45 protein-coding genes and 1 pseudogene (2 of these 46 only partly in view) are annotated in these 57,065 nt (G+C 72.9%); 29 read left to right on the top strand and 17 right to left on the bottom strand.

Translation table 11 applies throughout. The features are described from left to right. The 7 genes from ACIQ1J_RS03190 to ACIQ1J_RS03220 form a co-directional block, all read left to right on the top strand. A protein-coding gene (locus ACIQ1J_RS03190) for a zinc-binding dehydrogenase (protein WP_403553614.1) crosses the window boundary here: on the top strand, positions 1-630 show its 3' portion. It extends 375 nt beyond the left edge of the window; the window shows 630 of its 1,005 coding nt (coding positions 376-1,005); its start codon lies beyond the left edge, outside the window; its stop codon occupies positions 628-630. A gap of 156 nt (positions 631-786) precedes the next feature. Beyond that, positions 787-1,758, top strand: a complete 972-nt coding sequence (locus tag ACIQ1J_RS03195) for a hypothetical protein (RefSeq protein WP_403553616.1) — start codon at positions 787-789, stop codon at positions 1,756-1,758. 147 nt (positions 1,759-1,905) lie between these two features. Continuing rightward, a complete protein-coding gene (gene chvE, locus ACIQ1J_RS03200) occupies positions 1,906-3,015 on the top strand; it encodes a multiple monosaccharide ABC transporter substrate-binding protein (RefSeq protein ID WP_403553618.1) in 1,110 nt (369 codons plus the stop codon). Between the two features lie 32 nt (positions 3,016-3,047). Beyond that, positions 3,048-4,607, top strand: a complete 1,560-nt coding sequence (gene mmsA, locus ACIQ1J_RS03205; protein ID WP_403553620.1) for a multiple monosaccharide ABC transporter ATP-binding protein — start codon at positions 3,048-3,050, stop codon at positions 4,605-4,607. After that, complete coding sequence (mmsB, locus tag ACIQ1J_RS03210) at positions 4,604-5,848, top strand: multiple monosaccharide ABC transporter permease (RefSeq protein WP_403553622.1); 1,245 nt, start codon at positions 4,604-4,606, stop codon at positions 5,846-5,848. The genes mmsA and mmsB overlap by 4 nt, the downstream gene beginning before the upstream one ends. Before the next feature lie 110 nt (positions 5,849-5,958). Further along, entirely contained in the window at positions 5,959-7,107 is a 1,149-nt protein-coding gene (locus ACIQ1J_RS03215) for an aldose epimerase family protein (RefSeq protein WP_403553624.1), read from the top strand. 102 nt (positions 7,108-7,209) lie between these two features. After that, complete coding sequence (locus tag ACIQ1J_RS03220) at positions 7,210-8,961, top strand: pyridoxal phosphate-dependent aminotransferase (protein WP_403553626.1); 1,752 nt, start codon at positions 7,210-7,212, stop codon at positions 8,959-8,961. 16 nt (positions 8,962-8,977) lie between these two features. On the opposite strand, the gene ACIQ1J_RS03225 is transcribed toward ACIQ1J_RS03220, so the two are convergent. Both ACIQ1J_RS03225 and ACIQ1J_RS03230 read right to left on the bottom strand, forming a co-directional pair. Then, entirely contained in the window at positions 8,978-9,505 is a 528-nt protein-coding gene (locus ACIQ1J_RS03225) for an RICIN domain-containing protein (RefSeq protein WP_403553628.1), read from the bottom strand. Then, complete coding sequence (locus ACIQ1J_RS03230) at positions 9,487-10,455, bottom strand: arabinan endo-1,5-alpha-L-arabinosidase (protein WP_403553630.1); 969 nt, start codon at positions 10,453-10,455, stop codon at positions 9,487-9,489. The genes ACIQ1J_RS03225 and ACIQ1J_RS03230 overlap by 19 nt, the downstream gene beginning before the upstream one ends. A 260-nt stretch (positions 10,456-10,715) precedes the next feature. Between ACIQ1J_RS03230 and ACIQ1J_RS03235 the strand changes: the two genes are divergently transcribed. Beyond that, a complete protein-coding gene (locus tag ACIQ1J_RS03235) occupies positions 10,716-12,281 on the top strand; it encodes a substrate-binding domain-containing protein (protein WP_403553632.1) in 1,566 nt (521 codons plus the stop codon). A 19-nt stretch (positions 12,282-12,300) separates the two neighbouring features. On the opposite strand, the pseudogene ACIQ1J_RS03240 reads toward ACIQ1J_RS03235, so the two are convergent. Both ACIQ1J_RS03240 and ACIQ1J_RS03245 read right to left on the bottom strand, forming a co-directional pair. Continuing rightward, a pseudogene (locus tag ACIQ1J_RS03240) lies at positions 12,301-12,769 on the bottom strand (hypothetical protein); the annotation flags it as partial. A gap of 230 nt (positions 12,770-12,999) precedes the next feature. Next, positions 13,000-13,653, bottom strand: a complete 654-nt coding sequence (locus ACIQ1J_RS03245; RefSeq protein WP_403553634.1) for a DUF4360 domain-containing protein — start codon at positions 13,651-13,653, stop codon at positions 13,000-13,002. 208 nt (positions 13,654-13,861) lie between these two features. On the opposite strand from ACIQ1J_RS03245, the gene ACIQ1J_RS03250 reads away from it, so the two are divergent. Then, positions 13,862-16,633, top strand: coding sequence for a beta-galactosidase (locus tag ACIQ1J_RS03250; protein WP_403553636.1), 2,772 nt, complete (start codon positions 13,862-13,864; stop codon positions 16,631-16,633). 13 nt (positions 16,634-16,646) lie between these two features. On the opposite strand, the gene ACIQ1J_RS03255 is transcribed toward ACIQ1J_RS03250, so the two are convergent. The 5 genes from ACIQ1J_RS03255 to ACIQ1J_RS03275 are packed head-to-tail and all read right to left on the bottom strand — an operon-like array spanning position 16,647 to position 22,334. After that, positions 16,647-18,152 (bottom strand): alpha-N-arabinofuranosidase, encoded by a 1,506-nt coding sequence (locus ACIQ1J_RS03255; RefSeq protein ID WP_403553638.1) that lies wholly within the window; start codon positions 18,150-18,152, stop codon positions 16,647-16,649. A gap of 57 nt (positions 18,153-18,209) precedes the next feature. Then, entirely contained in the window at positions 18,210-19,154 is a 945-nt protein-coding gene (locus tag ACIQ1J_RS03260; RefSeq protein WP_403553817.1) for an arabinan endo-1,5-alpha-L-arabinosidase, read from the bottom strand. A gap of 23 nt (positions 19,155-19,177) precedes the next feature. Then, entirely contained in the window at positions 19,178-20,041 is an 864-nt protein-coding gene (locus ACIQ1J_RS03265) for a carbohydrate ABC transporter permease (RefSeq protein ID WP_403553640.1), read from the bottom strand. Continuing rightward, on the bottom strand, positions 20,038-20,979 hold the full coding sequence (locus ACIQ1J_RS03270; protein WP_403553642.1) for a carbohydrate ABC transporter permease: 942 nt from the start codon (positions 20,977-20,979) through the stop codon (positions 20,038-20,040). The genes ACIQ1J_RS03265 and ACIQ1J_RS03270 overlap by 4 nt, the downstream gene beginning before the upstream one ends. Continuing rightward, positions 20,976-22,334, bottom strand: a complete 1,359-nt coding sequence (locus tag ACIQ1J_RS03275) for an extracellular solute-binding protein (protein WP_403553644.1) — start codon at positions 22,332-22,334, stop codon at positions 20,976-20,978. The genes ACIQ1J_RS03270 and ACIQ1J_RS03275 overlap by 4 nt, the downstream gene beginning before the upstream one ends. 223 nt (positions 22,335-22,557) lie before the next feature. On the opposite strand from ACIQ1J_RS03275, the gene ACIQ1J_RS03280 reads away from it, so the two are divergent. From ACIQ1J_RS03280 to ACIQ1J_RS03300, 5 genes are all read left to right on the top strand, one after another. Continuing rightward, a complete protein-coding gene (locus ACIQ1J_RS03280; protein WP_403553646.1) occupies positions 22,558-23,793 on the top strand; it encodes a DUF6545 domain-containing protein in 1,236 nt (411 codons plus the stop codon). Between the two features lie 109 nt (positions 23,794-23,902). Then, entirely contained in the window at positions 23,903-24,415 is a 513-nt protein-coding gene (locus tag ACIQ1J_RS03285) for a toxin (protein WP_403553648.1), read from the top strand. Continuing rightward, complete coding sequence (locus ACIQ1J_RS03290; protein WP_403553650.1) at positions 24,412-25,599, top strand: MAB_1171c family putative transporter; 1,188 nt, start codon at positions 24,412-24,414, stop codon at positions 25,597-25,599. The genes ACIQ1J_RS03285 and ACIQ1J_RS03290 overlap by 4 nt, the downstream gene beginning before the upstream one ends. Before the next feature lie 31 nt (positions 25,600-25,630). Further along, complete coding sequence (locus ACIQ1J_RS03295) at positions 25,631-26,833, top strand: MAB_1171c family putative transporter (RefSeq protein ID WP_403553652.1); 1,203 nt, start codon at positions 25,631-25,633, stop codon at positions 26,831-26,833. Then, positions 26,823-28,226: an NAD(P)/FAD-dependent oxidoreductase gene (locus tag ACIQ1J_RS03300; protein WP_403553654.1), complete on the top strand. Its 1,404-nt coding sequence runs from the start codon at positions 26,823-26,825 to the stop codon at positions 28,224-28,226. The genes ACIQ1J_RS03295 and ACIQ1J_RS03300 overlap by 11 nt, the downstream gene beginning before the upstream one ends. Positions 28,227-28,278: 52 nt before the next feature. On the opposite strand, the gene ACIQ1J_RS03305 is transcribed toward ACIQ1J_RS03300, so the two are convergent. Both ACIQ1J_RS03305 and ACIQ1J_RS03310 read right to left on the bottom strand, forming a co-directional pair. Further along, positions 28,279-29,175 carry an SMP-30/gluconolactonase/LRE family protein gene (locus ACIQ1J_RS03305; RefSeq protein ID WP_403553656.1) on the bottom strand — a complete coding sequence of 299 codons (897 nt, stop codon included), beginning with the start codon at positions 29,173-29,175 and terminating at the stop codon, positions 28,279-28,281. Further along, positions 29,172-29,945 carry an IclR family transcriptional regulator gene (locus tag ACIQ1J_RS03310; protein WP_403553658.1) on the bottom strand — a complete coding sequence of 258 codons (774 nt, stop codon included), beginning with the start codon at positions 29,943-29,945 and terminating at the stop codon, positions 29,172-29,174. The genes ACIQ1J_RS03305 and ACIQ1J_RS03310 overlap by 4 nt, the downstream gene beginning before the upstream one ends. Positions 29,946-30,062: 117 nt before the next feature. Here ACIQ1J_RS03310 and ACIQ1J_RS03315 point away from each other — a divergent pair, with 117 nt between their 5' ends. Continuing rightward, positions 30,063-30,677 (top strand): hypothetical protein, encoded by a 615-nt coding sequence (locus tag ACIQ1J_RS03315; RefSeq protein WP_403553660.1) that lies wholly within the window; start codon positions 30,063-30,065, stop codon positions 30,675-30,677. Here the strand turns inward: ACIQ1J_RS03315 and ACIQ1J_RS03320 are convergent. Both ACIQ1J_RS03320 and ACIQ1J_RS03325 read right to left on the bottom strand, forming a co-directional pair. Beyond that, the gene (locus tag ACIQ1J_RS03320) at positions 30,664-31,539 is read right to left on the bottom strand and encodes a RimK family alpha-L-glutamate ligase (RefSeq protein WP_403553819.1); all 876 of its coding nucleotides are present in this window, start codon (positions 31,537-31,539) and stop codon (positions 30,664-30,666) included. The two genes, ACIQ1J_RS03315 and ACIQ1J_RS03320, sit on opposite strands and share 14 nt — an antisense overlap. A gap of 22 nt (positions 31,540-31,561) precedes the next feature. Continuing rightward, entirely contained in the window at positions 31,562-32,269 is a 708-nt protein-coding gene (locus ACIQ1J_RS03325) for a FadR/GntR family transcriptional regulator (protein WP_403553662.1), read from the bottom strand. Positions 32,270-32,444: 175 nt separating this feature from the next. Between ACIQ1J_RS03325 and ACIQ1J_RS03330 the strand changes: the two genes are divergently transcribed. From ACIQ1J_RS03330 to ACIQ1J_RS03340, 3 genes are all read left to right on the top strand, one after another. After that, entirely contained in the window at positions 32,445-33,845 is a 1,401-nt protein-coding gene (locus ACIQ1J_RS03330; protein ID WP_403553664.1) for an SLC13 family permease, read from the top strand. Positions 33,846-34,120: 275 nt separating this feature from the next. After that, positions 34,121-35,581: an acyl-CoA synthetase gene (locus ACIQ1J_RS03335; protein WP_403553666.1), complete on the top strand. Its 1,461-nt coding sequence runs from the start codon at positions 34,121-34,123 to the stop codon at positions 35,579-35,581. Next, complete coding sequence (locus tag ACIQ1J_RS03340; protein WP_403553668.1) at positions 35,574-36,944, top strand: carboxyl transferase domain-containing protein; 1,371 nt, start codon at positions 35,574-35,576, stop codon at positions 36,942-36,944. Before ACIQ1J_RS03335 ends, ACIQ1J_RS03340 begins: the two co-directional genes overlap by 8 nt. 247 nt (positions 36,945-37,191) lie before the next feature. Here the strand turns inward: ACIQ1J_RS03340 and ACIQ1J_RS03345 are convergent, their stop codons facing one another. Next, on the bottom strand, positions 37,192-40,842 hold the full coding sequence (locus ACIQ1J_RS03345) for a S8 family serine peptidase (protein ID WP_403553670.1): 3,651 nt from the start codon (positions 40,840-40,842) through the stop codon (positions 37,192-37,194). 222 nt (positions 40,843-41,064) lie between these two features. Between ACIQ1J_RS03345 and ACIQ1J_RS03350 the strand changes: the two genes are divergently transcribed. The 8 genes from ACIQ1J_RS03350 (at position 41,065) to ACIQ1J_RS03385 (ending at position 53,025) form a co-directional block, all read left to right on the top strand. Then, complete coding sequence (locus ACIQ1J_RS03350) at positions 41,065-41,424, top strand: CU044_2847 family protein (protein WP_403553672.1); 360 nt, start codon at positions 41,065-41,067, stop codon at positions 41,422-41,424. Then, entirely contained in the window at positions 41,421-43,073 is a 1,653-nt protein-coding gene (locus ACIQ1J_RS03355; protein ID WP_403553674.1) for a trypsin-like peptidase domain-containing protein, read from the top strand. The genes ACIQ1J_RS03350 and ACIQ1J_RS03355 overlap by 4 nt, the downstream gene beginning before the upstream one ends. A gap of 322 nt (positions 43,074-43,395) precedes the next feature. Then, complete coding sequence (locus ACIQ1J_RS03360; protein ID WP_403553676.1) at positions 43,396-44,421, top strand: AAA family ATPase; 1,026 nt, start codon at positions 43,396-43,398, stop codon at positions 44,419-44,421. Further along, on the top strand, positions 44,421-49,070 hold the full coding sequence (locus tag ACIQ1J_RS03365) for an SAV_2336 N-terminal domain-related protein (protein ID WP_403553678.1): 4,650 nt from the start codon (positions 44,421-44,423) through the stop codon (positions 49,068-49,070). The genes ACIQ1J_RS03360 and ACIQ1J_RS03365 overlap by 1 nt, the downstream gene beginning before the upstream one ends. A gap of 134 nt (positions 49,071-49,204) precedes the next feature. Further along, a complete protein-coding gene (locus ACIQ1J_RS03370) occupies positions 49,205-50,254 on the top strand; it encodes a rod shape-determining protein (protein ID WP_210963516.1) in 1,050 nt (349 codons plus the stop codon). 101 nt (positions 50,255-50,355) lie between these two features. Beyond that, on the top strand, positions 50,356-51,792 hold the full coding sequence (locus ACIQ1J_RS03375; RefSeq protein ID WP_403553680.1) for a GAF domain-containing sensor histidine kinase: 1,437 nt from the start codon (positions 50,356-50,358) through the stop codon (positions 51,790-51,792). Positions 51,793-52,036: 244 nt separating this feature from the next. Continuing rightward, complete coding sequence (locus ACIQ1J_RS03380) at positions 52,037-52,810, top strand: ANTAR domain-containing protein (RefSeq protein ID WP_403553682.1); 774 nt, start codon at positions 52,037-52,039, stop codon at positions 52,808-52,810. A 65-nt stretch (positions 52,811-52,875) separates the two neighbouring features. Continuing rightward, on the top strand, positions 52,876-53,025 hold the full coding sequence (locus ACIQ1J_RS03385) for a hypothetical protein (protein WP_403553684.1): 150 nt from the start codon (positions 52,876-52,878) through the stop codon (positions 53,023-53,025). A gap of 56 nt (positions 53,026-53,081) precedes the next feature. On the opposite strand, the gene ACIQ1J_RS03390 is transcribed toward ACIQ1J_RS03385, so the two are convergent. Beyond that, on the bottom strand, positions 53,082-54,140 hold the full coding sequence (locus ACIQ1J_RS03390; RefSeq protein WP_403553686.1) for a helix-turn-helix domain-containing protein: 1,059 nt from the start codon (positions 54,138-54,140) through the stop codon (positions 53,082-53,084). Positions 54,141-54,322: 182 nt separating this feature from the next. Here ACIQ1J_RS03390 and ACIQ1J_RS03395 point away from each other — a divergent pair, with 182 nt between their 5' ends. From ACIQ1J_RS03395 to ACIQ1J_RS03405, 3 genes are all read left to right on the top strand, one after another. Then, positions 54,323-55,240, top strand: coding sequence for a hypothetical protein (locus ACIQ1J_RS03395; protein ID WP_403553688.1), 918 nt, complete (start codon positions 54,323-54,325; stop codon positions 55,238-55,240). Positions 55,241-55,324: 84 nt separating this feature from the next. Continuing rightward, the gene (locus tag ACIQ1J_RS03400) at positions 55,325-55,777 is read left to right on the top strand and encodes a hypothetical protein (RefSeq protein WP_403553690.1); all 453 of its coding nucleotides are present in this window, start codon (positions 55,325-55,327) and stop codon (positions 55,775-55,777) included. Positions 55,778-56,220: 443 nt separating this feature from the next. Further along, positions 56,221-56,421 carry a hypothetical protein gene (locus ACIQ1J_RS03405; RefSeq protein WP_403553692.1) on the top strand — a complete coding sequence of 67 codons (201 nt, stop codon included), beginning with the start codon at positions 56,221-56,223 and terminating at the stop codon, positions 56,419-56,421. A gap of 41 nt (positions 56,422-56,462) precedes the next feature. Here the strand turns inward: ACIQ1J_RS03405 and ACIQ1J_RS03410 are convergent, their stop codons facing one another. Both ACIQ1J_RS03410 and ACIQ1J_RS03415 read right to left on the bottom strand, forming a co-directional pair. Next, a complete protein-coding gene (locus ACIQ1J_RS03410; RefSeq protein WP_403553694.1) occupies positions 56,463-56,870 on the bottom strand; it encodes a PIN domain nuclease in 408 nt (135 codons plus the stop codon). Continuing rightward, on the bottom strand, positions 56,867-57,065 hold the 3' portion of the coding sequence (locus ACIQ1J_RS03415) for a type II toxin-antitoxin system VapB family antitoxin (protein WP_403553696.1). 35 nt of this gene lie beyond the right edge of the window; only the last 199 of its 234 coding nucleotides appear in the window; its start codon lies off the right edge, out of view — the gene reads right to left on this strand; the stop codon is at positions 56,867-56,869. The genes ACIQ1J_RS03410 and ACIQ1J_RS03415 overlap by 4 nt, the downstream gene beginning before the upstream one ends.

Below are 57,065 nucleotides of genomic sequence, written 5' to 3' on the forward strand. Positions count from 1 at the left end.
ACGCTGCCCGCCCGCCTCCTGCACGTCCTGCCCGACGACGCCGACCTCACCGCCGCCGCCCTGCTGGAGCCCGCCGCCTGCATCGCCGCCGCCGCGCTCAAGGCGAACGCCCGCCCCGGTGAGCGGGTCGCGGTCGTCGGCACCGGGACGCTCGGCATGTTCGCCGTGCAGTTCCTGCGCGCGGCGTCCCCGGGCGAACTGCTGGTCGTCGGCACGCGCGGGGACCGGGAGGCGCTCTCGCGGCAGTACGGGGCGACCGTCTTCCGGACGAAGGACCAGCTCCTCCCCGGTGACTTCGACGTCGTCATCGAGACCGCCGGGTCCGCAGACGCCGCCCGCACCGCCGCCGCGCTGCTCCGCAGGGGCGGGCGGCTGGTGCTGACCGGCATCCCGGCGCCGGGCGCCGACGGGCTGGACCCGACCGACCTGGTCGTACGGCAGCTGGAGGTGCACACCGTCTTCGGGGCGCCGCCGGACGCCTGGGCGCACACGGTGCGGGTCTTCGCGGCCGGCCTGCTCGATCCGCGGCCGCTGGTGACGCACGAGCTGCCGCTCGCGGAGTTCGCCGAGGCCATCGAGCTGGTGGGGTCCGGTGACCCGAAGGTCGGCAAGGTGCTGTTGCGTCCCTGACGCCCGCCCCTGAGCCGTACGCCGGTACGGGGGCGGCCTGACGGCCTCCGTACCGGCGTACTTCCCTCCGCGGGGCTGCTCCCCCGGCCCGGCACTGCGGCCACTCCTCCCTAAGCCGCGAACTTCGTCCGATATACCGAACACTAAGGACAGCTTGTGACCGACGCTTCCGCCAAGGCCGCCGCACGCAGGCCCGGTGAGCAGGCGCTCACCGCCCTCGGCCTGGCCGCGCCCGCCCTCGACCCCGCCGACGCCTCGCCGCACTCCTTCCCGGGCGGCGGCCGCTGGCGCACCGAGATCCCCTCCTGCGAGGGGCCGGAGGCGCTGGGGGTGGTCCTGAAGGAGTCCTCGCGACTGGATGTGCCGATCCACCGGATCAGCCAGGGCAGCGGCGTGTGGATGCTGACCGACGCCGAGATCACCGAGATGGTCGAGGCCACCGCCGAACGCGACATCGAACTCTGCCTGTTCACCGGCCCGCGCGGCACCTGGGACATCGGCGGCTCCACCCGGACCGACTCGGGCGGCGCGGGCCTGCGGGCACGCGGCCACGACGCGGTCGCCGGCTGCGTCGAAGACGCCGTGCGCGCGACGGAGCTGGGCGTCAAGTGCCTGCTCGTCGCCGACGAGGGCGTGCTGTGGACGCTGCACCGGGCACGGTCGGCCGGGATCATCCCCGCCGACACCACGCTCAAGCTCTCGGCGCTCGTGGGGCCGGTCAACCCGGCCTCGTACGCGGTGTACGAGCGGCTCGGCGCCGACTCCATCAACGTGCCCAGCGACCTGACGCCCGATCACCTGACCGAGATCCGGCGGGTTTCGGCCGCGCCCATGGACATGTACATCGAGGCCCCCGACGACCTCGGCGGCTACGTGCGGATGTACGAGGTCGCCGAGCTGATCCGGCGCGGTGCCCCGCTGTATCTGAAGTTCGGTCTCGCCAAGGCGCCCGGGATCTACCCGTACGGCCACCACCTGCGCGAACTGACGCTGACCACCGCCAAGGAGCGGGTGCGGCGCGGCCGGCTCGCACTGGACCTGCTCGCGCGGCACGGGGCGGACGGCGACATGGCTCCGCTCGGCACGCGTGAGCCGGGCTCGCTCAACCGGTTCGAGATCTCGTCATAACGTTCCGGAAACTGCCTTCACAAAAGAAGACACAGCCGCGCACAATCCCACACACCTGCTCTCGGTCGATCCACCCTCAGCTTTCTGCGTGACGGCACCACCGGCACCACCAGACCGAGCCCTGCACCCACATCAAGGATGATGACCATGCGCAACCGCAGAGCCGCACTCGCCGCCATAGCCTCCGCCGCCTCCCTCGCCCTCACGCTGACCGCCTGCGGCCAGAACAGCGAGGGCGGCAGCGAGGAGGACAAGGGCGGCAGCGACGGCGCCACCATCGGCATCGCGATGCCCACCAAGTCCTCCGAGCGCTGGATCTCCGACGGCGCCAACGTCGAGAAGGAGCTCAAGGCCAAGGGTTACGAGACCAAGCTCGTCTACGGCGAGGACGACCCGGACCAGCAGGTCTCCCAGATCGAGAACATGATCACGCAGGGGGTGGACGCCCTGGTCATCGCCGCGATCGACAACAAGTCCCTCAACAACGTGCTCCAGCAGGCCAAGGACGCCGACATCCCGGTCATCTCCTACGACCGGCTGATCCTCGGCACGGAGAACGTCGACTACTACGCCTCGTTCGACAACGAGAAGGTCGGCGAGCTGCAGGGCACCTACATCGTGGACAAGCTCGGTCTGAAGGACGGCAAGAAGGGCCCCTTCAACATCGAGCTGTTCGCCGGCTCCAACGACGACAACAACACCGGGTACTTCTTCCGGGGCGCGATGAACGTCCTGAAGCCGTACATGGACAAGGGCGACCTCATCGTCCGGTCCAAGCAGACCGCCCTCAACCAGGTCACCACCCTGCGCTGGGACGGCGGCACCGCGCAGAAGCGCATGGACGACCTGCTCACCTCCAGCTACCGCAGCGCCCGGGTCGACGCGGTGCTCTCGCCGTACGACGGCATCTCCATCGGCATCCTGTCCTCCCTGAAGTCGGACGGCTACGGCTCGGGCAGCAAGCCGATGCCGGTCGTCACGGGCCAGGACGCCGAGGTCGCCTCGGTGAAGTCGATCATCGCGGACGAGCAGACGCAGACCGTCTTCAAGGACCTCCGCGAGCTCGCCAAGGTCGCCTCGAACATGGTCGAAGCCTCCCTCGACGACAAGGAGCCCGAGGTCAACGACGCCAAGTCGTACGACAACGGCGCCAAGGTCGTCCCCGCCTACCTGCTGCAGCCGGTCAGCGTGGACAAGACCAACTACGAGAAGGTCCTCGTCGAAGGCGGCACCTACTCCGCCGACGACCTCAAGTAACCGGGCCCCCTCAAGGATTGGAAGGCACGACCATGGCGGGACCCGTCCTGGAAATGCGCTCGATCGTCAAGACCTTTCCCGGTGTCAAAGCGCTGTCGGACGTCACACTGACCGTTCGCCAGGGCGAGGTCCACGCCATCTGCGGGGAGAACGGCGCCGGCAAGTCGACCCTGATGAAGGTGCTCTCCGGCGTCCATCCGCACGGCAGTTACGAGGGGGACGTCCTCTTCGACGGCGAGACCTGCCGGTTCAAGGACATCCGGGCGAGCGAACAGCACGGCATCGTGATCATCCACCAGGAGCTGGCGCTGGTGCCGTACCTGTCCATCGCCGAGAACATCTTCCTCGGCAACGAGCACGCCAAGCGCGGACTCATCAACTGGAACGACACCCTGAAGCACGCCACCGAACTGCTGCGCCGGGTAGGTCTCGACGAGCACCCGGAGACCCGCGTCGCCGACATCGGCGTGGGCAAGCAGCAGCTGGTGGAGATCGCCAAGGCGCTGTCGAAGAAGGTGAAGCTGCTCATCCTCGACGAGCCGACGGCGGCGCTCAACGACGAGGACAGCGGCAAACTCCTCGAGCTGATCCTTCAGTTGAGGGAACAGGGCATGACCTCGATCATCATCTCGCACAAGCTGAACGAGATCCGCCGGGTCGCCGACTCGGTCACGATCATCCGCGACGGGCAGTCCATCGAGACGCTCGACGTGAAGGCCGAGGAGACGACCGAGGACCGGATCATCAGCGGGATGGTCGGCCGCGACCTGGAGAACCGCTTCCCGGAGCGGACCCCGCACCACCCGGAGGAGGGGACCGCGCCCGCCCTGGAGATCCGCAACTGGACCGTGCACCACCCCATCGACCAGCAGCGCAAGGTCGTCGACGACGTCTCGATCGAGGTGCGGCGCGGCGAGATCGTCGGCATCGCCGGGCTCATGGGCGCCGGCCGCACCGAGCTGGCGATGAGCGTCTTCGGCCGCACCTACGGCCGGCACGCGGGCGGCACGGTCCTGCGGGACGGCACGGAGATCCGTACGAAGACCGTCCCGGAGGCGGTCAGGCACGGCATCGCGTACGTCACCGAGGACCGCAAGCACTACGGCCTCAACCTCATCGACACCATCAACCGGAACATCTCGCTGACCGCGCTGGGCAAGGTCGCCAAGCGGGGCGTGGTCGACGAGCACGGGGAGCGGCAGGTCGCCGAGGACTTCCGCAAGTCCATGAACATCAAGGCGCCGACCGTCTTCGAGCCGGTGGGCAAGCTGTCCGGCGGCAACCAGCAGAAGGTCGTCCTCAGCAAGTGGATCTTCGCGGGTCCCGAGGTGCTGATCCTGGACGAGCCCACGCGGGGCATCGACGTGGGCGCCAAGTACGAGATCTACACGGTCATCGACCAGCTGGCCGCCCAGGGCAAGGCGGTCGTCTTCATCTCCTCCGAACTGCCGGAGCTGCTCGGCATGTGCGACCGCATCTACACGATGGCCGCGGGGCGGCTGACGGGTGAGTTCTCGCGGGCCGAAGCATCGCAGGAAGCGCTGATGCGTCGGATGACGAAGGACAAGAAGGACGAAGAGGTAACCCGATGAGCACGGACGTGACCGCCAAGACCCCGGCCCCCGCGCCGCCCGGCAAGGACGGGACGGCCTCCGGCGGCGGCCTGCTGCAGCTGATACTCGACGGCATGCGCCGCAACATGCGCCAGTACGGCATGCTGATGGCCCTCGGCCTGATCGTGGCGCTGTTCGCGGTGTGGTCCGACGGCGACCTGCTGCTGCCGCGCAACGTCTCCAACCTGGTGCTGCAGAACAGCTACATCCTGATCCTCGCGATCGGCATGATGCTCGTCATCATCGCGGGCCACATCGACCTCTCGGTCGGCTCGCTGACCGCGTTCATCGGCTCGATGGCCGCCGTCCTGATGGTCAGGAACGACCTGCCCTGGCCGGTCGCGGTCATCCTGTGCCTGGCCATCGGCGCCCTCGCGGGAGCCGCGCAAGGGTTCTTCATCGCCTATCTCGGCATACCGTCGTTCATCGTGACCCTGGCGGGCATGCTGCTCTTCCGCGGTCTGACGGAGATCTTCCTGAAGGGCCAGACCCTCGGCCCGTTCCCCAAGGACCTCCAGAAGATCGCCAACGGCTTCCTGCCCGAGGTCGGCCCGAACACCAACTACCACAACCTCACCCTGCTGCTGGGCTTCGCGCTGATCGCCTTCGTGGTGTACCAGGAGGTCCGTGACCGCAAGCGGCAGCTGGAGTTCGCCCTCGAGGTGCCGCCGGTCAAGCTGTTCGTGCTCAAGCTGGTCGCGCTGGTCTCCGCCGTCCTCGTCGTCACGCTGCTGCTCGCCAGCTACAAGGGCGCCCCGGTCGTGCTGCTCATCCTGGGCGTGCTGGTCGTCGGGTTCGGCTACGTGATGCGCAACGCGATCATCGGCCGCCACATCTACGCCATCGGCGGCAACCTGCCCGCGGCCAAGCTGTCGGGCGTGAAGGACAAGAAGGTCACCTTCCTGGTCTTCCTGAACATGGGCATGCTCGCGGCCCTGGCGGGGCTGGTCTTCGCCGCCCGCTTCAACGCGGCCTCGCCCAAGGCCGGACTCAACTTCGAGCTGGAGGCCATCGCCGCCTCGTTCATCGGCGGCGCGTCGATGAGCGGCGGCGTCGGCACGGTCCTCGGCGCGATCATCGGCGGCCTGGTCCTGGGCGTGCTGAACAACGGCATGAACCTCGTCGGCATCGGCACCGACTGGCAGCAGGTCATCAAGGGCGCGGTGCTGCTGGCGGCGGTCGGGTTCGACGTGTGGAACAAGCGGCGGGTCGGTTCCTAGCGAAGCGGTCCGTTGAGGCCGTACGGAGACTGCGGGCCGGCTGTGACCGGTCGCGCGGTTCCCCGCGCCCCTGAAGGGCGCTTCTGTCAACCCACTTGAGGAGTTGCCGTATGGAACTGAACAGGCGCACGGTCATCGCCGGCGCAGCCGCCGCCGGTCTCACCGCCGCCACCCTGGGCGGCACCGCACACGCCACGGGAGGCAGGAAGCCGGTGCAGGAGCTCTTCGGCAAGCTCGCCGACGGCACGAAGGTGTACCGCTGGTCGCTGGAGAACGGCGGTACGCGGATGAAGGTGCTGTCGTACGGCGGCGTCGTCCAGTCCCTGGAGATCCCCGACCGCCGGGGCCGCCACGAGAACGTCTCGCTGGGCTTCGACAACCTCGACGACTACGTGGCCTCCAGCCCTTACTTCGGCGCCCTGATCGGCCGCTACGGCAACCGCATCGACAAGGGCCGCTTCACGCTGGACGGCAAGGCGTACCAGCTCTCCGTCAACGACGGCGAGCACACCCTGCACGGCGGCGCCCAGGGCTTCGACAAGCGGGTCTGGGGCGTCGAGCCGTTCACCGAGGGCTCCGACGTCGGCCTGGTCCTGCACTACACCGGTGTCGACGGCGAGATGGGCTACCCGGGCACGCTCCGGGCGAAGGTGACGTACACGCTCACCCGGCGCGGCGACTGGCGCATCGACTACGAGGCCACCACCGACAAGGCCACCGTCGTCAATCTCACCAGCCATGTCTACTGGAACCTGGCCGGCGAGGGCAGCGGCACGATCGAGGACCACGAGCTGTCGATCGCCGCGTCCCGCTACACCCCCACCGACGCGGGTCTCATCCCCACGGGCGAGTTGGCGCGGGTGTCCGGCACCCCCTTCGACTTCCGCCGGGCCAAGCCGATCGGCCGGGACATCCGGGACGGCCACCCGCAGCTGGTCACCGCCAAGGGCTTCGACCACAACTGGGTCCTCGACAAGGGCAGCACCGACCGCCCCGAGCACATCGCCACCCTGCGCGACCGCTCCTCCGGCCGCTCCCTGCGCATCGCCACCGACCAGCCGGGCCTGCAGTTCTACTCGGGCAACTTCCTCGACGGCACCCTGACCGGCACCGGCGGCTCCCTCTACCGCCAGGGCGACGCCCTGTGCCTGGAGACGCAGCACTTCCCCGACTCGCCGAACCAGCCGTCGTTCCCGTCGACCGTGCTGCGGCCGGGGCAGACGTACCGGACGACCACGGTGCACTCGTTCGACGCGTGAGGGCACACTTCCTTCACACGTGTTGAACAGCGCCCCGTCCCCCTCCGTATGTAAGGGCGGCCCGTGCTCCCCCGCGCGGGCCTCCCACATACGGAGGTTCACTTGTCCGGCAACGTCACCTCGTTGTTCCGCGGCACCGCGGCGCACAGCCCGTCGATGGCGGCGCTGACGCGGGAGAGCGGCGAGGCGGTGGGCGTCGGCCCGGTGGACTTCTGCATCCCCTGCAACCCGTACTTCCCCACCTCGGCGATGTTCGACGAGATGGCCGGCCGGCTGCGCGACATCATCACGTACTACCCGAGCGGCGCCGAGACCATCACCGCCGAACTGTGCAGCCTGCTCCAACTGCCTCCGCAGTGCGTGGCGATGGGCAACGGCTCCACGGAGCTGATCACCTGGATCGACCACCTGCTGGTCCGGGAGTCCCTCGCCGTCCCCGTCCCCACCTTCGGCCGCTGGACCGACCAGCCCATGGAGACCGGCAAGCGGGTCGACATGTTCCCGCTCCAGGAGTCCGGCGGATTCGCCCTCGACCTCGCGCAGTACGCCGAGTTCATCCGGGTCCGCGGCACCCGGGTCGCCGTCGTCTGCAACCCCAACAACCCCGACGGCGGCTTCCTGCACAAGCACGCGCTGGTGCAGTTCATGGATGCCATGGCCGACCGGGACCTGGTCGTCATCGACGAGTCGTTCCTGGAGTTCGCCGACGCGGAGACCGAGCCCAGCGTGGTCCAGGAGGCGATGCTGCGCCCCAACGTCGTCGTGCTGCGCAGCCTCGGCAAGAACTTCGGGCTGCACGGCATCCGCTTCGGCTACCTGGTCGCCAACCCGGCGCTCGCGGGCCGGGTGCGCGCCATGCTCCCCAAGTGGAACCTCAACTCCTTCGCGGAGCACGTCGTGTTCATGCTGCGCGACCACGGGCCCGAGTACGCCCAGAGCCTCCACCAGGTCCGCCGCGACCGCCTGGAGATGGCCGGTCAGCTCTCCTCGCTGCCCGGCCTGACGGTCTATCCCTCCCAGGGCAACTTCCTCTTCGTGCGTCTGCCCGTGGGCGCCGAGGGCACCGCCGTCCGGGACCGCATGCTCACCGAGCACCGGGTCCTGGTCCGTGAATGCGGCAACAAGATCGGTTCGTCCAGCCGCTTCCTGCGTCTCGTGGTGCGCCCCCAGGCCGACGTGCGTCGCCTGGTGTCCGGCCTGGAACAGGTGCTCTACGGGTCCAGGAGGGGAGCCGCCGTGCCCGAGCCCGCTACCGGGACCAGCTACAGCTCGGGCACGGCGGCGGTGGACCGCCTGATGAGCGAGACCAACGGGGCCGGCCTGCTGGGGATCGCCGCTCAGGCCGCCGGCACCGGCCCCCCGGGGCTCGTCGCCGCCCCGGCCGCCGGCACGGGCATGCCGCTCCCCGCCGCGGTGCCCGCCGCCCCGGCGGCGGCCGCCATCGGCCCGATGCCGGTGCCGACGGCACCGCGGCAGGCCCCGCAACCGGCGCCGGTCCCCCAGCCGGCGCCCTACCCCGGGCCGGCGCCGGTCCCCCAGCCGGCGCCCTACCCCGGGCCGGCGCCGGTCCCCCAGCCGGCGCCCTACCCCGGGCCGGTGCCGGTCCCCCACCCGGCACCGGCCCCGCGGCAGCCCATGCCCGCCCCCGCGCCGGCCCCCGCCCAGGTCGCTCCGGCTGCCGCGGCGGCCCAGCACCCGGTGCCCGCCGGCCCCACCCCGCCCGGCGTCCCGGCCCACGGCGGTCTCACCGCTGCCCAGGTCAGGGGCACCAACGGCCTGGAGTCGGTCCCGGCGACGGGCCGGCCGGGACCGCAGGGCTGGCCGAACGCGGCGGGCATGAGCCGGACGGGGTGAGGGCGCGGACGGTGCTTCAGACCGGGTTCAGCCGCCACTGCTGGCAGGTGTTGTTCAGCCACGACCACTGCCGCACGTCGGCGGAGTCCGCCGTCGAGCAGTCCGCGACGTCGGCGACCTTGCCGGTGGCCTGGCTGACGATCCGGACGTGACCGCCGTCGGTCGCGAGGAACCGGGACCGCTGGCAGGTGTTGTCCAGCCAGGACCACTGCCGCAGGTCGGCCCCGTCGGCGGCCGAGCAGTCGGCGGTGTCCAGCACCTTCCCCGTGGCCGCGTTCACCAGCCGGTGGGTGTCGTCCCCCTGCCAGACCTGCACGCCGGGTGCGGTGGCGAGCCCGCCGAGGGTGGACGACTTGCGGATGGTGATGACGTCGGTCCAGCTCGTCGACACCATGTAGTAGTCGCCGTCGTGGTGGGTGATCCAGGGGTCGGCGCCCTTCTGCGCCTTGACCGGGTTGGCGAAGGCGGCCGCGCTCGCGGAGGGCTGCCCGAGCGAGAGGGCGAGCAGCAGGGCGGCCGGCAGGATCAGTAGGCGACGGGCCATCCGCTGCTCCAGTTCAGGAGGTTGATGCCGAGCTTGGGAGTGCCGTTGTCGCTGCCGTCGTAGTAGTGGTAGACGATCAGGTCGCCGTCGACGTCGTTCATGATCGACTGGCCGCCGGGGCCGATGACGCTGCCGTGCGACTCGAGCACGGGCGTCCCGCCGTTGTTCATCATCGAGACGCCGTTCCTGTCGTAGTACGGCCCGGTGACGCCGGTCGCCCGGCCGACCTTGACCTTGTACGTGGAGCTGGTGCCGGCGCAGCAGGTGTCGTACGAGGCGAAGAGGTAGTAGTACCCGTTCCGCTTGACGATGTAGGGCGCCTCGACGGCCTTGGTCCCCGACGGGCGGGAGGCGAGGGAGCGGCGGGCGGTGTCGGAGGCGTGCTGCTTCCCGGTGGACGGGTCGATCCGGATCATCTTGATGCCGGTCCACCAGCTGCCGAAGGACAGCCACCACTTGCCGTCGTCGTCGACGAAGAGGTTGGGGTCGATGGCGTTGTGGTCGCTGGAGGAGCTGGAGGTGTGGACGACGCCGTAGTCGCTCCAGCTGCCCGGCTGCCCCGTGGCGGAGCCGGCGAGCCCGATGGCGGAGGTGTTGGACCCGAACTTCGAGACGGAGTAGTACATCAGGTACGTGCCGCCGTGGTACGAGACGTCGGGCGCCCAGGCCTCCGGCACCGAGGAGTACCGGGACCACCAGCCCGGCCGGGTCCCGAAGGCGTCGGCGCCGGCGGAGAAGGCGGTGCGGTCGCCGGACGTCTTGCTGCTGATGCCGCCGCCGGTGGCGTAGAGCTGGTACTGCCCGGACGAGGTGCGGATCATCGTCGGGTCGTGCGTGATGACGGAGCCGGTGACCCGGCCGGGGTTGGGGTAGGCCGACGCCGTGGCGGGGACGAGGGCGAGCAGCACGGCGGCGGGGAGGGCGAGGAGGGCGATTCTCTTGCGGCTCACTGGGCACGCTCCTGTTCTGTATTTCGAACATCGATCGCCTTTTCGGACGGGAACGTAGAATCGAACCCCTTGCGAGTCAATGGCCCGCGCGGCAACGGCAACCAACGTCCGGAAAACAGCACGTTTCGCAGGTGACGTACCGATGAATACCTGACGGATGCTCAGCACGGCCCCGGCCGCGCGATCCTCGCCGCGCCAACATGGCCTCCCCATCGATGTGCGTCCGCCCCGAGTCGGAGGCCGGAAGTCGGGAGTCGGTCATGAACGGTGTTCCGTGGGAGTCGGTCATCGCGGTGCTCGGCCTCGCCGTGCCGGCGGCCGCGGCCCTGTGGGAGTTCTTCCTGGCGGGCCGCAAACGGCTCGGCTACCGCGTGCAGATGGACACCAGCGCCCGGGACTCGGCCTCCTCCTCCGGTCCGGAGACCGGAGTGCTCCGGCGCATGCAGTGGGACGGCGCCGACCTGCGCGACCCGTCGGTGGTCCTGCTGCGCATCGAGAACGTCGGCTGGACCCCGATAGTCGAGGAGGACTACGTGGCTCCCGCCAACGACGTGGTGGGCATACGCGTGGCGTTCCCGGGCCGCCGCGTCGTCGGCATGGTCGTGACGGAGTGCAGCCACACCGTGCTGCGCGACTTCTTCGCTCCGGGAACGCCGGGCCTCGGGGCCACGGACGGTGTCATCAGGCTGCCCAAGGTGAAGCTCAACCGCCGGGCGCACTACAAGGTGCTGGCGGTCCTGGACCGCGTCCCGGGCTTCACCGAGGCCGACTTCCCCGATCCGGAGGTCACCGCGGGCGTCGTCGGCGGGGGGCGCGGCGGGACCATCAAGAGGACCGAGTACTACCCCTTCGCGTCCCGGCCGGTCCGCTGGCTGCTCGCCGTGCTCGTCCTGGTGAGCGTCGCCCAGTCCGTGTCCACCTTCGCCCGGGGCGACGAGTCCGTGGCCGCGCCGCTGGACTGCGCCGAGGGGACGCTGCGCCTGACGGGCTCCACCGCCTTCAAGCCGGTCCTGGAACTGGCCGCGGAGCAGTACACGAAGACCTGCCCGGACGCGCGGATCCCGCTGTCCGACAGCTCCTTCGAGGGCAGTGTCCCGGGACTGGACGCACTCGCCGCGGCCGGGGACGGGGAAGAGCCGGAGGACGGCGAAGGGTTCGGCAACCGGCTGACGTTCAGCGACGGACCCAAGTCCGACGGCCGCACCCGGCTCCTGCCCCGCCCCGTCGCCCTGTCCTTGTTCACCCTGGTCGTGAACAAGGACACCGGCGTCCAGGACCTGTCCCTGCGCCAGGTCCGGGACGTCTACGCCGGAAAGATCACCAACTGGAAGCAGGTGGGCGGCGCGGACCTGCCCGTCCAGCTCGTCAGCCGCAACCCGGGCTCCGGCACCCGGACCGCCCTCCAGGGACAGGTCCTGGACGACCGCCCGCTGCTCGCGGTCACCACGAGCGACTGCAAGAGCATGGACATGAGCAGGAGCAATCGCTGCGAGGTCGGCAAGACCCCGATCCTGCTGGACACCGTCGCCTCGATCCCCGGCGCCCTCGGCTACAGCGAGGTCGGCACCGCCGCCGCGCACGAGGACGTGCGGCAGGTCCGCATCGACGGCTACCCCGCCACGCTCGAAGGCGCTGACCAGGGCGCGTACCCCTACTGGGAGACGGAGATCGCCTACACCTACGGCGAACCGCCGGCGGACTCGATCGCCGCGGGCTTCCTGCGCTACCTCGCCAACGAGGTCGGCAAGGACGTCATCCGCTCCAAGGGCCACCGACCCTGCTCCGAACTGGACAAGCCGCTCCTGTGCCGGCCGACCGGATCGTGACCCGGCTCGCGTCCGCGCCTCACTCCGGCCGCATCAGGCCCAGGTCCTCGCCCCACGCGTCCGGCACCGCCCCGTGCCCGGCCGCGCGGGCCACCGCCTCGACCCGCGTGAACAGACGGCGCTGCGCGGACACGTCGCCCGTCGCCGAGACGCGGTCCACGGCGCCGGGCAGCGGGCCCGTGGCCCGGCCCGGCAGCGGGAACCGGGCGCTGTCGGCGGCGCCGAGCCGGACCGCGATCGGGTGACCGTCGCGGTCGTCCCTGACCCAGCGGTGGAGAGTCGGCGTAGGCGTCGAGCCGTCCGCCCGCGTCCCGGAAGGCCTCGCCGGGGCCGGGCCGGGCCTTGGTGGCCGGCGCCCGGGCGATGCCTCCGTCCAGCCGGTCCAGCACGGTCCGGGCGCGGGCGGGGGCGTACCGCTCGAAGCCGGGCATTCGGGCGGCGCGGAACGCGTCGAGGGAGAGGACGACGAGGCCGGGTTCCGGGGTGCGGGCCGGGCGGCCCCGTGCCGGCGGGGTCGCCCGTACCGTCCGCGGCGGCGCTCGGCCGCCGCCCGGAGGATCAACGCACGTGCGGACTCCACCGCGCACGTACGCCGTCAACCGGGGAGAGACCGTGGACCCCTTCGAACAAGCCCGCACCGCCGGCCTCACCCGGGGACGGGCGTGGCCGGGTTCGCCCGGTGCCGGCGACCGCGGTCACGCCCTCCGCCGGTCACCGGTCAGGACTCGGGACACTCCTTCCACGCCAGGTGGTACACCGTGCTGATGTCCCCGTCGGTGGAGTCCATCGTCATGAAGCTCACCTCTGCGGGGTCGGACGTCCCCGTACTCACCCGCAGCTCCGTGTTGATGTTGAAGTTGCGCTGCACTCCGCAGGGCGCCCAGACCAGCTGGGCCCAGTCGGTGGTGTCGGTGGCCTGCCAGTTGTCGTTGAGCGGGCCGCTGAAGGGATGGGTGCGGTACTCCGTGTTCGGCGAGCCCTGGAAGTAGTACGAGGCCCGCTGGGTGCCCTTGGCACCCGACTGGAGGGCGGCGAAGCCGCGGTAGTCCGCGCTGGCCACGGCGTAGGTGAAGCCCTGCGGGACGTGGACGAGCAGGTTGAGCTGGCAGTTCTTGCGGAAGGCGGTGGGCGCGGAGTCGCCGCCGGCCTGGGCGAGGTAGTCGCTGTAGGTGACGGTGAAGGCGGTGTTGTCGCCCGAGACGGCGACCGCCGCCGTGCCCTGTGGGCAGCCGGAGCCGTTCACCGTGGCGACCTTGATGACGATCTTGTCCGGCGGCGGGTCCTCGAACCCGCCGGAGGGCTGTTGCTGCGCGGGCAGCGCGGAGGTGAGGAGCGCGGCGATCGTGCCGCTCAGGAGCAGGCCGGTGGCCATGGGACTCCCATCCCGGTCAGTGGGGGGTGGATGTAGTTGAATGACCTGCACATCTGTTGTGCACATGTCATTCACGAGGCGGTCGCATCGTATGCACACCCGCGGGACGTGAACAGGTCGCACTCAGGCCATTCAACGCACGCCGGTCCGGTTGTGGAGAATGGCCCGGCAGCGCAGCACCAGAAGTACAGCAACAGGAGAGGCTCCCTTGGAGCTCAGCAGGCTCAGCAGACGAGCGTTCAGCGCCCTCGCGGGCACCACCGTCCTCGGTCTCGCGCTCGGCGGCAGCGTGAACAGCCAGGCGCTGCCCCGTTCCGGCGCTCGCGGCCCCGTGCCCACCGGGCCGCCGCCCGGGCCGCCCGGCGCCGACGGGGTGCGCCACCGGGTCGCCCTGGACCGGTACTCCCTGCTGGTGGACGGCAGACGCCTGGCGCTGTGGTCCGGCGAGATGCACCCGTTCCGGCTGCCCAGCCCGTCCCTGTGGCGGGACGTGCTGCAGAAGATGCGCGCCTACGGCTACAACGCGGTCAGCGTCCGCCTCGCCTGGAACCAGCACTCCCCCGCCCCCGGCGAGTACGACTTCTCCGGCGTCCGCGACCTGGACCTGTTCCTGCGCACGGCCGCCGAGACCCGCATGTACGTCGTCCTGCGGCCGGGCCCGTACATCGGCGCGGACGTGGACGCGGGCGGCCTGCCCGGCTGGCTGACGGCCGCCGAGGGCACGGCCCGGACGCTCGACCCCGCCTTTCTGCGCCACGCCGACGAGTGGCTGAGCCGCGTCAACGCCGTCGCCGCCCGGCACCAGTACACCCACGGCACCGGCACCGTCCTGCTCTACCAGGTCGACGCCCCCCGGCGCGCCCGCCTGACCCGCCTGCACGACAAGCTCCGCGCCGACGGCATCGACGTACCCCTCCTGCACGCCGACACCCCGGTCGCCTGGGGCGAGGCGGAGCGGACCCCGGACGCCGCCGAGGCGCGCCGGGTCCACCTCGACCACCTCGCGCACGGCGTCACGCTGCACAACGTCCACACGGCGTTCGGCGGCACCTCGTGGGGCTGGCTGCCCGCGCCGTCCGCGCCCACGCCCACGTACGACCCCACCGCGGCGATCGACGAGGCGCGCCGGCCGACGGCCGAACTCGCCCCGCTCCACCAGCTCGGCCAGCTGCTGCGCCACGTCCCCGACTTCACCCGGCTGGACGAGGCCCCCGCGGTCAGGGCCGCGGACGCCCGCATCAAGGTGCGGCACCTGGCCAACCCGGACACCGGCACCCACGCGTACGTCGCGCGCAACGACTCCGCGAGCGACGTCACGTCGACGCTGCCGATGGGCGGGACCGACGTGGAGGTCACCGTCCCCGCCCGGGACGCCAAGCTGTTCGCCACCGGGCTCCACCTGGGAGCGGGCCGGAAACTGGCGTACGCCACCGTGCAGCCCATGCTGTCCCTGAGCGTCGGACGCCTCGACATCGCCGCCTTCGTGGGCCGGGCCGGCGAGTCGGCGCACCTGGTGCTGGACTGCCCGCACGAGCCGTGGCCGACCCGGCTGGACGAGGAGGCCGCCTGGGCGTACGACCACGGGAAACTGCACATCACGGTGCCCCTCGGGGAGGACCGGGTGACGCGGCTGCGGGTGCGCAGCGGCGAGTCCGACCGCACCTTGATCCTGCTCGTCGCCGACGACGCCGCCTCGCTGCGGCTGTGGCCGTACGAGACCCCGTCGGGCCGGGTCCTCGTGCACGGCCCGGCGCTGCTGCGCGACGTCGCCCTGGACGGCGCCACGATCCGGCTGACCGGCGACACCGTCGAGGAGCGCGGCCTCGAAGTGTGGGCGCCGCGCGGCATCACCCACGTCACCTGGAACGGCGAGCCGGTGCAGGCGTCCGTCGGCCGCGCCCAGAGCCTGATGGCCGTCTGGCCGCTGCCCGGCGTGCCCGAGCTGGTGCTGCCCGCGCTGGACGGCTGGCGGCGCCGCACCGAGAACCCGGAGTCCGGGCCCGGCTACGACGACTCGGGGTGGACGGTCGCCGACCGGCGTACGTCGCACAGCACGACCCCCGTGCCCGACGGTCAGCCCGTGCTCTTCGCCGACGACTACGGCTTCCACTACGGCGACGTCTGGTACCGGGGCCGGCTCACCGGCGCCGCGGACCTGGAGTCGGTGTCCCTCGCCTACAGCACGGGCGCGCGCGGGATGCTGATGGCCTGGCTGGACGGGGAGCCGCTGGGCACGCACCGCATGGGCCGGGGGGACGACGGCGGCGAGGGCACGTGGACGGCCACGGCCGCCTTCCGCCTGCCCGAGGAGCTGCGGACGGCGCTACGGGAGAAGCCGCGGGCGAACCGCGACGCCGCCGCAGTGCTGTCCGTCCTGGTCCGGCGCACCCAGCACGACCAGGACGCCTACAAGGCGGCCCGCGGGCTGACCTCGGCCGCCTTCGAAGGGGCGTCGCCACGGGTGGAGTGGCGGATCCGGGGCGCCGCCGCGCCCGACCCCGTGCGCGGGCCGCTCAACAACGGCGGGCTGTACGGGGAGCGGTGGGGCTGGCATCTGCCCGGGTACGACGACGGCGGCTGGGAGTCCGTGTCCCCGGCGTCCTTCCCCCGCGAGGACCGGCGCCAGGGCGTGACCTGGTACCGGACCACCTTCCGGCTGGACGTCCCGCCGGACGTCGACGCCTCGATCGGGCTCCTCCTCGACGGCGGCCCGGACCGCGACCACCGCGCCCAGGTCTTCCTGAACGGCTGGAACATGGGCGAGTGCGCCGGCGACGACCCCGCGGGCGCACCGCACACCTTCGTCCTGCCGAACGGCATCCTGCGCACCCGCGCCGCCGCCAACACCCTGGCCCTCGCCGTCCTGGCCGGCGGCGAGGCGGCGCCGGGGCCCAGGGCACCGAGGCTGGTACTGCTGGGCAGCGCGGCCGGAGGGGTGCCGGTGAAACCCGTCGCCTCCCCCGGCCGGCGCCGCGACTGACCCCGGGGCCGCCTCAGCGCAGCCGGATCACGTTCCAGGAGAGCGGCTCCAGGGAGGCGGTCAGCCTGCCGTCCGCCACGGCCGTGCCCCCGGCCGGGTGCGGGACGACCCGCTCGGGCTCGGCGAGCGTGTTGCGGGCGTCCGGGTCGGCGTCCGCGAGGGCGCTGTGCTCGACGACCTCGGTCAGGTCCAGGCCGCTCAGGGCGATGTCGAGCGGCAGCGACTCGGTGCGGGAGCGGTTGACGGCGAAGACGGTGACCGAGCCGTCGTCCGCGCGCACGGCGGTGGCGTGCAGCAGGTCGGCCTCGCCGTACTTCTTCGTCTCGTACGTGGGTGAGTCCACCCGGACGTCGAGGACCTCGCCGCGGCCGTACTTCGAGGCCTGGGCGAACGGGAAGAACGTCGTCTGGCGCCAGGCCGGGCCGCCCGGCTCGGTCATGATCGGGGCGATGACGTTGACGAGCTGGGCGAGGCAGGCGACGGTGACGCGGTCGGCGTGCCGCAGCAGGGCGATGAGGAGCGAGCCGAAGACGACGGCGTCGGTGACGCTGTAGTTGTCCTCCAGCAGGCGGGGTGCCTCGGGCCAGTCCAGGGCGCTGACCTCGGCCTGCGTCTTGGCCATGTACCAGACGTTCCACTCGTCGAAGGAGAGGTTGATCCTCTTCTTCGACTTGAGGCGGGCGCCGATGTGGTCGCAGGTGGCGACGACGTTCTCGATGAACGACTCCATGTCCACGGCCGAGGCGAGGAAGGAGTCGATGTCGCCGTCGAACGGCTCGTAGTAGGCGTGCAGGGAGATGTGGTCGACCAGGTCGTACGTCTCCTTCAGGACCGTCGCCTCCCACTCGGCGAAGGTCTCCATGGACTGGCCGGAGGATCCGCAGGCGACGAGTTCGAGGCCGGGGTCGATCTGGCGCATGGCGCGGGCGGTCTCGGCGGCGACCCGGCCGTACTCCTCGGCGGTCTTGTGGCCGGTCTGCCAGGGGCCGTCCATCTCGTTGCCCAGGCACCAGAGCCGGATGCCGAAGGGGTCCTTGTCGCCGTGCTCGGCGCGCAGGTCGGAGAGCGCGGTGCCGGCGGGGTGGTTGGCGTACTCCTGGAGCTCGAGGGCCTCGGCGACGCCTCGGGTGCCGAGGTTGACCGCCATCATGGGTTCGGCCTCGGGGCCGATCTTCCTGAGGAAGGCGATGTACTCGGAGAGGCCGAAGCGGTTGGTCTCCGTGGAGCGCCAGGCCAGGTCGAGGCGGCGGGGGCGGTCCTCCACCGGGCCGACCGAGTCCTCCCACTTGTAGCCGGAGACGAAGTTGCCGCCGGGGTAGCGGACGGCGGTGACGCCGAGTTCCCGGACCAGGTCGAGCACGTCCTGGCGCAGGCCGGCGTCGTCGGCGGTGGGGTGGCCCGGTTCGAAGATGCCGGTGTACACGCAGCGGCCGAGGTGTTCCACGAAGGAGCCGAAGAGGCGGGGGTTGACCTCACCGACGGTGAAGGCGGGGTCGAGGGTGAAGCGGGCGGTTCGCATGTCTGCCTTTCCAGAGGTTCGCGTGTGTCCGCGGGTTCGTTGCCGGCCGGCCGTGCCCTAGGAGACCTTCGGCCAGCCGTCCTTGGTCCAGGTCAAGGCGTTCAGCCCGAGCTTGGGCGTGCCTTCGTCCTCGGCGTCGTAGTAGTGGTACGCCAGCCAGTCCCGTCCCCGGTCGCGGTGGACGGACTGGCCGCCCGTGCCGATGTGGCGGCCGTGGCCCTCCAGGAGGAGGTCGCCGCCGCCCTGGAGCATGGGGGTGCCGGTGCTGTCGACGTAGGGGCCCCTGATGTCCGTGGCCCTGCCGGCCTTGATCTTGTACGTGCTGTCCACGCCCGAGCAGCACGCGTCGTACGACGCGAACAGGTAGTAGTGGCGGCCGTGCTTGACGATGGCCGGTCCTTCGACGGCGTACGGCTCGTCCGGGCGGGTGGCGAGGTGGTGGACCTCCGCGTCCCGGACGGCCTTGCCGGTGCGCGGGTCCAGCTCGACCATGCGGATGCCGCTCCAGTACGACCCGAAGGACATCCACAGGCGGCCGCCGGCCTGGACGACCGCCGGGTCGATGGCGTTCCAGGTGTCGGTCGTCTCGGAGGAGAAGACCTTGCCGTGGTCCCTCCAGGTGCCGGGCAGGCCCGTGCGGGAGGTGGCGACGCCGATCGCGGAGTGGTTGGTGCCCCAGGAGGAGACGGCGTAGTACAGCCAGTAGCGGCCGGCGCGGTAGGAGAGGTCGGGGGCCCACGGGTCGCCGGTGTCGTTGTACTCGTACCACCAGCCCGGGGGCTTCGCGAAGGCGTTGCCGGCGTCGTCCCAGTGCCTGCCGTCCTCGGAGAGGCGGGCGCCGATGACGCCACCGGTGGAGTAGGCGACGTAGCCGCCGCCCTTCAGGGGCATGACGGTGGGGTCGTGGATGATCTCCTGGCCCGTGATGGGGCGCGGAGCGGGGTAACTCTCCGCCGCCTGAGCGGCGTTGGGCAGCAGGGCCATCAGGGAGGCCGTCGCCATGGCGGCGAGGGTGGTGCGCACGGTCACTGGCCCGCCAATCCCGTGTGGGCGACGCCCGCCACGATCTGCCGCTGGAAGAAGACGAAGACGATGATGAGCGGCAGGCCGGCCATGAGGCCGCCGGCCATGAGCTGGGCCCACTGGATGCCGTAGGAGTTCATGACGGTCGCGATGCCGTTCGGCATGGTCATCAGGTCGGGGTTGTTGGTCACCATGTAGGGCCACAGGAAGTTGTTCCACGAGCTGATGAAGGTGAAGATGCCGACCGCCGCGAGGGAGGGGCGGGAGAGCGGCACGATGATGGTGAAGAAGACGCGCCAGCGGCCGGCGCCGTCGATGAAGGCGGCTTCCTCCAGTTCGCGCGGGATGCCCTGGAAGAACTTGTAGAGGATGTACACCATCGCGGCGGGCGCGCACTGCGGCAGGATCATGCCCCAGTAGGTGTCGACCATCCCCATCTGCTGGACGGTGGTGAACAGGGGGACCCCGAGCACGGCCGGGGAGACCATGAGGCCCGCCATGACCACGCCCATCAGGACGCCCTTGCCCCGGAACTCGGTGCGGGCGAAGCCGTATCCGGCCAGGGCGCCGACCAGCAGCACGACCGTGGTCACGCAGACCGACACGACCAGGGAGTTGACGAACCAGTTGGTGATGTTGCCGGTCTCGAAGAGGGCCGTCCACGCCTGGCCCGTCCAGTCCTCGGGCAGCCAGTGCGTCGGCACCTCGACGGCCTCGGTCTCCGACTTGAGCGAGGTGAACAGCGCCCAGGCGAGCGGCGCCAGGAAGAGCAGGGAGACGGCGGTGCCGAGGAGGGTGAGCACGATCTGGCCGGTCGACCAGGCCCTGCGGGGTGTGGTGCGCGTCGGCGCAGCGGCGGTGGTCATCGGCCGCCCTCCTCACGGTTGCGCAGCAGCCACATCCGGGCGAGGGCGACGGCCGCGATGAGCACGAAGAAGATGATGGAGATCGCGGAGGCGTAGCCCACGCGGTAGCTGGTGAAGCCCTGTTCGAGGGTGTACTGCACGAAGGTGCGGGTCGATTCCTCCGGGCCGGGCCCGAAGTCCTGCATCACGACGGCCTGGTCGAAGACCTGGAGCGAGGCGAGGATCTGCAGGGCGACGACGAGACCGGTGATGTTGCGCAGCATCGGAAGCGTGATGTGGAGCATGCGGTGCCAGGCGTTCGCGCCGTCCAGCTTGGCGGCCTCGTAGAGGTGCAGGGGGATGCCCTGGAGTGCGGCGAGGTAGAGCAGGAAGCTGAAGCCGACCGTCCACCACAGGGTGGTGATGACGACCGCGAGCAGCGCGTACGACTTGTCGGTCAGCCACGGCGTCTCGGTGCCGAAGACATGGTTGATCATGCCGGTGCCGGGGTTGAACAGCCACTGCCACAGGTTGGCGGCGACGGTGGACGGCAGCAGGAACGGCATGAAGAAGCAGAGCCGCCACAGCCACTTGCCGCGCTCGATGTGGTGGGCGAGCATCGCGAGGAGGAAGGCGAGGGCGGTGATGCAGGGCACCACGAGCAGCGTGAAGTACGCGCTGTGGCCGAGCGCGTCCCACATCAGGGGGTCCTGGAGCGCCTCGCTGTAGTTGTCCAGGCCGATGAAGCTCGCGCCGTCGCCGGAGATGTTGGCGTCCGTGAAGCTGAGGTAGAGGCCGCGCAGCAGGGGCCAGACGACGAAGAGCGCGAACAGGGCGAGGAAGGGGGCGATGAACCAGCCGCCGTGCTGGAAGCCCTGCCTGCGTCGGACGGTGGCGCTTTCCGCGGCGGTCCCGGCCCGCGCCGGGCGGATGATCGTTTCAGCGCTGGTCGTCGTCATGCGACCGCACCTCCCTGCGCGGCGGTCTTGCCGTCCATGGGGTTCTTCGTGCCCAGCAGGTCGGTGAGCGCGCCCTTCATACGGCGGGCGGCGGCCTCGGGTGTGGCCGAGCCCATCGTCGAGGAGACGACGATCGGGCCGACACGCTGGGCGAGGACGCCGGTGGACCCGGCGAACCACACCTTGGGCTCGGTGGCCTGGTGGTCCATCGCGCCGGCGTACTCGCTCTGCGGGTTCAGCTCCTTGTACGCGGCCGTGGACAGGGTCGGCGTGTAGGCGGGGATGTGCCCGCCGGCCGCCCACTGCCGGGCGTGCTTGACGACGTAGGCGGCCAGTCGGTGCGCGGCCTCGTTGGTGGCGCCGCCGCGGCCGGCCTGGTGCGGGAGCACGAAGGAGTGCGACTCGGCGTGGGTGGCCTGCTTGCCGAAGACGGGCGGCAGCGGGGTCGCGCCGTAGTCGAGCTCCGCGCCGGAGAAGACCGGCACCGACCAGTTGCCCTCCCAGGCGAAGGGAGCGCCGTTCACGAACTGTTCGGCGCCCGCGCCACCTCCGAAGCCGGGGTTGGCGTAGCCGTCGGCGACGTGCCGGCGCAGGAACTCCAGGACCTGGACGGCCTTGTCGGTGTCGAAGGTGACCTCGGTGCCGGCGTCGTTGAACCAGGTGCCGCCGAGCTGGGTGTAGAAGGCGACGAAGAACCACCACTGGAAGTTCTGGTCGTTGTGCCACAGGCCGATGGTCTGCAAGCCCTTCTCGGTGGCCTTTCCGGCCTCCTTCAGCACGTCGAACCACTCCTCGGTCGACGTCACCGGCACCATCCGCCCGTCGGCACCGAGCAGGCCCGCCTTCCTCAGCACGTCCTTGCGGTAGAAGCAGAGCTGGACGTGGATGTCGAGCGGAAGGGCGTAGAGCTTGCCGTCGATGACGGCGCGCCTCCACAGCTCGGGGTTGAAGTCCGCCTCCTTCACGCCGTACTTGGCGAGCAGGCCGACGTCCCAGGGGTCCAGGAGGCGGCCGGGCGAGAAGCCGGTGACGCGTCCCAGGTGCATGACTCCGAGGTCGGGTGCGCGGTTGCCGGCGGCCGCCATGGCGAGCTTGGTGTAGAACGGGCTGCCCCACTGGAGGGTGGAGTCCCGCACGTCGATGCCCGGGGTCTCCTTTCGGAAGGAGTCCAGCATCGCGATCATGTTGTAGCCGTCGCCGCCACTGAAGAGGTTCCAGTAGCTCACGCGGGTGTCCGCGCCGGAGGCGAGCGCGTCGGCGCCCGTGCCCAGGGCCGCGAAGCCGAAGCTGCCCGCGACCGTCAGGCCGCCCGCCGCGGCCAGAAAGTGCCTGCGATCCAGGCCAGGTCGTCCCATGCCCTGCCCTATCTGCTCAGAGATTGTTCGAGATATCGAATGTCGCTCGTAACTTCGAACGGGACCGTAGGTGGGCGACGTCGGCGCGTCAATGGTTCGGACAGGAACTCGGGGCACGACTTTCCGCGCGGACCCTTCGCATGACGCGGACACATCCAGCCGCGTAGGCTCGAACGTCCTTGGAGGCGACGGCGAGTGCCCAGCGCGGGGGTGGGGGACGAAGATGGAGTCCGCGGACGCGGCCATGGGTCCGGCCTCGTTCCTCAGCGAGTTCTACACGTCCTTCTGGTGGGTCCCGGCCGCCGTCCTGGCCGCCGCTCTGGCGATCAAGGTGCCGACGATCATCCGGCTCTGGAAGGACCCGCTGCTGCGCGCGGTCGGCGGCCTGCTGCTGCTCGCCTGCGCGGTGTTCGTGTTCGTCGCGCCCTCGACCATCGTCTGGGTCAACCGCGTCACCGGCGTGCCCAACATCTCGGCACCCTGGGTGTATTCGCTGCTCACCGCCTTCTGCGGCTCCTGTCTGGTGCTGATCATCGCCTGGCGCGACGGGCTGTCCGAGCGCTCCGCCCCGACGCGCCGGGCCACGCGCTGGGTCGTCTTCGCCTACGGCAGCGTGATCGTCGCGCTCTGGGTGCTGTTCGCCCTCGCCGACGTGCCCGTGGAGCGCACCCGGGACCTGGACACGTACTACGCCAACACGCCGTTCATGCGCGAGGAGATCCTGCTCTACCTCGTCGCGCACACCACCGCCGTGCTCATCACCTCGAAGCTGATCTGGAACTGGATCCGCACCGGCGGATTCGATGCCTGGCTGCGCTGGGGGCTGAGGTTCCTGGGGATCGGCTACGCGCTGAACCTGGCCTTCGACGCCGCCAAACTCACCGCCGTCGCGGCCCGCTGGACCGGCAACGACCTGGACTGGCTCAGCCTGGACGTGGCCCCGGCCCTGGCCTGCCTGTCCGCGGTGTCGATCGCGGTCGGCTTCATCCTGCCGCACGCCGGGCAGTACCTGCGCGAGCGGTGGCGGATCCGCCTGGCCCACCGCCGGCTGCGTCCGCTGTACCGGCTGACGCGGACCGTGAACGGCTCCGGAGTGCCGTTCGTCCTGCGCGCCAGCCCCGAGCTGCGCCTGACCCGCCGCGAGACCTTCATCCGCGACGTCCTGCTGCCACTGGCCCGGCGCACCGACGAGCGGCTGGGCGAGCGGTCGTACGTCGCGGCCCTCAACCTCGGTTTCCCCCCGGCGCGGGCGAAGGCGCTCGCCTCGGCGGTGGTGATCCTCGACGCGGTCGACGCCGGGCCCCGCGCGGACGGCGGTGACGGCACCCGCGACCCCGACACCACGGACCTGCTCCGCGAGATCGGGGCGCTCTCGCGCGCCCTGAACCATCCCGACCTGCTCCGGGAGATCCGCGCCCGCGCCGCGGCACCCGAGGACACCGTGGCGGTCACCGAGTGACCGTGCCGCCCGCGGAACTGGCCCGGACGGCCCCCGTCTTGGCATATTGCACAGGTGACCGATCAACAACCAGGGGAACAGGGAGACAGCGGTGCGTACCAGGAAGGAGATGCGTCGTCTCGCTGACGCCCTCATCGACCCCATCCGGGTGCCGGTCCCGGCGGATCCCGAAGTCCTGTTCGACGCGCTCGTCGCCTCCGTCAGCGCCTGGCGGGGACGCGACGTGGTCGTCCACCGTGCGGCGTTCCCGCCGCACACCGCGAGCGGACTGTGGCTGGAGCGCGAGAGCCACGACGACGTGGTGGTGGACGAGCGCGCCGCCGTGTGGCACCAGATCGTGATCCTCTGCCACGAGGTGTGGCACATGAGCCGCCGTCAGGCGGACGCCGGTCCGGCCGCCCCCGGGGAACAGCCCCGGCCGGTCGCCGCGCGCACCGACTTCTCCCTGGCCGAGGAGCAGGAGGCGGACCGCTTCGGCATGCTGATGGGCCGTCGGCTGCGTACCTGGCTGGAAGCCTCCACCGACTCGGTGTTCGCCGCAGAGGGCGGCGAACCCGACGACCCCCAGGACCTCGCCGGACGCATCGGGGCCGCGCTCAACTACCGCGGGACGACGAGATGAACGGGCTGATCAACTACGTCAGCTGCGGGGTGCTCTGGCTCGGTCTGCTGCTGAAGGCCCCCGATCTGGTGCGCCACCGCCGCGATCCGTATCTGCGCGCCATCTGCGCCGTGCTGGGGCTGGCCGGGCTCTGTTTCCTGCTCGGGGCACCGCCGACCGTCGGCGCCGTCAACCGGCTGAGCGGTGTGCCGAACCTCGCGGCCCCGCTCACCTACGCGGCGATCACCGGGTACTGCGCCGCCTCCCAGGTCCTCGTCGTCCACTGGCGCGGCGGGCCCCGGGTGCACCGCACGGCGCGCCGCTGGACGCTCGCCTACGCCGCCGTGGTCCTCGGCATCACGGTGACCTTCGCCCTCGGCGACGCGCCCGTGGAGCGACGCACCGACCTGGACACCTACTACGCGACGACCCCGTTCATCGCCCAGATGATCGTGCTGTACCTGGTCGCGCACCTCATCGCGGTGACCGTCACCACGGTCTCGTCGCTGCGCTGGGCGCGCCGGGTGCGGGGCGGGCTGCGGGCGGGCCTGACACTGCTCGGCACCGGTTCGCTGTGCGGCGCCGGCTACAGCGTCGCCAAGCTGGTCGCGGTGGGCGCCAGTTGGTCCGGGCGGGACTGGTCGGCACTCGACACCGCCTTCTCCCCGGCCGCCGCCGGTCTCGGTGCCCTGCTGATGGTCGTCGGGGTGCTGGTCCCGCTGGTGACGCCCCGGGTGACCGAGTGGCGGCGGGCCCGGCGGACGTACGCCCGGCTCGAACCCCTGGAACGGGCGCTGGACGACCTGCTCACCCGCCGGTCGCTGCGGCTGCCCCGGCCCCGGTTCGTCTCCCCCGCCACCCGGCTGATGTGGCGCCAGACCAGCATCCACAACGCGCTCGGCCACCTGGACGCCTACCTCGACCGGGACCTGTACGGCCGGACCCGCGCCGGTGTGCTGGCGGCGACGGGTGATCCGGAACGTGCCGACGCCGACGCCTGGGCGGCGGTGATCGTCGCCGCGGTGCGGCACGAGGCCGAATCGGAGGGGGATGCCCCGCTTCCCGCCGGCACCGGTCCGCTCCCCGGCCGGGTGCCGGGCCCGGCCGCCCTCGGCCGGATCGCCGACGTGCTGGCCGGTACGGCGCCGCTGCCGCCGGCCCCCGCCGCCGTGCCGAGCGGCAGGACCGCGGCGGGGACCGCGTGAACCGGGCCCCGCGCGAGAGGAGTCTGCCGGTATGAGTCTCGTCGTGTATCTGGCGGCCGTCGTGTTCGGGATGACCTCCGTCCTGCTGTTCCGCCGCCCGCGCACGGCCATGCGGAACCCGCTGACCCTGTCCACCAGCATGGCGGTCGTCCTCGGCGCCCTGGTCTTCGTCTGCGCCGCCCCGGCCACCCTCGCCACCGTCAACGAACTCACCGGCGTCCCCAACTTCGGGGCCCCGCTGACCTACGGGATGCTCTCCGCGTACAGCTGCTCCGTGCTCGTGCTGCTGATCAACTGGCGGGGCGGTTCCCGCGAGCGGGTGCGGCGCATGGTGCTGCGCTGCATGGCCGCCTACGGTCTCCTGGTGGTCGCCATCGTCGTGCTGTTCACGCTCGCCGACGCGGACACCGAGCGGCTGACCGACCTCGACACGTACTACGCGGGCACCCCGTACATGCGGGAGATGATCCTGCTGTACCTGCTCGGGCACAGCGCGGCGATGCTCGTGATGTGCGCCGTCTGCGTCAAGTGGGGCCGCGAGGTGGGCGGGCTGCTGCGGACCGGACTGCGGCTGATCCTGCTGGGGGCGCTGCTGGACGTGGTGGGGTTCCAGCTGGCCAAGTACACGGCGGTCGTCGCCCGCTGGTCGGGTCACGACCTCGACTTCCTGTCCACCACCGTGGCCCCGCCGATGGCGTCGCTGGCCGCGCTGCTGTGCTCGGCCGGGTTCGTGCTGCCCAGGCTGCTGCCGCCCGTGATCGACCACTGGCGGGGGCTGGGCGACTACCGGCGGCTGGATCCGCTGTGGTCCCTGGTCGAGTCGGTGTCCACCGCCCCCAAGCCGCCGACCGCCTGGTGGCAGCTCCCCCAGGCCCGGCTCCAGTGGCGTGAGGTGTCCATCCACGACGCCCTGCTCGCGCTCGCGCCGTACTTCGACCACCGGGTCCGGGTCCGGGTGCGGGACACCGCCCTGGGCGCGGGCCGCTCCCCCCACGAGGCCCGGCTGGCGGCGGAGGCGGCCATGCTCGCCGACGCCGCGCGCCGGGCCGTCACCGGCGAGGAACCGCCCGAGACCGCCGGTACCTACCGTCTGCACGCCACCGAGGTGTCCGGCCCGAGCGGACTGGTGGAGCTGGCGCAGGCGCTCGACCGTCCGCCCGTCGCGTCCGGCGGAGCGGCGCCGTCTTCCATGACCGGACCCATGGCTGAACCCGAGGAGCCCCATGTCGCGTAGAGCTGTCGTCATCGGTGCCGGCCTGGCCGGGCTGCTGGCCGCGTCCGTGCTGTCCACCGCGGGCGTGGACGAGGTGATCGTGCTGGACCGGGACGAGTTGCCCGAGGGGCCGGAGCACCGCCGTGGGCTGCCGCAGGGGCGGCACGCGCATCTGCTCATGGCCGGCGGGCTGGCCGCCATGGAGGAGCTGGTGCCGGGCGTGAGCCTGCGCAAACGGCTGCTGGCCGCCGGGGCCCACGAGATATCCCTCAGTTCGGGCATGCTGGCCCGCACGCCCGAGGGCTGGCTGCGGCGGTGGCGGCGCGAGGGGCCCGTCATGCTCACGTGCAGCCGGGCGCTGCTGGACTGGACGGTGCGGGCGGCGGTGCTGGAACACTGCCCGGTCGAGGTCCGCAAGGCGGCGGTGGTGGGCCTGACCGGGTCCGCCGGCCGGGTGCGGGGCGTGCGCGTCGCGGCCGTCGGCGGGGACACGGATCTCGACGCGGACTTCGTCGTCGACGCGAGCGGGCGCGGCACCCGGGTCGTCACCTGGCTCGACGGGCTCGGTCTGGCCGGTGTCCGGGAGCACACCGTGGACTCCGGGCTGGTCAACGCGACGCGCGTCTACCGGGTTCCGGAGGGCGCGGAGCGGTTTCCGCTGACGATCGTGCAGTCCGACCCGTACGTGTCCCGGCCGGGGCGGAGCGCGATGGTCCTGCCGATCGAGGACGACCGGTGGATGGTCAGCTGCGGCGGCACGCGAGGCGGTGAGCCACCGGCGGACCCGGAGGGCTTCCTGCGGTACACGCTCGAGCTGCCGGACCCGATTGTGGGGCGGCTGATCTCCGGCGCGGAGCCGCTCACCGACGTGCACCTGAGCCGGTCGACCAGCAATGTGCGGCGGTACCTGGAGAAGTCCGCCCGGTGGCCCGACGGTTTCGTCGTCCTGGGCGACGCGCTGGCCACCTTCAACCCGGCGTACGGGCACGGCATGTCGGTGGCCGCGTTCGGCGCGCGGGTCCTCGGCCGGGAGCTGGAGCGGGCCGGGCATCTCGGCGTGCCCGGTCTCGCCCGGCGGGTGCTGCGGGGTGCGGCGCGCTCGGCGGACCCGGCCTGGTCCATGGCCGTCGGCCAGGACGTCCTCTACCCGGGGGTGCGCGGCGGACGGCCGGGGGCCGCCGACCGCGTCGTGACGGCGTACACGCGGCGCATGACGAGGGCGGCCGCGGGCTCCTTCGCGGCGGCCTCGGCGATCTGGGACGTCACCAGCATGCGCACGCCCCCGACCCGCATGCTCCACCCCGGCGCGGTCCTGGCCGCCCTGGCCGGCTCCCCGCTCGCCCCGCTGACCGGGCCGCCGCTGACCCCGGGTGAGCGGTCGGTGCTCCGGGGGCTGGACCGCACGGGGGTGTGAGGGAACGGGCGGACGCGCACCGGCGTCCGCCCCCGCTCCGGCGGCCCCGCGCTCAGCCCGCGAACGCCGGCTGGGCCACTCCCCGGCCCGCGCCCGGCACCACCAGGACCGAGCCGGCCAGCGGATGCGGGGCCGTCAGCCCCACCCGGGCCGTGGTGATGTACAGGTCGGTCAGGCCGGGGCCGCCGAAGGCGCAGGCCGTGACCCGGGGAACGGGGAGGGGGATCACCCGGTCCAGGTCACCGGACGGGGTGTACCGGCGTACCGCGCCGCCGTCCCACAGGGCGACCCACACGCAGCCCTCGGCGTCGACACACAGGCCGTCCGGGAAACCGGCGCCGTCCTCGATCGTGGCCAGGCGACGGCGTCCCGTGATCCGGCCCTCCCCGGCGCCGGAGTCCGCGTCCTCGAAGACGTCGAAGACGTCGATACGGCGGGTCGGCGAGTCGACGTAGTACATCAGCCGCCCGTCGGGACTCCAGCCGGTGCCGTTGCTCACCGCCACGTCGCCGAGGAGGACCTCGACCGTGCCGTCCCCGGTGACCCGGGACAGCGAACCGCCGCCGGGTGCCTCGTCGTAGCGCATCGTGCCGGCCCACAGCGTGCCGTCGGGAGCGACGGCGGCGTCGTTGGCGCGGCGGCCGGGGACGACCTCCCGGTGCAGCCAGCGGAAGGTGTCGTCGGGGTCGAGCAGGCCGATCCCGTCCCGCAGGTTGAGGACGAGGCCGCCGCCCGCGCGGGGCTTGGCGGCGCCCACGTGCTGGTCGGTGCGGCGGACCGTGCGCCGGCCGGTGGCCGGGTCGTAGGTGTGGACGCGGGAGTTCAGGATGTCGATCCACAGGAGGCGGCGCGTCTCCGGGTCCCAGGTGGGCCCCTCGCCGAGGGACGCCTCCGCCCGGACGGCCACGTCGTAGGCCGTCCCGGTCGGCGTCGTACCGTGCTTCGTCATGCCGCGCTCCGGTGGCCGAGTCGCTCGGAGAGGTCGGCGGCGCCCTTGACGGCGAGCTGCTCCAGCTCGCCGAGGCGTTCCTCGGTCCAGCGGATCATGGGCACGGAGATGGACAGCGCCGCGACGACCCGGCCGGTGCGGTCGCGGACCGGGGCGGCCACGCAGGAGACGTCCGGGTTGGACTCGCGGCTCTCCACCGCGACGCCCCGCCCGCGGATCTTGGCCAGGGCCTCGCGCAGGGCGGCCGGCTCGGTGATGCTGTTCGGGGTCATCGCGGTCAGCTCGGCGCCGTCGGGGAAGCGGGCGGCGACCTCCTGCTCGGGCAGGGAGGCCAGCAGCATCTTGCCGACGGAGGTGCAGTGGGCGGGCAGCCGGCGGCCGGCCGCCGACACCATGCGCACCGCGTGCGTGGAGTCGACCTTGGCGATGTAGATGACGTCGGTGTCCTCCAGGATCGCCACGTGCACGGTCTCGTCGCAGGTCTCGGCGACGGCCCGGGCGACCTGCTGGCCCTCGGCGGCGAGGTCGAGGTGCTCGGCGTAGCGTGCGCCGAGCTGGTACGGGCGCACGCCGAGGCGGTACCGTCCGGGCTGCCCGGCCACGGGGACGATGTACTTGCGGGCGGCGAGCGTGGTGACCAGTTCGTGCACGGTGGTGCGCGGCAGCTGGAGCCGGCGCACGATGTCGGGGGCGGAGAGCGTGCCGTCCCCGTCGAGGAAGAGCTCCAGTATGTCGAGAGCCCGGGTCACGGCTGGTACGAGGCGTCCCATGTCCCGCCCCCTCCCTAAGTTTGTTCGAGATTTCAACAGGCGATCGGAATAGCGAACACAGGCTACTCATATCGCGTTTGCCGGGGCAATGGGCGTGCGTAGCGTCCATGGTCCACGATGGTGCCCATGCCCACGCCAGCGTCCGCCGGAAAGCAGCCCGCCGGCCCGTTCACCCCGCGCGACTTCCAGCTCGTGCTGCTGCGCCGCATGGCCGACCACAATCCGGGCCCGGTCGAGGACGCCCGTCGCGAGCTGGGCGCCTCCCTCGCTCAGATGCGGGAGGCCAACAGGCGCTGGCAGGCGATGCTCCGCTCCCCGCGCTCCCGTCCGGCGGCCTCCCGGTACCGCTCGGTCCTGGGCGAGCCCGAGTCGGCGGCGCCCCGCCGGATCGGCGACCTGGAGTGCGAGGCCCGGCAGTGGCGGCTCCCCCTCTGGCCGGACCTGCGCTTCGAGGTGCTCGTCGCCGACAAGGGCGTCGTCCGGAACGAGTGGCTGGTCCGCGCCCCCGGCTCCGACGGGCCGGAACTGCGCACCCTGGACGACCTCACGCCCTGGTCCTGCACGGTCGACGAGGCGGCCCGCGCCTTCGCACCCGCCCGCCCGCTTGAGGGCTCGGCGCCCACCCGCTGGGGGCTGGCCTTCACCGCCCCGGACGCGCGGGGGCAACGCCACGACGTCGTCGCGGAGTTCACCTGGGGACTGCTCCAGCGGACGGCGATCAGCGACCGCTAGCCGCGTCGATCACCGCCTCCACCACCCGCGGCAGCGACCGCTCGTGCAGCCACAGGAACAGGTTCGGCTCGACCAGCTCCAGCTCCATCACCCGCGGCCGTCCGTCCTCCCCGTCCACCAGGTCGACGCGGGCGTACAGCAGCTCGGCGGCGTCCGGTACGGCGGCCAGGGCGCTCTCTGCGACGGCGAGTTCGGCCGGGGCCGGGGTCCAGGGCTCCAGGCCGGGGTGCGCGACCTTGCGCTCGTCGTACGGCGTCCCCGGCGTGAGGACGGCGCCCTTGCGACTGGCGTGCAGCAGGCGCCCGCCGAAGAACTGGAGAGCCCGCTCACCGGCGGTGTCGATGCTGCGCACGTACGGCTGCACCATCGCCGTGAACCCCTCGGCGTGCATCCGCTCCACCTGCCGTACGGCGGTGGCGTGCTCGTCGGGTGTGTAGCGGGCGGCGAAGCGGGCCCCGGCGCCCGAGGTGGGCTTGACGACGTACTCGTGGTCGCCGGGCAGGCCGGGCGCCTCACCGGGGGACGCGTAGCGGGTGGGGACGGTGGGCACGCCGGCCGCCGCGAGGTCGCCGAGGTAGCGCTTGTCGGTGTTCCAGCGCACGACGCCGGCCGGGTTGGCGAGCCGCGTGACCTCGCCGCACTTCCCGGCCCACGCCGTGAACTCGTCCGCGCGCCAGCTGTAGTCCCAGGTGGAACGGAGCACGGCGAGGTCGAAGGAGCCCCAGTCGGCACCGTCGTCGTCCCACACCTCGGCGGAGGCCCGCGCCCCCGCCTCCTCCAGCGCCCGCACGAGCACCGGGAGGTCGCGGTCCTCGCTGACGCGGGGTCCGGGACGGCAGGTGACGAGCGCTATTCGGGGCATGGCGGATGTACGGGGCATGTGGTTACCGTTCCTCTTCCGGGTCCCAGTCCAGCAGCCGGACCTTGGCGACCGTGCGGACGTGGCGCCGCATCGCGGTGGCGGCCTGCCGGGGCTGCCCGGCGGCGACGGCGTCCAGGATGTCCTGGTGCTGGGCCAGGGAGCGGCCGGGGCGGCCGGGCTGGCGCAGGGACTCGGTGCGGCTCTCGGCGATCTGGTGGGCGATGGAGCGCATGAACTCGGCGAGCAGGCTGCTGTGCGCGGCGGCCGTCACCGCCGCGTGGAACAGGCGGTCGCCCTCGACGCCGGGACCGCCGCTCCCGATCTCCTCGGCCATCACGGCCAGCGCGGACCGCATCGCGGCCAGGTCGTCCTCCGTGCGGCGCTCTGCGGCCAGTTCGGCGAGCTTGGTCTCCAGTGCCTCGCGGGCCTCCAGGACGTCCGGGAGCCGCCGCCGGCGTTCGACCATGTCCTCGACCGGCTCGACGTCGAGGCTGTCCCGCACCAGGTACGTGCCGCCGCCGTGCCGCGCCTCCACCAGACCCTGGACCTCCAGGACCACGATCGCCTGCTTCACCGAGGCCCGGCTGACACCGAGGCGCTGGGCGAGGTCCCGTTCGGGCGGAAGCCGGTCGCCGGCCCGCAGGCCGCCGTCGGTGACGTACTGGCGCAGCCGCTCCAGCACCTGTTCGTACAGGCGCTGCTTGGTCATGGGGCGCAGGGCGTCGGTCACGAGATCCCCCTCTCGCCGGGAGCGTAACACCGGGCGGCCCGTGGCCGAGTGGCTGAGCCAATTCGTGCGCGACCCCTTGACGGCGGCCCGGGGCGGCCCCACGCTGACCAGCCAACCGCACCATCCAAGTGGCTCAGCCACTCAGCCAATCAGGTCAGCCCTCGGGAGCCCCCGCATGTCCCCCGAACTCATCTCGATCCTCGTCCTCGTCGTGGTGTTCGTCATCGCCACGACCCGTTCCGTCAACATGGGCGCGCTCGCCTTCGCCGCCGCCTTCGGAGTGGGCACGCTCGTCGCGGACCTCGACGCGGACGGCATCTTCGCCGGGTTCCCCGGTGACCTGTTCGTCGTCCTCGTCGGCGTCACCTACCTCTTCGCGATCGCCCGGGCCAACGGCACCACCGACTGGCTGGTGCACGCGGCCGTCCGGCTGGTGCGGGGGCGGGTCGCGCTGATCCCGTGGGTGATGTTCGCGCTCACCGGCGCGCTCACGGCGATCGGCGCGGTCAGCCCGGCCGCGGTGGCGATCGTCGCGCCGATCGCGCTGAGCTTCGCCACCCGGTACGCGATCAGCCCGCTGCTCATGGGCACGATGGTGGTGCACGGCGCGCAGGCCGGCGGTTTCTCGCCGATCAGCATCTACGGCTCGATCGTCAACGGCATCGTGGAGCGCGAGGGCCTGCCGGGTAGCGAGGTCACCCTCTTCCTCGCCTCGCTGATCGCCAACCTCGTCATCGCGAGCGTGCTGTTCGTGCTGTTCGGCGGGCGGAAGCTGTGGGCGCGGGGGTCGGTGACGCCGGAGGACGAGGGCGCGGTGGGCAAGGGCTCGGAGCCCGCCGGCGCAGGGACCGGCACCGGCACAGGCACCGGCACAGGGACCGGAGGCACGAGCACCGCCGCCGGAGGCACCGCCCCCACCGCCGTGGCCGTCCGGCCGGAGCAGGACACCGACGGCATTGGCGCCGGCGCCGGCCTGCGCCTCACCCCCGCACGGATCGCCACCCTCGCCGCCCTGGTCGCGCTCGTGGTGGCCGTTCTCGGCTTCGACCTGGACGCGGGCCTGACCGCGGTCTCCCTGGCCGTCGTGCTGAGCACCGCGTGGCCGGACGACAGCCGTCGCGCGGTCGGCGAGATCGCCTGGTCCACGGTCCTGCTGATCTGCGGTGTCCTCACGTATGTCGGCGTCCTGGAGGAGATGGGCACCATCACCTGGGCGGGCGAGGGGGTCGGCGGCATCGGCGTCCCGCTGCTGGCGGCGGTGCTGCTCTGCTACATCGGCGCGCTCGTCTCGGCCTTCGCCTCCTCCGTGGGGATCATGGGCGCACTGATCCCGCTGGCGGTGCCGTTCCTCGCGCAGGGCGATATCGGGGCGGTCGGCATGGTGGCGGCGCTCGCGGTCTCGGCGACGGTCGTGGACGTCAGCCCGTTCTCGACGAACGGCGCGCTGGTGCTGGCCGCGGCGCCGGAGGCGGACCGGGAGCGCTTCTTCCGGCAGTTGATGGTGTACGGAGGCATCGTGGTGGCCGTCGTACCCGCGCTGGCGTGGCTGGTGCTGGTCGTGCCCGGCTTCGGGTAGGGGGTGTCGGTTGGATCGGGCCGGCTCCGGGCAACGGTGCCTTGCGACCGACCCGAGCGGGGTCCGGTGCGTGCGGCTGCAAGACCCAGGAGGGCGACACGGCGGAGCACTGGCAACCGACGACTGACGCCGCTGGGGGCACCTCCCACGCCCTTCAGGCAGTGGGGGGAGCGCGTGCCGGGCCCCGCGACCCCGGCAAGATGCAAACGACACCCCCTAGCCAGGTCCACCTCGGACAACCGGTAATCGTGAGCAACAGCTAAGGAGTACGACGCGTGTCCACTCTCTTCCCGGCCCTCACCCCGGCCGCGACCGGCGCGCCGACCGACCGGCCCGCCCTGCGGTTCGGCGGGCGTTCCCTGACGTACGCCGAACTGGCCGCCGCCGCGGGTGGCACCGCCGGACGGATCCGGGGGGCCGGGCGGGTCGCCGTCTGGGCGACGCCGGAGATGGAGACCGCCGTCGCCGTGGTGGCGGCGCTGCTGGCCGGCGTCCCCGCCGTGCCGCTCAACCCGAAGTCCGGTGACAGGGAACTCGCGCACATCCTCTCCGACAGCGTGCCCTCGCTCGTCCTGGCACCACCGGGGAGCGAACTCCCGCCCGCCCTGGCCGCCCTGGAGCGCGTCGACGTCGACGTGCGCGCCACCGGACCCGTCCCCGAGGACGGCCGCACCGGCGACGGCGACCCCGCGCTCGTCGTCTACACCTCCGGCACCACCGGCCCGCCCAAGGGCGCCGTCATTCCCCGGCGCGCGCTCGCGACGACCCTGGACGCGCTCGCCGACGCGTGGCGGTGGACCGGGGACGACGTACTGGTGCACGGGCTGCCGCTGTTCCACGTGCACGGCCTCGTGCTCGGCATCCTCGGCCCGCTGCGGCGCGGCGGGTCCGTGCGGCACCTGGGCAGGTTCTCCGCCGAGGGCGCGGCGCGGGAACTGAACGACGGCGCGACCATGCTGTTCGGGGTGCCGACGATGTACCACCGGATCGCCGAGGCCCTGCCCACCGACCCGGAGCTGGCGAAGGCGCTCGCCGGGGCCCGGCTGCTGGTGTCCGGGTCGGCCGCGCTGCCCGTGCACGACCACGAGCGCATCGCCGCCGCGACCGGCCGGCGGGTGATCGAGCGGTACGGCATGACCGAGACGCTGATGAACACCAGCGTGCGGGCGGACGGCGAGGCGCGCGCCGGGACCGTGGGCGTGCCGCTGCCCGGGGTGGAGCTGCGGCTCGTGGAGGACGACGGCACGCCGATCGCGGAGCTGGACGGGGAGAGCGTCGGCGAGATCCAGGTGCGCGGCCCGAACCTGTTCACCGAGTACCTGAACCGCCCCGACGCCACCGCCGCCGCCTTCACCGACGACGGCTTCTTCCGCACCGGCGACATGGCGGTGCGCGACCCCGACGGCTATGTCCGCATCGTCGGCCGCAAGGCCACCGACCTGATCAAGAGCGGCGGGTACAAGATCGGGGCCGGCGAGATCGAGAACGCGCTCCTCGAACACCCGGGGGTGCGGGAGGCGGCGGTCACCGGGGAGCCCGACCCGGACCTCGGTGAGCGGATCGTGGCGTGGATCGTGCCGGCGGACCCCGCCTCGCCGCCCTCCCTCGACGCACTCGCCGGCCATGTCGCCGCCCGGCTGGCCCCGCACAAGCGGCCCCGCGTCCTGCGGCACCTCGACGCCCTCCCCCGCAACGACATGGGGAAGATCATGAAGCGGGCGCTGACGCATGGCTGAGCGGCCGTCCGCGCGCGAGTTCCTCGCCCTCCTCACCGACGACTTCACCGAACTGCCCCATCCGGACGGGGAGTCGCGGCCCGACGGCCCGCTCGGCTGGCACGGCTACGACGCCGCCCGCGCCCACGCCGCCGAGCGCACCGGCGAGCGGGAGTCCGTCGTCTGCGGGACCGGGCACGTCCAGGGCACCCGGGCGGTGCTCCTCGCCTTCGAGTTCGGCTTCCTCGGCGGCTCGCTGGGCCGGGCCACCGGCGACCGGCTGGCGGCGGCGTACACGTACGCCCGTGAACACCGGCTGCCGGTGGTGCCGTTGGTCGCCACCGGCGGCAGCCGGATGCAGGAGGGGATGTTCGCGCTGACCCAGCTCCAGCGGGTGGCCCGCCAGTCGGCGCTCACCCGGGAGGCCGGGCTGCCGCAGATCGCCGTACTGCGCGACCCGGCCACCGGCGGCGGCTGGGCCACGCTGGGCGCGGGCGCCGACGTGGTCCTCGCACTGCCCGGCGCCCAGGTGGGTTTCGCCGGCTCCCGGGTCCGGCCGGCGGACGCCGATCCGGCGGCGTACACGGCCGAGGCGCAGGTGGCGGCGGGCAGCGCGGACGCCGTCGTACCGGCCGGGGAGCTGCGCGGGACGCTGGGGCGGTGGCTGCGGCTGCTGACGGCTCCCTCGGGCGGTCCGGCGCCGGTGCCCGAGCCGCTGGGCGCACAGGAACTGCCGGCCGGCGGGTGGGACGCGGTACGGCGGGCCCGCGCCCCCGAGCGGCCGCGCGCCCGGGCGTACCTGGACGCCTACTTCGCCCACCGCGTCGCCCTCTCCGGCGACCGCTGCGGGGGCACCGACCCGGACGGCATGCTCTGCGGCTTCGGCGAGCACGCGGGGCGGACGGTCGCGTACGCCGCCCAGACCGGGACGGCGACCAGGCCCGCCGGATACCGCACCGCCACCCGGCTGATCCGCCTCGCGGACCGGCTCGGCATCCCGGTGCTGACCCTGGTCGACACCCCGGGTGCGGCGAGCGACGCGGAGGCGGAGCGGCAGGGCGTCGGCGCGGCGATCGCCGACCTGTTCACGGCGGTGGCGTCGGTGCGGACGCCGGTCACCACGCTGGTGATCGGCGAGGGCGGCTCGGGCGGGGCGCTGGCGCTGGCCGCGCCGGGCAGCACCTGGGCCACGCCGGACAGCTACTTCTCCGTCATCGCGCCGGAACTCGCGGCGGCGATCCTGAAGCGCCCGCCGGAGGAGGTGGAGTCGACGGCCGGTCAACTGCGGCTGCGCCCCCAGGACTTGGCCGAGCTTGGCGTGATCCGAACAAGCGATCAGTTGTTCCCTGGAACAGGTGATCGTCGCTCTGAGGAGCGTATGTGACTGCCGGGACCAAAGATACTTACGTTGTGCGAGCGACGGGCTGCAGACCGTAGCCGACGCACAGTCCCAAGTAGGTCCCACACATGCACAGCGCAAGGAGCTGCACGATCATGAACCTTCTCACCGACATCCTCGCCGGCATCGTCCACTTCGTCGGCTGGCTGGTCTGACGGTCCGAGAACCCAGGCGGCGCCGCCTCCCCGTCCCAGGGAGGCGGCGCCGTCCGCGTGTCACCGCGGTAGGCGTGTCAGCGCACGGCCACGGCCCGCACGATCTCCTGCGTGACCGAGCTGCCCCGGTCGTCGCGCGCCGAGGCCCGCAGCGAGACGTGCCCGGCGTCGCGGGGCACGCTCAGCGTCCCGTGCCAGGACGCCTGCCCGTCGCCCTTGCCGTCGCCGCCGCGCAGCCGGACCTGCTGCCAGGTCTCGCCGTCGTCGTACGACACCTCCAGCTGTCCGCCGCCGATGGTCCCGGTGCCCGGGGCGCCCGCCACGTACTCCGCGCCGATCCCGACCCGCAGTTTCCTCCCGCCGCGCACCTCGCCCGCGAGGTCGGTGCCGACGTCGAAGGAGAGGTTGATCAGGGGCAGGTAGGTCCAGCGGTCCTCCGGCGTGGCGGCCGAGCGGAAGGTCCACTCCGCGTGCCCCTCGGTCCCCAGGCGCCAGCGGCCGGCGTCGAGCGCGGTGTCGGTGACGAGCCGGTACGCGTGCTCGCCGGCCGGCGCGTCGTCCACGTACGCGGCGGAACTCGGCCCCTGGTCGACCAGTTCGCCGTCCAGGTACACCGACGTGGTCTGCGACATCCCGCTGCCCTCGCTCCAGACGTCACCGAAGCCGGTGTGGTCGGGGCCGGAGTCGCCCCAGCCGGGGGCGTTGAACTGGAGCCGGTTGCCCGCGCGCTGCTGTCCCCAGCCGAGCCCGGTGCCGAGATACGGGTGCCACACGGGCTTGAACCAGTTCAGCTCCGTACGCGCCCCTCCCTCGTACCGGACCGTTCCGGACCGCTGCTCCAGCGCACCGTCGGCGGCCGTCACGGACTCGTGCCACAGCTGGCCCGGGCCGGTGGACACGTACTCGGTGCGCTCGACGGGGTAGTCGATCCGTTCCCGGAAGCCGATGCCGATCGGGAACGTGTCGGTGATCGAGTACCGGAACTCGCCGCCGCCCGCCGGCTCGGCGGCGTGGTACCTGGTCCGCAGCGTGGCGAGGTCGCGACGCCCCGGCTCATAGGTGAGGTCCCGGTCGGGCACGCCCCCGCGGTGTCCCGCCGAGAGATCGTACGTGTAGGGCGTGTTGCGCGTCCCGGTCATGTCGACCCGCCCGGCGTCCCGCAGCCGACGCGCGTCGGCCGCACCGACCGTGGCGATCTGCAACGGCCGGTCGGCGTTGTCCGCCGTGCCCCACCAGGCCATCAGCCGCCCGGCCGCGTCGTCGGTCACGAACAGCGCCCGCACGCCCGCGTCCTGGGCGGCCTGGGCGAGGTCCGCCGGTTCGGTGTCCCCGGCGAGCCGGGCGAGGGCCGCCTTGCCCCGGACCGCGTCCGGGAAGGGTCCGTCACCGACGTCGACCAGCGGCATCCGGCCGCGCCCCTCGATCAGGGTGCCGCCCGCCTGGACGACGGCCTCACCGATCCCCTTGACCTCCAGCAGCGGCTTGCCGAGCCGCCACACGGTCCGGTACTCGAAGTCGCCCTCGGTGACCTTCCCGGTGGGCGCGGCGAAGACGCTGTCGTACGTCAGGGGAACCTGGACCGCGCCGAACAGGCCGGAGCCGTTCGCGCTCCGGTCGTACTCCATGAGCAGCTGCCGTGTCTCGGTGCGCCTGTCGACGTCGGCGCTGATCTCGCGCAGCTCGCGTCCGTCGAGGGTGACCTCGCGGTCCCGGTCGACGACGACCTCGGGCGCCGCGAGGAAGCCCAGCCCGAGCGAGTCGGCGCCGTGGCTGCCGCGCACGTCGAGGAAGGAGGTCAGGCTGTACGTCCCCGGCGCGAGCCGCAGCTCGAGGGTGCCGGAGGCACCGACGTGCGCGGGGACGGGGTCGACGCCCTCGGCGAGGCGCTGGACGACCAGGTCGGCCGGGGCCGCGGCACCCGCCCGGTCCCTGACGTGCACGGTGAGCGTGTACCGCTCCTCCTCCTTGACCATCCCGAACGCGGTGTGCGCGACGGGCGTGCCGTCGGCGCCCGACGCCACGATCCGGCCGCTCGTCGTGCCGACCGGCGCCCTGGACCCGTCGCCGGCGACGGTGGTGGAGGCGGTGCCGTGCGCGGGCACGGTGAGGGCGGTGTCGGCGAGGGTGGCGACGCCCTCGGGGGCGCCGCGCACGGACAGCTTCAACTCGACGGCGGCGTCGGATTCGTTGGTGTAGGTGACGGTGCGGGTCACCGGCTCGTTCGCGTCGTACGGCCAGGAGTGGAAGCCCAGGTCGGCGCTTCCGGTGGCGGTGACCTCGGCGCCGATCGCGTCCGGCACGCTGACCCGGCCCGCGCCCAGCCGGTAGGCGGACGCGTCCAGTTCCTTCGACGTGGACATCAGGGCGTCCTTGAGCCGCGCGCCCGTCCAGTCGGGGTGCTGCTCGGCGAGCAGGGCGGCGACCCCGGCGACGTGCGGCGTCGCCATCGACGTACCGCTCATGGAGACGTAGTCGCCGCTGCCCCCGCTCAGACCGGAGCGGGCGGCGAGGATGTCGACCCCGGGGGCGGACAGGTCGGGCTTGAGCGCGTGGTCGCCGTGGCGTGGTCCCGCGCTGGTGAAGTAGGCCGCCTCGTCGGCCGAGTCGACGGCTCCGACGGTCAGGGCCGCGTCGGCGGCGCCGGGCGAGCCGATGGAGGACGGGGCGCCGGTGTTCCCGGCGGCGATGACGAACAGGGCGCCCGTCTCGCGGGACAGGGTGTCGACGGCCCGCGCCATCGGGTCGGTGCCGTCGCTGGGCTCGGTCGAGCCGAGGCTCATGGACACGATGTCGGCGTCCACGTCCCGGGCGGCCCACTCCATGCCGGCGATGATCTGCGACTCGCTGCCCGAGCCCGAGTCGTCCAGGACCTTGCCGACCGCGAGGCCGGCGCCCGGCGCGACGCCCTGCTCCTTGCCGTCGGAGGCCGCGCCGCTGCCGCCGACGGTGGAGGCGACGTGCGTGCCGTGGCCGTTTCGGTCGGCGACCTCCTCCCCGGCTATGAAGCTCCGGCTCTTGTCGACCCGTCCGGCGAGGTCGGGATGGTCCGCGTCCACGCCGCTGTCCAGCACCGCCACGGTGACGCCCTTGCCGGTCAGCCCGGCCTGCCAGGCCCCGGGGGTGCCGATCTGGGCGTTGGACTCGGTCATCGCGGCGGTGACCCGCCCGTCGAGCCACACCCCGTCGACACCGGTGCCGCGGCGGGTGAGTTCCCGCCAGAATTCACGCCCCTTGTCGGCCTCGACGGCTGCTCCGCGCACGCTGGGCAGCGCCCGCGTCCGCTCGGATCCGCGCGGGGTGGCGGCCCGCGCGCCCTTCTCATAGGTCACGATCAGCGGCAGTTCGCCGGTCTCGGAGTCGGCGAGCCCCTGCTCGAGCAGCTCACCGACGTCGAAGAGGCGTTCGTCGAGGCTGCCGTCGCGCAGGTACGGCAGGGCCTCGTCCGGTATGACGGTGGTCCGGCCGCCGGACTCGCGGGTGTGCACGGCGCCGGTGGCGCCCTCGGGCCGCTCGACCGTGACGGTCTTCCGGCCGCCACCGAGGTCGGTGACGGTCACCCGGTCGCCGGTGACGAGGGTGACCGTGCGGGCGGCGGTGCCGGCGGCGGCCGGTGTCCGCGCCGTGTCCGGGGGCGGCTCCTGCGCCGCCGCCGTCCCGGCCGGCAGCAGCGCGATCACGAGCCCCGCCGACAGGAGGGTCGCCCCACGTCTGACTGGTCCTCTGCTCATCCACGCCTCTCTTCGTAACGTCGTAGAGTGCTGCGACGAGTGCTGGAAGAAGTCTCAGGGGGCTTGTGGGGCCACGGAGTTGACCGGAGGTGGCGGATTGGCGCCCTGGCGGGTTTCCGCCAGAGCGGCGGTGGACCGGAGCCGACGGCCGGGACAGGGCCGAGTACGGTCCGTCACAATGACCTTCCGCACAGGTACGACAGACGGGGAGCGAGCGGCGTCATGGACGGGTGGGTCGAGTTCAGGACCGAGGACGGCACGCCGGTGGTCGTCGAGGGTGTCGAGGACGAGGACGGCGCGCGGCTGGTCTCGCGCGGCGACGGACCGGCCCAGGCGGCGCGCACGTTCGAGGGCTCCCTGGAAGGCGTGCGGGCGGCGGCCGAGTCCGCCCTGCGGGTGTTCCGGGACGGCTCGCTCGGACCCGACTCGGTGGAGCTGGAGTTCGGGGTCAAACTGAGCGCGGAGGCCGGCGCGATCATCGCGAAGGGCTCGGCGGAAGGCCACCTGGTCGTGAAGCTGAGCTGGTCGCCGGAGCCGCCCCCGACGCGCCCGGAAGGCCCGGAAGCCGCCGGCCGGTCATGAGCGGGACCGCGTGGCACGCCCGCGTCGAGTGCGGCAAGGAGGTCGGCGCCGGATTCCTCGTCTCCGCACGCCGGTTGCTCACCTGCGCCCACGTCGTCAGATGGAGCGGGAGCGCGCCGGTCACGGTGACCTTCCCGGGCCGCCGGAAGCTGGGCGAGCTGTCCGCCACGGTCGCCGTGCACGGCGGCTGGCGGGGCGGCCCCGCCGACCCCGGTGACCTGGCCGTACTGGAACTGGACCGTGAGGTGCCGCTCGAACCGGCCGTCTTCGCCCGGCCCGGCTCGGAACAGGGAGCGCCCACGCCCCAGTTGGTCGCCTACGGCTTCCCCAAGGGGTACGACGAGGGCATGCTCGCCTCCTACCGGGCCCTGCCCGGCCCGCTCATCTCGGACGAGTGGGTCCAGCTGGAGGCGGTCACGGCGCACGGGCAGCCGCTTGCGGCCGGGTTCAGCGGCGCGGCGCTGGCGCTGGCCGACGGCACGGTCGTCGGCATGGTCACCGCGGTCGCGGGCGCCAGGGACGTACGCGTCGGCCGGATGCTGCCCGTCGAGATCATGGCGCGCTACTGGCCCGAGCTGGGCGAACTGGTGCCCACGCCGGGCCACCGGGCGGACGCGCGCAGGCGGTTGTACGCGCTGGTGCGCCGGGCCGAGGGCGCCGGCCTGACGTGCGACCCGAACCGGCTGTACGTCTCCGCCATGGACCCCTTCGACCCGCCGCCCCCGGAGGGCGGCTTCGACTCCCTGCGGGAGGCCGCCGCGTACGTGCAGTGGGAGGTGCCCGAGCCGGGTGCCGTGGACCGGTTCGCCGACCGGCTGGAGGAACTGCTGCACGCACCGCCGCCGCGCCCCGCGACGTGGTCGCCCATCGTCGTGGAGATCGATCACAGCGGCGCCGGCGCCGACCAGGTCACCGTGGAGGTGTCCGCCTACCGGGACGGGCAGCGCCGCCCGGTGGGCACACGCCGGCTGGCCAGGGGCGCGGTGCGGTCGTTCGTCCAGGAGCGCATCGACGAGGCGTTCACCCAGCTCGATCCCGGCGCCGAGGAACTGCTCACCTTCGTGCTGCCGCGCGAGTGGCTGAACGAACCGGTGGCGCACTGGGCGTGCAGCGAGGACGACCCCACACCGCTCGGCTGCGCCTATCCGCTCGTGGTGACCGACCGCCACCGCCACCGCAGCGGGCGGCTCCGCCACCAGTTGCGCAAGAAGTGGCGCAAGCTCCAGGTCAGCACGGGCGGCACACTGCACCGCGTCGACTGCGGCACCCGGGAGCGGCCGGCCGGCCTGCGCATGCGGCTGCGGGACGACGCGGAGCTGGCCGGTTTCGCCACCGCGCCCGCGGCGGCCCGGGAGCACTTCGAGGTCGGTCTCCACGTGCCCGTGCCGGTGCTGCTGTGGCCGCGCAGGGGGTGCCCCGGCGACGGGCACGACGGCCCCTGCTCCGGTACGGCGTTCCTCGACGAACTCGCCGTGTCCGTGGCCGGAGTGCCGCCGTCCGAACTCCCCCGCCTGGTCATGCGGCTGCGCGAGACGGCGGACGCGGCCGACGTCCCCGAGGAGCACTGGGCGAGAGACGTCCAGCTGCTGTGGGACGACCCCCGCTGCTTCGCCGAGCCCGCGGCCCTGCTCCACTCGCCCGTCGGCTGAACCACCCGCCACCGAGTCACTCGCCGCGACCCGCCACCACCGAACCGACCACTGACCAGCCACTCGCCGCCGAACCGCCCGCCGACCAGCCACTCGCCACCGAACCGCCTGCTGACCCGCCCGCCCTGGACCGCCCGCCGCTGAACGCCCGCCGACCGGACCACCCGCCGCCACACCACCCACCGCCGGAACGCCCGCCGCCCGAACCACCCACCGCCGGAACGACCCGCCGCTGAACGCCCGCCGACCGAACCACCCGCCGCCACACCACCCGCCGCCGGAACGACCCGCCCGCCGCACCGATCGCTCGGAGAGAAGAACCATGCCCCTGTGGCCCGTCTACACCGGCGCGCCGGCCCCCCACGACGGCATCACCAAGCTGCCCCCGCCGCCGCCCTGGCGGGCCTTCGACGGCCAGCCCGTGCTCGACCCGCCGGACGAGGACGGCGACGCCACGGCCGCCTCGCCCGACCGCGTCCACCGGGCCGCGACCTACCAGGCCTCCGCGCACACGGTGCAGTTGGTCAACGCCGCCCTGTACCTGCGGCGCCCCCTGCTGGTCACCGGCCCGCCCGGCACCGGCAAGTCGTCCCTCGCGTACGCGGTCGCCCGCGAACTGCGGCTCGGCCCGGTCCTCCGGTGGAACATCACCAGCCGCAGCACCCTCCACGACGGCCTCTACACGTACGACCCGCTCTCCCGTCTGTACGCGGCACGCCACACCACCGGGCGTCCCGACGACCCGGCGGCCGGGACGGGCATCGAGAACCACCTGCGTCTCGGCCCGCTCGGCACCGCCCTCCTCCCCTACGCCCGCCCGCGCGCCCTGCTCATCGACGAGATCGACAAGAGCGACCTCGACCTGCCGAACGACCTGCTGCACGTCCTGGAGGAGGGCCAGTACGAGATCCCCGAACTGGTGCGGGCCTCCCGGGACATCCCCGACGGGCGCGCCGAGGTGCTGATCGACGGCACCGACCAGCGGGTCCCCGTCGAGCGCGGCCGGGTCCGCTGCAAGGCATTCCCCTTCGTCGTCCTCACCAGCAACGGCGAGCGCGAGTTCCCGCCCGCGTTCCTGCGCCGCTGTGTCTCGCTGCGTCTGCGGCAGCCGGACGACGCGCACCTCACCGAGATCGTCCGCGCCCACCTGGGCGAGCCCGACGGGTACGCGCAGCAGCTGATCGACCGGTTCCTGTCCCGGGTGGGCAGCGGCGAACTGGCCACCGACCAGCTCCTCAACGCGATCTACCTGGCCCGTTCCTCCGGCCTCGGCACCGACTCGCTCGACGAGCTGGCGGAGCGGCTGATGCCGTACCTGGGCCGTTCCCCGCAGCCAGACGCCTTCTGATGCCCGCCGACCGCCCCGGCCCACCGGAGCCCCTCCCCCGTCTGGCCGACATCCTCGGCCGGGCGGCCTCGGGCGTCCGCCCGACCCCGCTGGAGCTTGCCGAACTCCTCTGGCTGGCAGCACAGATGCAGCAGCCCGGGGAGCCGGACCGGCCGGCTCCGTCGGCTCCGTCGGCTCCGTCGGCTCCGTCGCCTGCGGAGGCCGGGACGGAATCCCCGGCCCCGGCACCGCCCGCGCCCCGGGTGACGCCGGAGCAGCACCGGCAGGGCGGGCCGCCCCGGCCGGACCGGCCGCAGGTACCGCCGCCCCTACCCGAGACACGCACCCCCCTGCGTCTGCCGTCCCCGGCCCCCGCACCGGGCTCCTCGGCGGTCGAACCGCACAGCGCCCTGCTCGCCCCCGCCCCGCCGATGCTGCGGAACACGCTGGCGCTGCAGCGCTCCCTGCGCCCCCTGAAGCGCCGTACCGACGCTCCGGTGGGGCACGAGGTGGACGAGGCCGCGACCGCCGACCGCATCGCGCGGCTGGGGGCCGGCCCCGAGTGGTGGCTGCCGGTGCTGCGGCCCGTGCGGGAGCGCTGGCTGCGGCTGAACCTGGTGCACGACGCGGGCCCCACGATGCCCGTCTGGCAGCCCCTGGTGCGCGAACTGCACGCCGCGCTCGCCCAGTCGGGCGTCTTCCGCACGGTCACCCTGCACCGCGCGGAACCCGACGGCACCGTCCGCGGCGAGGGAGCCGACGCGCCCGCCGACGGCCGTACCGTCACCCTGCTGATCAGCGACTGCATGGGACCGCAGTGGCGCGAGGGCCCGGCCGGCACCCGGTGGTTCGGCACCCTGCGCCGCTGGGCGCGCCGTACGCCCCTGGCCGTCCTCCAGCCGCTGCCCGAGCAGTTGTGGCGGGACACCGCCCTGCCGCCCGTCCCCGGCCGGCTGTCGGCCCCGCACCGGGCCGCGCCCAGCGCCTCGCTCGCCTTCACGCCGTACGACGACGGCACCGCGCCCCCGGCGCCCGGCAGGGCAGTGCACGTACCCGTGCTGGAACCGGGACCCGAGTGGCTGGCGAACTGGGCCGCACTGGTCGCGAGCCCCGGCGGCACCGAGTACCCGGGCGCCGCCGCCGTGCTGCACCGCCCGTTGCCGGCCGACGCCGACGACCGTACCGACGTGGCGCGGCTGTCCGCCGGGGAACTGGTCCTGCGTTTTCGCGCGAGCGCGTCCCCGGAGGCCTTCCGGCTGGCCGGACACCTCGCGCTGGGGCGTCCGGACCTGCCGGTGATGCGGCTGGTGCAGGCCGCCGTCGAGCCGCACCCGCTCCCCCGGCACCTGGCCGAGGTCATCCTCAGCGGGCTGCTCACCACGGTCGCCGGGCCACCCGGCTCGTACGCGTTCCGCCCCGGCGTGCGCGACCTGCTGCTGCGCGGTCTGCCCCGCACCGCGCGCAACCGCACCCACGAGCTGCTGCTGCGGACCGGCGGCCTGATCGACGAGCGGGCCGGGCGGTCGCCCGGCGAGTTCCGCGCGCTGATCCCCGACCGGGACGGCACCGAGCGTGCCGGCGGGAACGAGTCGTTCGCGGCGATCAGCCAGGAGAGCGCGCGGCAGCTGGCCGCGCGGCAGCGGCCACCGGCCGCGTCGCCCTTCCCGCGCGCGATGAGCGCGCGCTACCGGCCGGTGCGCCGGCTCGCGCCGACCGGGAGGATGTGGCTGGCCGAGGACACCGCGGCGAACCGGACGGTGATGGTCCGGCTGCACGACGCGAACACCGACCCCGCGTCGCGCGAGGCGTTCCTGCGCGACGCGCGCCGCCTGACGGAGATCGCCCACCCGAACCTGGTCACCGTCCTCGACCGCGGCGTCGAGGACGACGTCCCGTACGTCGTCATGGAGCACCTCGACGGCATCGCCCTGAACGCCCTCGCCCGGTCGGGCGGCCGGCGGCTGCCGGTGCCGCTGACGGTGTCGGTGGGGGCGCAGCTGGCGACGGCGCTCACCGCCCTGCACGAGGCGGGCGTCACGCACGGCGGTCTGGAGGCCTCCCGGGTGGTCCTGCTGCCGGACGGCACGGTCCGGCTGAGCCTCTTCGAGCCGGGGCGCACCTCGGGCCCGGCCGGCCGCTCCGAGGACCTGCGGGCCCTGTGCGACGTCCTGCTGCTGCTGACGTCGGGCACCTCGCGCCTGACGGTCCCGATCGACTCCCGCCACCTCGACCGGCTGCCCGGCAGCCTGCGGATCCACTACGCGCACGCCTTCGACCAGCTGATGTCCGCCTCGTCGGTGACGCAGGCCCAGGGCCTGGGGCTGCTCGCGGACCCGCGGCTGCCGGCCCGGGCGGCCGAGGCGTACGAGCGGCGCCGGTACCACGTCCTGGGGCCGCTGCGGGTGCGGCTGCCGGACGGCTCCCCCGGCCTGCCGCCGGACATCCGCGCGCTGCTCGCCATGCTGCTGCTCAAGCACGGCCGCACGGTGACCCACGAGGAGCTGCGCTGGGGCCTGTGGGACCCGGGTGACGAGCCGCGCAACCCGCGGGCCGAGGTGACCCGGCTGACGGCGCGGCTGGCGGACGCCCTGGGCCCGGGCGTACTGGCGACGTCCGCCCACGGCTGCGCCCTGCACACCAGCGCCGACGAGGTGGACGTCGTGCGGTGCGACGAGCTGGTACGGCGCGCCGACGCGGCGCGGCTGGACGGCGAGCACGCCGAGGCCCGCGGCCTCGTCACCGGGGCGCTGGCCCTCTGGGACGGTGCCGAGCCGCTGGCGGACGTGCCCGGTCCCGCCGCCCGCACCGCCCGCACCCGCCTCGTCCGGCTCCGCCTCGCCCTGCACACCAAACGTGCCGAACTCGACCTGGCCCTCGGCGAGTACGACCGGGCCTCCACCGACCTGGCCGGCCTGCTCCAGGCCCACCCGCACCGGGAGGACTTCCGCCGCCTGTACCTGATCGTCCTGCGCCGCCAGGGCCGGGGCGAGGAGGCGCTGGCGGTGTACGAGGAGTACGAACTGTCCGGTGGGCGGAGCCCGGCCCTGGCGGCGCTGGGCCGGGAACTGCGCGAGGAGCACGACGAGCCGGCGGACGACGCCCCGTGGCAGGCGTACGAGAAGCCACCGGCCCCGGACGGGACGAACCGCGCCGTGTCCGCGCCGGACGAGCTTCCGGAGGGCCCCTTTCCCACGGAGGACGGCCTCTGGACGCCCCTGCTGGAGCAGCCGGAGGAAACGACCGAGGAGGCGGAGGCGGCCGAGTTGCTCGCCGCGCGCGGGGCGTGGGTGGGCGACCCCGCCGACGGCCCGGACCTCGACCCGGCGGAGGTCCTGGAGCGGGCGGAGGTCATGGCGGAGATGGCGGCACTCGCGGAGGCGGAAGCCGCGGAGGACGACACCGGATTCGACACCGACTTCGACACCGAGTTCCGCGACTGCGCCCGGTTCACCTTCGCCGACGGCCCCCCGGGCGGTGCGGCCCGTCCGGCCCTGCACGGCGTGGTCACGGACCTGCTGACGGGCAGCGGGCTCCACGGAGAGGCGTACGAACTCCTGGACGATCAGGGCGGTGGCCTCCTCGTGCTGCTGGCGCCGCGGGTGGCGGCCTCCCGGCTCCTCCGGGCGACCGTGGAGGGTCTGCCCGGGCAGTTGCCACGCGTGGGCGGCCTGCGGTTGCGGGTCGAGTTCTGGCAGGAGGAGTTCCGCACGGACGGCACTGAGGTGCGGACGTTCCGCGCAGACCCCGGGTCGGTCGACGCGGCCCTGGATGCCTCATCAGGCGCACAGGCGGTCATCGCCCTTTCGGACTCCCTGTACTACGACGAGGTGTACGGGGACGCGGAGGGGGGCGACGGCGGCCCCGCCCTCGCCCCGGACGCGTTCCGCCCGCTGGGTGCCGACAGGGGCTGGTACCGCACGGTCGACGGGGCCCGTGGCCCGAGTGTGGCGGTACCGGCCGGCGCGGCGGACACTCCCGAAGACCTGATCGCCCGCGCCCGCTGCGTCCTCCTGGGCTTCGACGACGTGACGGCCCGGCTGTACCGGCCCGCCGCGGAGCGGGAGGTGCTCCTGGACATCGCGGCGCTCTTCGTCGAGGAGCGTGATCCCGAGGACGCGCTCACGGGGGCACCGCTGCCCCGGGTCGCGGCGGACGGGTACGCCGGCACGCTCGACTTCATCCGGGCGCTCGCCGGACACCGGCTCGCCCACGACGTGCGTCTGCGGCTCGACCGGCACGAGGCCCGGGCGGCGCGCACCGCGCACCCGACCCCCCTGGCCGACCGGCTGATCCAGGCGCTGCACACCCGCGAGGTGCCCACCGCCGTGGTGACCGACCGGGCCCCCGCCCCGGTCACCGCCTACCTGAGACGCCGGGGCCTGCTGGACGCCCTGCCGGGCGGCGTCCACGGCCGGGACGCCGACCTCACCCGCCTCATGCCCGACCCGGACGTCCTCCGGCGAGCCCTGGAGCGGCTCGACGCGGCCCCCGGCGAGTGTGTGCTGATCGGTTCCTGCGCCGCCGAGCAGTCCGCCGCCCGCGCCATCGGCCTGCCGTTCGTCGGCTACGGGCGCGCCGAGCGGGTCCGACGGGATCTGAGAGCGGCGGACGGCGACGTGCTCCTCGTACCGGACCTCCGTCCGCTGCTCACTGCGGCCGAGAACCGCTGATCGCACACCCCCCATTCAGCGGCCCCCCGCCCGGCCCCCTCCGGAAGGCGCCCGCCCCGGCCCCCGCGCACGATGCCTAGGGAGGCCGGCCACCGGGCGGCCCCGCACGGTCCGCGCTCTCGGGAGGATCTGCCATGACCGCCAGTACCGCCAGTCTGGAGCAGCTGCGTCGCTGCCACTTCGCCGTCGATCTGGGTGCGGCGCGGACCCGCGTGTACGTCAAGGGTGCCGGACTCGTCGTCGACCAGCCGTCCGCCGCCGCGGTCAACACCCGCACGGGTGCGCTCATCGCGGTCGGCGAGCTCGCGGAGAAGATGACCGGCCGCACCCCCGCCTACATCCGCGTCGTGCGGCCCGTGTCCGGCGGTACGATCGTCGACATCGAGATGGCCCAGCGCATGCTGCGGCACCTGCTCGGCGACAAGGTCCGCCGGGCGCTGCGCCGCAAGCCCCGGCTGCGTGCCGCCGTCTGCACCCCGCACGACGCCGATCCGCTGGCCCGGCGGGCGGCGATCGAGACGCTGGTCGGGCTCGGCGCGCGCCGTGTGGAACTCGTCGACACGCTGATCGCCGCGGCGGTCGGCTGCGGACTGCCCGTGGAACAGCCCGAGGCGACCATGATCATGGTGTGCGGGGCGCACGCCACCCAGGTCGCGGTGCTCTCCCTCGGCTCGATCGTGACCGCCGAACGCATCCCGGTCGGCGGTGAGGCCGTGGACCACGCGATCGTGCAGCTCCTGCGCCACCAGCACGAACTGGTGCTGCCCAGCCAGTCCGTGCGCCCGCTGCAACTCGCCCTGTCCGGCAACGGCCTCACCCCGCAGGGACCGACCACCACCGAGATCCACGGACGGGACGTGGCGACGGGGCTCGCGCGCAGTGTGCGGGTAGACACCGCCACCGTGCGCAACGCCATCCAGACGCCGCTGACGGCCGTGCTGGACGGGATCGGCAAGGTGCTGCGGGACTGCCCGCCGGACCTGGTCGCGGACCTCGCCGACCGCGGGATCATGATGGTCGGCGGGAGCGCGCTGCTGCCGGGCTTCGACCAGATGCTGCGGCAGGCCACGGGCATGCCGGTGCACATCGCGGAGCGGCCCGACGTGTGCGCGGTCCAGGGCCTCGGCACCATGCTGGAGGGCCGGGTCGAGCCGCTGGTCCTGAACCCGGCCTCGTCCGACTGACCCACCGGCGAGCGGACCGGGGAAGGCCGGAATCCCGGAATCCCGGAATCCCGGAATCCCGGAAGCCGCGGAGACCGGAGAACCCGAGGAACCCGGACGCAATGACCGCGCAGCCCGCGCCCCGACTGACCCGCCTCCTCGAAGCCGTCCTGGGCGTCGGCACCGACCTCGACCTCCGCAGCACCCTGCGGCACATCGTGGACGGCGCCGCCGAACTGACCGGTGCCGTCTCGGCGGCCCTGACCACCGCCGACCCCGGCCGGAACGGCCTCGCCGAGATCCGCACCCCGGGCCGGGACGGCGTACCGGCGTCGGCGCCCCGGCTGCGGGTGCCGATCCACGTGCGTGACGGCGAGCGCGACGAGGAGTTCGGCGAGCTGTGTCTCGTCCGGCGGCCCGGCGGCGCCCCGTTCACCGCCGACGACGAGCAACTGCTGCGAGTCCTCGCCACGCAGGCCGGCATCGCGATCGGCAACGCCCGGCTGTACGAGACGGCCCGGCAGCGCGAACGCTGGCTCGAGGGCGCGGCGGCCGTCACCACCGCGCTGCTCACCGAGGACAGCGCCGACGACGCGCTGACGACGGTCGCCGAACGGGCCCGGCTCCTCGCCGGCGCCGACGCGGGCGTGATCCTTCAGCCGACCGCCGAGGGCGGCATGGAGATCGTGACCGCCTCGACGCCCGACGACCCGGACGGCATCGTCGGCGCGGCCATCCCGCCGGGCAGCCCCGTCCTGGAGCAGCTTCTGGGCGGTGAACCGGTGTTCGTCGCCGACTCGGCGACCGATCCGCGCATGACGACGCACGTGCGGCACCGGTTCGGGCCGAGCATGATGCTGCCCCTGGAGGCGAGCGGCCGGCTGATCGGCACCCTCGCCCTCCCCCGCCGCCGCGGCGACCGCCCGTACACGGCGGTCGAACGGCAGCTCGCCGCGCAGTTCGCCTCGCAGGCCGCGCTCGCCCTCGTCCTCGCCGACGCCCGGCGCGGCCGGGAGCGCCTCGCGGTCTACGAGGACCGCGACCGCATCGCCCGGGACCTGCACGATCTGGTGGTGCAGCGGCTGTTCGCCACCGGCCTGATGCTGGAGTCCACGCAGCGCCGCCCCGGCGCCGAGGACGTCCGCGACGTCCTCGGCCGGGCGGTGGACGAACTGCGGTCCACGGTCCAGGAGGTGCGTACGACGATCTTCGCGCTGCGGCAGCCCCCGGCCGGCCCGCCGGCCGGACTGCGCGGCCGGGTGCTGCGCGAGACCGCGTCCGCCGCGGCCCTGCTCGGCTTCCCGCCGTCCACGCGCTTCACGGGCGCCGTCGACACCCGCGTACCGGAGCGGGTCGCGGACCGCCTGCTCACCGCCCTGCGCCACGCCCTGACCGACGCGGCCGGACGGCCGGGCGTCTCCCGCGTCGAGGTCGCCGTCGACGCGACCGCCGCTTCGCCGGGCGGCGGGGACGAAGTACGGCTGACGGTCGGCGACGACGGGGAGACCGGCGGGGGCGACGGCGGGGGGACGGCGGTCACGTGGCGGTCGCCGCTGTGAGGGGGCGGGAGGGTCGGGAGGGGCAGCCGGGCCGGAGCCGGCGGACAGCGCCTTCACCCAACGATGGGCCGGGCATTCCCCGAGCCCGGGTGTAGTCCGCTGTCCGACGGGCAGGTGAACCGACAGCGCCGCCGGACCGCTGCGGGCCGGGACCCTGTTCCCGGTCGGTCCGACGGCCGACGGGGGCTGTGTGACGTTGGCGAACGTCTGTCGGGGACGGAGCGAGGACGGACAAGGCGGTGACATGACCCCAGCGGCACCACCACATCTGGCGGGGACGCCGGCCACCCTGGCCATCGACGGCCGGGTGCACGCCGGCCGGGCGTTGCTCGTCCCGCGTGGAGAACTCGTCCACGGGTGCGTGGACATCCTGGCCGAGGCCCTGGCCGCGCTGCCGGCCGACGTGGAACGGGTCGACCTGGACATGGGCGACGTGAGGTTCATGGACACGGCCGGGCTGCGGTTCCTCGACCTGCTGGGCGGCTACAGCCACCGGCAGGCGGTGCCGGCGACGGCGACGAACTGGCACGGCCAGCCGCTGCGGGTCCTGGAGCTGGCCGGCCTGGACACCACCGACCCGCTGCGGGCCACCGCCCACCGTCCGGACCCGGAGCCAGAGCCGGACCCGGACCCGGACCCGGAGCCAGAGCCGGACCCGGAGCCGGACCCAGAGCCGGACCCGGAGCCAGAGCCGGAGCCGCGACCTGAGTCCGCGCCCTCCTCCGCCCCCACGGGCCCGGCCGAGCGGCTGCACGTCCTCCAGGAGGAGGTGCAGCAGTTGCGCCGGGCGATCGCCTCCCGCCCGGTCATCGACCAGGCGCGGGGCGTGCTCATGGCGCTGCACGCCTGCACGTCGGAAGAGGCGTGGCACATCCTGCGCGAGACCTCCCAGCTGTCCAACACCAAGTTGCGCACCGTCGCCGCGGCGGTCACCGCCAGCGCCGAGAGCGACGGCCCGCCCCCGCCGGCCGAGGTGCGCACGGCCCTGCGGACGGCGCTGGGCCGGCTCGGACGCTGAGTGGTGCCGCCGGCCACGGATGGGTACCCGGCCCAGGACCCCGTCCGGCAGGAGGAGGGACCACGATGAGCGAACAGACCCCGTCCCAGGCCGAGGGCGAACGCGACGACGAGCGCAACGACGCCACCGACCCGCCGCACACCACTCCCTCCCAGGCGGAGGGTGAGCGCGACGACGAGGAAGCGGACACGGCCGACGGCGCGGAACGTCGCTGACCCGGCGCGCCACCGTCGGGCCGAAAGCGGTGAACGCCCACGAGGTGCACCGACGCCTACCGGCGCCTCGGTGTGGCCATGCGCACGTTTGCCCGCGCGGCGGTCCGCGCGGCTCCCCCGCGCGAAGGGGCGGGGTGGTGCTGCTCCCGCCAGTCCCGCGGTGAAATGCCGTAGGCCTGCTTGAACGCCTTGCTGAAGTGGGTCGCGTCCACGAAACCCCAGGTACGGCCTATCGCCGCGATGGTCCGCAGCCGGCCGCCCGGGCCGGCCAGCTCCCGCCTGCACTCGGCCAGGCGGTGCGTGCGGATCCAGTCTCCGAGGCTGATGGAGGACCGTGACAGCACGGTGTAGAGATGGCGGACCGAGATGCCGTGCGCGGCGGCGATACGCGGGGCCGACAGGGCCGGGTCGGCCAGGTGCTCACGGATGTACTTGGTGATGCACAGGCTGAGCGGCACCTCCGACACCGCCGCCCGGCCGGAGCCGGCACCGCCGAACTGGGAGGTCACGACGGCCCGGAGGAGTTCCACGCTGGGTCCGATGATCGCTTCGGCGTACGCCCCGCTGCGTAACTCCTCGCTGGCGGCCAGGTGGGAGAAGTACGTGAAGGCGAGGCGTGCGGTGGGATTGACCGGGCCCAGGGCGATGGCGGCGACATCGCGCAGCACCCGCTCCGGGAGCGCGAGCGCCTCGCGCGGGATGCGCAGGGAGAGGTAGTCGAAGGCCTTCTCGAAGCGCAGCGTGTACGGGGCGGTCGACTCGAAGACCACGAGGTTTCCCGGCCCGACCAGGCACTGGCGGTCGTACTGCCCCACCAGGTTGGTCCCCGCCACCTGAAGACCGAGGAAGACCGACGGCTCGGCGTCCTCCCGGGCCAGCCGCTCCGTACGGCGCAAGGACACCGGGGTCCCCTGGGCGGAGCAGACCCGCATGGGCCCCACGGTGCCGAGCCCCATGCGGGCCCCGATGGCCTCCTGGGGGGCGTGGTGATCGATGTCGACCCGGGAGAAGGACCTCCACAGGGCGTGCCGGATCGTGTCCTCACGTTCCCGTGGTGCCACGACCGAAGTGTCCAGTGTCGCTGACGCGGCGACGCGGTGATCTGTTCCCCCCACAAGCCACCCCTCCCTCACGGATATCAGGATGCGGCTTGCCGCACCCACCGCACAAGGCGCGGACCGTGACCGGTGGCCGACCGCACAACTGACAAAGATCCGTGCGCGCACGACAAAGTCCGGCCTCCTCGGCGTCTCTAGTCTCCTGAATCGAAGCGGAGCCATCAACGAGGAGGCACCGAATGCGGGGGAAGAAAGCCATTCTGCTTTCGGTCGCTCTCGTCCTGTGCCTGACCACCGGCTGCGAAACCGGGAGCGGAAGTCCGACGGGCACGGAGCGGCCGCACCAGGAAAAGGCCGCCGCGCCGGGAACTCCGGTCAGGGACCTGACCGCCGCGGAAGAAGTCGAGATCGACCGCGCGGAGGAGGAACTCGTCCGACGGTGCATGCGACGTGAAGGCTTCCACTACTGGGCGGGCCCGGTGGCGGGCATCGCGGAACGCAAGGCCGGGGGGTACGTCGTGGACGATGTCGAATGGGCCCGCCGGTACGGATACGGCCGGTCGTTCGACGTCGCGGCCGAGAAGGAACGCCGCAGCCACCCCAACATCACCTACGCCGGAGCGCTCCCGGAGAAGCAACGCGTTCGGTACTCCCGGGCGCTCGACGGGGACTTCGACGACACCCTCACCGTCGAGCTGCCGTCCGGCGGCTCGGTCCGCACCCCGCGCACGGGCTGCTACGCGGAAGCGAGGGGGCAGCTCTACGGCGACTACCCGACCTGGTTCCGCGCCAGGAAGACCGTGACGTCGCTGACGCCCCTGTACGTTCCGCGGATCCTTCGGGACGAACGCCTGGTCACCGCCGTGACGGCGTGGTCGCACTGCATGAAGGACTCGGGGGAGCCCTTCGAGAGCCCCGACGACATCCGCCGGCAGCGGGCCGGCCTGGTCAAGGGAATGAGCGAGCCGCAAGCCCGGGAAGCGGAATCCGCACTGGCCGTGACCGAGGCCGAATGCGCCCGGAAGACATCCCTCGGAAAGATCGCGCGGGCCCTTGAGAAGGAATACCGCGAACGAGCCCTGCGCGACTACTCAAAAGAATTCACCACATACCAGCGGATGAGGATGTCCGCCCTCGCACGGGCCGGAAACATCTGAGGCCGACACATGTCCCGCCCAGATCCCCGTGGCATGCCGGCCACGGAAAGCACCGATTCGACCTAGAGCCAAGGAGTCTCATCCATGAGGAAACTGCCCGCCGCCCTGACCGTCATGACCATGGCCGCTCTCGGAACCGCCCTCCCCGTCTCCTCCGCGCACGCGGCCGCTACCTGCTCCGACAACTACTCGGGCGCGGTCTCCGGCTACATGTACGCCTACGACTACGCCTACTGCGACGGATACCTCGGCAGGGCGGTGGGCAACGACTCCAACTGGGGTGACAGCGGCGGCAGCTTCCAGGGCGGGGACACCAACAAGGCGACGTCCATTCTCAACAAGGGCAACAACTACGAAGTCCAGTTCTTCAACGGAACCGGAACGCAGTGGAGCGGCGGCCACATCTGCCTGTCCCGCAACGAGGGCTACGCCTCCGACCTCACCAACGACTACTTCACCAGCGGCTCCCGGGTCAGCAACGCCATCAGCTCGCACCGCTGGGTGAGCGCCGGCACCTGCAGCAAGTGGGCCGTCTGACCTCAGCGCCGACGCCCACACGTGCGGGGACGCCACCGACCCGGTGGCGTCCCCGCACGCGCGTACCTGAACGTTCCTGCGCCAAGAGGCCGGAGTGGGGCGGGTGGGACTCGAGCCCATTGCAGTGACACGTCACACCTGTAGAAACGCCGAACGAACGGACATACCGCCCTGTTTCCACCCGGCTGAACCCCTCTCGAACCAGCTCGATCGGGATCCGTCAGGCGTTCGCCACACCGGCTGAAGCGGCGCAATCAGGCTCTCGCCTCGCCGGGCAAGCCCCCGAAGATACGAGCACGGCGCGGGACCGGACCTCGTTCCCGGGCGGTAACCCCCGCGCCGGCCACGGATGCGCTTGTCCACCGCGTCAGACCCGGTGGACAAGCGCATCGCCGAGCGTCGTGCGCGCGTGCAGCACACGCCGCCCGGCACGCCGGGACGCGATGACCCTCAACGGCTCCTTCGAAGCCGAACTGATCGACCACCACGGACCGTGGCGCGACGCCGGCCAGGTCCAACGCGCAGTCGTCCAGTGGGTCGGCCGGCACAACACCGAACGCCTGCAATCCGCCCTCGGCCACCTCCCTCCCGAAGAATTCGAGGCCCGACACCACCGATCCCAGGCGACCACGAACACCGCCTGAAACACGAAAAACCGGCCGCTGCGAAACTCAGGGCAGCTCAGTCAGGTGCGTACGTCTCGTTGCTGCAGTTCCTTCAGGGCCGCTCCCACCGTGGCGAAGTCGTTGTCCGCGTGAAGCACCGTGTGACCGTGATGGACCGCCGTCGCACACACCAGGAGGTCGACGGCTCCGGCGGCACGGTGCTGCCCCCGCTGGGTGAGCTTGTACTGCGCGGTGTCGACCCAGCGCCACGCACTCTTGGGAACCGGGGCGAGGTGGCAGAGGTCATCGATCTCGTCGGCCAACTCGTCCCGATGAGCCGGGCTTGTGGCCGAGTAGAGGAACTCCGCCCTCGTGGGCTCGCAGATATGGAACACCCCCGCGGCGATGTGCCCCTCCCAGGGACGCAACGCCCCCGGCGAACGGAAGAGGTGCCAGAGGGCGGACGTATCGAGGAGATAGGTGATCACTCGAAGGCGACCCGCCGGGCCTGCTTGGCCGCTGCACGCGCCGCAGCCGCAACCTCGAACTCGCCCCGCTCACCCCTCGCGGCCAGCTTCTCGGCAGCTTCCAGCCGCTTGATGCGCGCCACGTAGTCCCTCAGGGCCCCGTTGACCGTCTCCTTCTTCGTCGAGGCGCCCATGAGCCGCATCGCCTCAGCCAGC

The sequence above is a fragment of the Streptomyces sp. NPDC097107 genome (genome assembly GCF_044762405.1).
Lineage (GTDB): Bacteria > Actinomycetota > Actinomycetes > Streptomycetales > Streptomycetaceae > Streptomyces > Streptomyces thinghirensis.

What these genes read in the sequence shown, in the direction of transcription:
- chvE (WP_403553618.1), top strand. Translation starts at nt 1,906, where the DNA reads ATGCGCAACCGCAGAGCCGCACTCGCCGCCATAGCCTCCGCCGCCTCC.
- mmsA (WP_403553620.1), top strand. Translation starts at nt 3,048, where the DNA reads ATGGCGGGACCCGTCCTGGAAATGCGCTCGATCGTCAAGACCTTTCCC.
- mmsB (WP_403553622.1), top strand. Translation starts at nt 4,604, where the DNA reads ATGAGCACGGACGTGACCGCCAAGACCCCGGCCCCCGCGCCGCCCGGC.
- ACIQ1J_RS03215 (WP_403553624.1), top strand. Translation starts at nt 5,959, where the DNA reads ATGGAACTGAACAGGCGCACGGTCATCGCCGGCGCAGCCGCCGCCGGT.
- ACIQ1J_RS03225 (WP_403553628.1), bottom strand. Translation starts at nt 9,505, where the DNA reads ATGGCCCGTCGCCTACTGATCCTGCCGGCCGCCCTGCTGCTCGCCCTC.
- ACIQ1J_RS03235 (WP_403553632.1), top strand. Translation starts at nt 10,716, where the DNA reads ATGAACGGTGTTCCGTGGGAGTCGGTCATCGCGGTGCTCGGCCTCGCC.
- ACIQ1J_RS03245 (WP_403553634.1), bottom strand. Translation starts at nt 13,653, where the DNA reads ATGGCCACCGGCCTGCTCCTGAGCGGCACGATCGCCGCGCTCCTCACC.
- ACIQ1J_RS03255 (WP_403553638.1), bottom strand. Translation starts at nt 18,152, where the DNA reads ATGCGAACCGCCCGCTTCACCCTCGACCCCGCCTTCACCGTCGGTGAG.
- ACIQ1J_RS03260 (WP_403553817.1), bottom strand. Translation starts at nt 19,154, where the DNA reads ATGGCGACGGCCTCCCTGATGGCCCTGCTGCCCAACGCCGCTCAGGCG.
- ACIQ1J_RS03265 (WP_403553640.1), bottom strand. Translation starts at nt 20,041, where the DNA reads ATGACCACCGCCGCTGCGCCGACGCGCACCACACCCCGCAGGGCCTGG.
- ACIQ1J_RS03270 (WP_403553642.1), bottom strand. Translation starts at nt 20,979, where the DNA reads ATGACGACGACCAGCGCTGAAACGATCATCCGCCCGGCGCGGGCCGGG.
- ACIQ1J_RS03275 (WP_403553644.1), bottom strand. Translation starts at nt 22,334, where the DNA reads ATGGGACGACCTGGCCTGGATCGCAGGCACTTTCTGGCCGCGGCGGGC.
- ACIQ1J_RS03280 (WP_403553646.1), top strand. Translation starts at nt 22,558, where the DNA reads ATGGAGTCCGCGGACGCGGCCATGGGTCCGGCCTCGTTCCTCAGCGAG.
- ACIQ1J_RS03285 (WP_403553648.1), top strand. Translation starts at nt 23,903, where the DNA reads ATGCGTCGTCTCGCTGACGCCCTCATCGACCCCATCCGGGTGCCGGTC.
- ACIQ1J_RS03290 (WP_403553650.1), top strand. Translation starts at nt 24,412, where the DNA reads ATGAACGGGCTGATCAACTACGTCAGCTGCGGGGTGCTCTGGCTCGGT.
- ACIQ1J_RS03295 (WP_403553652.1), top strand. Translation starts at nt 25,631, where the DNA reads ATGAGTCTCGTCGTGTATCTGGCGGCCGTCGTGTTCGGGATGACCTCC.
- ACIQ1J_RS03300 (WP_403553654.1), top strand. Translation starts at nt 26,823, where the DNA reads ATGTCGCGTAGAGCTGTCGTCATCGGTGCCGGCCTGGCCGGGCTGCTG.
- ACIQ1J_RS03305 (WP_403553656.1), bottom strand. Translation starts at nt 29,175, where the DNA reads ATGACGAAGCACGGTACGACGCCGACCGGGACGGCCTACGACGTGGCC.
- ACIQ1J_RS03310 (WP_403553658.1), bottom strand. Translation starts at nt 29,945, where the DNA reads ATGGGACGCCTCGTACCAGCCGTGACCCGGGCTCTCGACATACTGGAG.
- ACIQ1J_RS03315 (WP_403553660.1), top strand. Translation starts at nt 30,063, where the DNA reads ATGGTGCCCATGCCCACGCCAGCGTCCGCCGGAAAGCAGCCCGCCGGC.
- ACIQ1J_RS03320 (WP_403553819.1), bottom strand. Translation starts at nt 31,539, where the DNA reads ATGCCCCGAATAGCGCTCGTCACCTGCCGTCCCGGACCCCGCGTCAGC.
- ACIQ1J_RS03330 (WP_403553664.1), top strand. Translation starts at nt 32,445, where the DNA reads ATGTCCCCCGAACTCATCTCGATCCTCGTCCTCGTCGTGGTGTTCGTC.
- ACIQ1J_RS03340 (WP_403553668.1), top strand. Translation starts at nt 35,574, where the DNA reads ATGGCTGAGCGGCCGTCCGCGCGCGAGTTCCTCGCCCTCCTCACCGAC.
- ACIQ1J_RS03345 (WP_403553670.1), bottom strand. Translation starts at nt 40,842, where the DNA reads ATGAGCAGAGGACCAGTCAGACGTGGGGCGACCCTCCTGTCGGCGGGG.
- ACIQ1J_RS03350 (WP_403553672.1), top strand. Translation starts at nt 41,065, where the DNA reads ATGGACGGGTGGGTCGAGTTCAGGACCGAGGACGGCACGCCGGTGGTC.
- ACIQ1J_RS03355 (WP_403553674.1), top strand. Translation starts at nt 41,421, where the DNA reads ATGAGCGGGACCGCGTGGCACGCCCGCGTCGAGTGCGGCAAGGAGGTC.
- ACIQ1J_RS03360 (WP_403553676.1), top strand. Translation starts at nt 43,396, where the DNA reads ATGCCCCTGTGGCCCGTCTACACCGGCGCGCCGGCCCCCCACGACGGC.
- ACIQ1J_RS03365 (WP_403553678.1), top strand. Translation starts at nt 44,421, where the DNA reads ATGCCCGCCGACCGCCCCGGCCCACCGGAGCCCCTCCCCCGTCTGGCC.
- ACIQ1J_RS03370 (WP_210963516.1), top strand. Translation starts at nt 49,205, where the DNA reads ATGACCGCCAGTACCGCCAGTCTGGAGCAGCTGCGTCGCTGCCACTTC.
- ACIQ1J_RS03375 (WP_403553680.1), top strand. Translation starts at nt 50,356, where the DNA reads ATGACCGCGCAGCCCGCGCCCCGACTGACCCGCCTCCTCGAAGCCGTC.
- ACIQ1J_RS03380 (WP_403553682.1), top strand. Translation starts at nt 52,037, where the DNA reads ATGACCCCAGCGGCACCACCACATCTGGCGGGGACGCCGGCCACCCTG.
- ACIQ1J_RS03385 (WP_403553684.1), top strand. Translation starts at nt 52,876, where the DNA reads ATGAGCGAACAGACCCCGTCCCAGGCCGAGGGCGAACGCGACGACGAG.
- ACIQ1J_RS03395 (WP_403553688.1), top strand. Translation starts at nt 54,323, where the DNA reads ATGCGGGGGAAGAAAGCCATTCTGCTTTCGGTCGCTCTCGTCCTGTGC.
- ACIQ1J_RS03400 (WP_403553690.1), top strand. Translation starts at nt 55,325, where the DNA reads ATGAGGAAACTGCCCGCCGCCCTGACCGTCATGACCATGGCCGCTCTC.
- ACIQ1J_RS03405 (WP_403553692.1), top strand. Translation starts at nt 56,221, where the DNA reads ATGACCCTCAACGGCTCCTTCGAAGCCGAACTGATCGACCACCACGGA.